70 protein-coding genes and 2 pseudogenes (1 of these 72 running past the window's edge) are annotated in these 55,883 nt (G+C 44.0%); 37 read left to right on the forward strand and 35 right to left on the reverse strand.

From position 1 onward, the window contains the following. Positions 1-591: 591 nt before the first annotated feature. The 18 genes and pseudogenes from BZK41_RS23025 to BZK41_RS23115 all read right to left on the reverse strand — a co-directional run bounded on the left by BZK41_RS23025 (position 592) and on the right by BZK41_RS23115 (position 12,647). Positions 592-1,149, reverse strand: a complete 558-nt coding sequence (locus BZK41_RS23025; protein WP_079939706.1) for a hypothetical protein — start codon at positions 1,147-1,149, stop codon at positions 592-594. Between the two features lie 68 nt (positions 1,150-1,217). Further along, on the reverse strand, positions 1,218-1,703 hold the full coding sequence (locus BZK41_RS23030) for a DUF1419 domain-containing protein (protein ID WP_241243677.1): 486 nt from the start codon (positions 1,701-1,703) through the stop codon (positions 1,218-1,220). 150 nt (positions 1,704-1,853) lie between these two features. Beyond that, complete coding sequence (locus tag BZK41_RS23035) at positions 1,854-2,291, reverse strand: hypothetical protein (protein WP_079939707.1); 438 nt, start codon at positions 2,289-2,291, stop codon at positions 1,854-1,856. A gap of 274 nt (positions 2,292-2,565) precedes the next feature. After that, positions 2,566-2,898: an Arc family DNA-binding protein gene (locus BZK41_RS27795; RefSeq protein ID WP_079939709.1), complete on the reverse strand. Its 333-nt coding sequence runs from the start codon at positions 2,896-2,898 to the stop codon at positions 2,566-2,568. Between the two features lie 459 nt (positions 2,899-3,357). After that, positions 3,358-4,146, reverse strand: a complete 789-nt coding sequence (locus BZK41_RS23050) for an N-6 DNA methylase (RefSeq protein ID WP_253193786.1) — start codon at positions 4,144-4,146, stop codon at positions 3,358-3,360. A 2-nt stretch (positions 4,147-4,148) separates the two neighbouring features. After that, positions 4,149-4,592 (reverse strand): hypothetical protein, encoded by a 444-nt coding sequence (locus BZK41_RS23055; RefSeq protein ID WP_079939710.1) that lies wholly within the window; start codon positions 4,590-4,592, stop codon positions 4,149-4,151. 48 nt (positions 4,593-4,640) lie between these two features. Next, positions 4,641-4,913, reverse strand: coding sequence for a hypothetical protein (locus BZK41_RS23060; RefSeq protein WP_079939711.1), 273 nt, complete (start codon positions 4,911-4,913; stop codon positions 4,641-4,643). A 47-nt stretch (positions 4,914-4,960) separates the two neighbouring features. Then, positions 4,961-5,404, reverse strand: a complete 444-nt coding sequence (locus tag BZK41_RS23065; protein WP_079939712.1) for a JAB domain-containing protein — start codon at positions 5,402-5,404, stop codon at positions 4,961-4,963. Between the two features lie 147 nt (positions 5,405-5,551). Then, positions 5,552-5,917: a hypothetical protein gene (locus BZK41_RS23070; protein WP_049003356.1), complete on the reverse strand. Its 366-nt coding sequence runs from the start codon at positions 5,915-5,917 to the stop codon at positions 5,552-5,554. A gap of 663 nt (positions 5,918-6,580) precedes the next feature. Further along, positions 6,581-6,778 carry a hypothetical protein gene (locus BZK41_RS23075; RefSeq protein WP_049001272.1) on the reverse strand — a complete coding sequence of 66 codons (198 nt, stop codon included), beginning with the start codon at positions 6,776-6,778 and terminating at the stop codon, positions 6,581-6,583. 22 nt (positions 6,779-6,800) lie between these two features. Continuing rightward, on the reverse strand, positions 6,801-6,989 hold the full coding sequence (locus tag BZK41_RS23080) for a hypothetical protein (RefSeq protein WP_079939713.1): 189 nt from the start codon (positions 6,987-6,989) through the stop codon (positions 6,801-6,803). Between the two features lie 19 nt (positions 6,990-7,008). Next, positions 7,009-7,761, reverse strand: a complete 753-nt coding sequence (locus tag BZK41_RS23085) for a Fic family protein (RefSeq protein ID WP_079939714.1) — start codon at positions 7,759-7,761, stop codon at positions 7,009-7,011. Positions 7,762-7,806: 45 nt separating this feature from the next. Beyond that, positions 7,807-8,109 (reverse strand): hypothetical protein, encoded by a 303-nt coding sequence (locus BZK41_RS23090; protein ID WP_044702645.1) that lies wholly within the window; start codon positions 8,107-8,109, stop codon positions 7,807-7,809. A gap of 187 nt (positions 8,110-8,296) precedes the next feature. After that, positions 8,297-8,401: pseudogene (locus tag BZK41_RS27800) on the reverse strand (hypothetical protein); the annotation flags it as partial. A 1,907-nt stretch (positions 8,402-10,308) separates the two neighbouring features. After that, positions 10,309-10,581, reverse strand: a complete 273-nt coding sequence (locus BZK41_RS23100) for a hypothetical protein (RefSeq protein WP_079939716.1) — start codon at positions 10,579-10,581, stop codon at positions 10,309-10,311. A gap of 48 nt (positions 10,582-10,629) precedes the next feature. After that, on the reverse strand, positions 10,630-11,700 hold the full coding sequence (locus BZK41_RS23105) for a DGQHR domain-containing protein (RefSeq protein WP_079939717.1): 1,071 nt from the start codon (positions 11,698-11,700) through the stop codon (positions 10,630-10,632). Between the two features lie 315 nt (positions 11,701-12,015). Then, positions 12,016-12,225, reverse strand: a complete 210-nt coding sequence (locus BZK41_RS23110) for a hypothetical protein (protein ID WP_044702641.1) — start codon at positions 12,223-12,225, stop codon at positions 12,016-12,018. Between the two features lie 26 nt (positions 12,226-12,251). Then, positions 12,252-12,647 carry a hypothetical protein gene (locus BZK41_RS23115; protein WP_079939718.1) on the reverse strand — a complete coding sequence of 132 codons (396 nt, stop codon included), beginning with the start codon at positions 12,645-12,647 and terminating at the stop codon, positions 12,252-12,254. A gap of 147 nt (positions 12,648-12,794) precedes the next feature. Here BZK41_RS23115 and BZK41_RS23120 point away from each other — a divergent pair, with 147 nt between their 5' ends. Both BZK41_RS23120 and BZK41_RS23125 read left to right on the forward strand, forming a co-directional pair. Continuing rightward, positions 12,795-13,079, forward strand: a complete 285-nt coding sequence (locus tag BZK41_RS23120) for a hypothetical protein (RefSeq protein WP_079939719.1) — start codon at positions 12,795-12,797, stop codon at positions 13,077-13,079. Continuing rightward, entirely contained in the window at positions 13,076-13,492 is a 417-nt protein-coding gene (locus BZK41_RS23125) for a helix-turn-helix domain-containing protein (protein ID WP_044702636.1), read from the forward strand. Before BZK41_RS23120 ends, BZK41_RS23125 begins: the two co-directional genes overlap by 4 nt. Before the next feature lie 132 nt (positions 13,493-13,624). Here the strand turns inward: BZK41_RS23125 and BZK41_RS23130 are convergent, their stop codons facing one another. Together BZK41_RS23130 and BZK41_RS23145 are read right to left on the reverse strand one after the other, a co-directional pair. Beyond that, positions 13,625-13,807: a hypothetical protein gene (locus tag BZK41_RS23130; protein ID WP_044702634.1), complete on the reverse strand. Its 183-nt coding sequence runs from the start codon at positions 13,805-13,807 to the stop codon at positions 13,625-13,627. Between the two features lie 946 nt (positions 13,808-14,753). Further along, on the reverse strand, positions 14,754-15,269 hold the full coding sequence (locus BZK41_RS23145) for a hypothetical protein (protein WP_079939720.1): 516 nt from the start codon (positions 15,267-15,269) through the stop codon (positions 14,754-14,756). Between the two features lie 48 nt (positions 15,270-15,317). Here BZK41_RS23145 and BZK41_RS23150 point away from each other — a divergent pair, with 48 nt between their 5' ends. Beyond that, positions 15,318-15,617 carry a hypothetical protein gene (locus BZK41_RS23150; protein ID WP_044702631.1) on the forward strand — a complete coding sequence of 100 codons (300 nt, stop codon included), beginning with the start codon at positions 15,318-15,320 and terminating at the stop codon, positions 15,615-15,617. 5 nt (positions 15,618-15,622) lie between these two features. Here BZK41_RS23150 and BZK41_RS23155 read toward each other — a convergent pair whose 3' ends face one another. From BZK41_RS23155 to BZK41_RS23165, 3 genes are read right to left on the reverse strand one after another with little or no spacing between them, the layout of a single operon-like run. After that, on the reverse strand, positions 15,623-16,327 hold the full coding sequence (locus tag BZK41_RS23155; protein WP_079939721.1) for a hypothetical protein: 705 nt from the start codon (positions 16,325-16,327) through the stop codon (positions 15,623-15,625). 4 nt (positions 16,328-16,331) lie between these two features. Next, entirely contained in the window at positions 16,332-17,690 is a 1,359-nt protein-coding gene (locus tag BZK41_RS23160) for a KorB domain-containing protein (RefSeq protein ID WP_079939722.1), read from the reverse strand. After that, positions 17,687-18,547, reverse strand: coding sequence for a ParA family protein (locus tag BZK41_RS23165; protein WP_044702628.1), 861 nt, complete (start codon positions 18,545-18,547; stop codon positions 17,687-17,689). Before BZK41_RS23165 ends, BZK41_RS23160 begins: the two co-directional genes overlap by 4 nt. A 236-nt stretch (positions 18,548-18,783) precedes the next feature. Between BZK41_RS23165 and BZK41_RS23170 the strand changes: the two genes are divergently transcribed. Beyond that, positions 18,784-19,164 (forward strand): hypothetical protein, encoded by a 381-nt coding sequence (locus BZK41_RS23170; RefSeq protein ID WP_079939723.1) that lies wholly within the window; start codon positions 18,784-18,786, stop codon positions 19,162-19,164. A 1,053-nt stretch (positions 19,165-20,217) separates the two neighbouring features. Here BZK41_RS23170 and BZK41_RS23175 read toward each other — a convergent pair. Beyond that, positions 20,218-21,267, reverse strand: a complete 1,050-nt coding sequence (locus tag BZK41_RS23175; protein WP_049001248.1) for a hypothetical protein — start codon at positions 21,265-21,267, stop codon at positions 20,218-20,220. Positions 21,268-21,483: 216 nt separating this feature from the next. Further along, complete coding sequence (locus tag BZK41_RS23180) at positions 21,484-21,759, reverse strand: hypothetical protein (protein ID WP_044702803.1); 276 nt, start codon at positions 21,757-21,759, stop codon at positions 21,484-21,486. Positions 21,760-21,878: 119 nt separating this feature from the next. Between BZK41_RS23180 and BZK41_RS23185 the strand changes: the two genes are divergently transcribed. The 25 genes from BZK41_RS23185 to BZK41_RS23305 all read left to right on the forward strand — a co-directional run bounded on the left by BZK41_RS23185 (position 21,879) and on the right by BZK41_RS23305 (position 45,741). Next, positions 21,879-22,220 (forward strand): hypothetical protein, encoded by a 342-nt coding sequence (locus BZK41_RS23185; protein ID WP_044702805.1) that lies wholly within the window; start codon positions 21,879-21,881, stop codon positions 22,218-22,220. 79 nt (positions 22,221-22,299) lie between these two features. Next, positions 22,300-22,626, forward strand: coding sequence for a hypothetical protein (locus tag BZK41_RS23190; RefSeq protein ID WP_044702807.1), 327 nt, complete (start codon positions 22,300-22,302; stop codon positions 22,624-22,626). Between the two features lie 370 nt (positions 22,627-22,996). Further along, on the forward strand, positions 22,997-23,380 hold the full coding sequence (locus BZK41_RS23195; RefSeq protein WP_241243679.1) for a hypothetical protein: 384 nt from the start codon (positions 22,997-22,999) through the stop codon (positions 23,378-23,380). After that, the gene (locus tag BZK41_RS23200; protein ID WP_079939724.1) at positions 23,380-24,249 is read left to right on the forward strand and encodes a DsbC family protein; all 870 of its coding nucleotides are present in this window, start codon (positions 23,380-23,382) and stop codon (positions 24,247-24,249) included. Before BZK41_RS23195 ends, BZK41_RS23200 begins: the two co-directional genes overlap by 1 nt. A gap of 14 nt (positions 24,250-24,263) precedes the next feature. Next, positions 24,264-24,665 (forward strand): conjugative transfer protein TraE, encoded by a 402-nt coding sequence (locus BZK41_RS23205; RefSeq protein ID WP_079939725.1) that lies wholly within the window; start codon positions 24,264-24,266, stop codon positions 24,663-24,665. Between the two features lie 12 nt (positions 24,666-24,677). After that, positions 24,678-24,959, forward strand: a complete 282-nt coding sequence (locus tag BZK41_RS23210; RefSeq protein ID WP_044702811.1) for a hypothetical protein — start codon at positions 24,678-24,680, stop codon at positions 24,957-24,959. A 3-nt stretch (positions 24,960-24,962) separates the two neighbouring features. Continuing rightward, on the forward strand, positions 24,963-25,592 hold the full coding sequence (locus BZK41_RS23215; protein ID WP_079939726.1) for a TraE/TraK family type IV conjugative transfer system protein: 630 nt from the start codon (positions 24,963-24,965) through the stop codon (positions 25,590-25,592). Between the two features lie 33 nt (positions 25,593-25,625). Further along, positions 25,626-26,420, forward strand: coding sequence for a type-F conjugative transfer system secretin TraK (locus tag BZK41_RS23220; protein WP_079939727.1), 795 nt, complete (start codon positions 25,626-25,628; stop codon positions 26,418-26,420). Further along, on the forward strand, positions 26,420-27,661 hold the full coding sequence (locus BZK41_RS23225) for a TraB/VirB10 family protein (RefSeq protein WP_044702816.1): 1,242 nt from the start codon (positions 26,420-26,422) through the stop codon (positions 27,659-27,661). Before BZK41_RS23220 ends, BZK41_RS23225 begins: the two co-directional genes overlap by 1 nt. Further along, on the forward strand, positions 27,661-28,179 hold the full coding sequence (locus BZK41_RS23230; protein WP_044702817.1) for a TraV family lipoprotein: 519 nt from the start codon (positions 27,661-27,663) through the stop codon (positions 28,177-28,179). Before BZK41_RS23225 ends, BZK41_RS23230 begins: the two co-directional genes overlap by 1 nt. Next, complete coding sequence (locus tag BZK41_RS23235; protein WP_079939728.1) at positions 28,179-30,713, forward strand: TraC family protein; 2,535 nt, start codon at positions 28,179-28,181, stop codon at positions 30,711-30,713. The genes BZK41_RS23230 and BZK41_RS23235 overlap by 1 nt, the downstream gene beginning before the upstream one ends. 3 nt (positions 30,714-30,716) lie before the next feature. Further along, positions 30,717-32,735 (forward strand): conjugal transfer protein TraN, encoded by a 2,019-nt coding sequence (locus tag BZK41_RS23240; RefSeq protein WP_079939729.1) that lies wholly within the window; start codon positions 30,717-30,719, stop codon positions 32,733-32,735. A gap of 12 nt (positions 32,736-32,747) precedes the next feature. Beyond that, positions 32,748-34,346, forward strand: coding sequence for a conjugal transfer protein TraN (gene traN, locus BZK41_RS23245; RefSeq protein WP_079939730.1), 1,599 nt, complete (start codon positions 32,748-32,750; stop codon positions 34,344-34,346). Positions 34,347-34,504: 158 nt separating this feature from the next. Next, positions 34,505-36,103 carry a TraU family protein gene (locus BZK41_RS23250; protein ID WP_044702821.1) on the forward strand — a complete coding sequence of 533 codons (1,599 nt, stop codon included), beginning with the start codon at positions 34,505-34,507 and terminating at the stop codon, positions 36,101-36,103. A 42-nt stretch (positions 36,104-36,145) separates the two neighbouring features. Continuing rightward, positions 36,146-36,559 carry a hypothetical protein gene (locus tag BZK41_RS23255; protein ID WP_079939731.1) on the forward strand — a complete coding sequence of 138 codons (414 nt, stop codon included), beginning with the start codon at positions 36,146-36,148 and terminating at the stop codon, positions 36,557-36,559. Beyond that, positions 36,556-36,906, forward strand: coding sequence for a hypothetical protein (locus tag BZK41_RS23260; RefSeq protein ID WP_044702822.1), 351 nt, complete (start codon positions 36,556-36,558; stop codon positions 36,904-36,906). Before BZK41_RS23255 ends, BZK41_RS23260 begins: the two co-directional genes overlap by 4 nt. Beyond that, entirely contained in the window at positions 36,903-37,643 is a 741-nt protein-coding gene (locus BZK41_RS23265) for a type-F conjugative transfer system pilin assembly protein TrbC (protein ID WP_079939732.1), read from the forward strand. The genes BZK41_RS23260 and BZK41_RS23265 overlap by 4 nt, the downstream gene beginning before the upstream one ends. Further along, positions 37,640-38,137, forward strand: a complete 498-nt coding sequence (locus BZK41_RS23270; protein ID WP_079939733.1) for a S26 family signal peptidase — start codon at positions 37,640-37,642, stop codon at positions 38,135-38,137. Before BZK41_RS23265 ends, BZK41_RS23270 begins: the two co-directional genes overlap by 4 nt. A 40-nt stretch (positions 38,138-38,177) precedes the next feature. Continuing rightward, on the forward strand, positions 38,178-39,005 hold the full coding sequence (locus BZK41_RS23275) for a conjugal transfer protein TraF (protein ID WP_049001233.1): 828 nt from the start codon (positions 38,178-38,180) through the stop codon (positions 39,003-39,005). Then, on the forward strand, positions 39,002-39,472 hold the full coding sequence (traF, locus tag BZK41_RS23280; RefSeq protein WP_044702751.1) for a conjugal transfer protein TraF: 471 nt from the start codon (positions 39,002-39,004) through the stop codon (positions 39,470-39,472). Before BZK41_RS23275 ends, traF begins: the two co-directional genes overlap by 4 nt. A gap of 6 nt (positions 39,473-39,478) precedes the next feature. Next, a complete protein-coding gene (locus BZK41_RS23285) occupies positions 39,479-40,870 on the forward strand; it encodes a conjugal transfer protein TraH (protein ID WP_238788771.1) in 1,392 nt (463 codons plus the stop codon). Beyond that, positions 40,870-44,523: a conjugal transfer protein TraG N-terminal domain-containing protein gene (locus BZK41_RS23290; protein ID WP_079939734.1), complete on the forward strand. Its 3,654-nt coding sequence runs from the start codon at positions 40,870-40,872 to the stop codon at positions 44,521-44,523. The genes BZK41_RS23285 and BZK41_RS23290 overlap by 1 nt, the downstream gene beginning before the upstream one ends. Before the next feature lie 101 nt (positions 44,524-44,624). Further along, a complete protein-coding gene (locus BZK41_RS23295; RefSeq protein WP_049001228.1) occupies positions 44,625-44,813 on the forward strand; it encodes a hypothetical protein in 189 nt (62 codons plus the stop codon). 80 nt (positions 44,814-44,893) lie between these two features. Then, a complete protein-coding gene (locus tag BZK41_RS23300) occupies positions 44,894-45,235 on the forward strand; it encodes a hypothetical protein (protein WP_079939735.1) in 342 nt (113 codons plus the stop codon). After that, positions 45,232-45,741 (forward strand): hypothetical protein, encoded by a 510-nt coding sequence (locus BZK41_RS23305; protein ID WP_079939736.1) that lies wholly within the window; start codon positions 45,232-45,234, stop codon positions 45,739-45,741. The genes BZK41_RS23300 and BZK41_RS23305 overlap by 4 nt, the downstream gene beginning before the upstream one ends. Before the next feature lie 695 nt (positions 45,742-46,436). On the opposite strand, the gene BZK41_RS23315 is transcribed toward BZK41_RS23305, so the two are convergent. From BZK41_RS23315 to BZK41_RS27325, 8 genes are all read right to left on the reverse strand, one after another. Continuing rightward, complete coding sequence (locus tag BZK41_RS23315) at positions 46,437-46,640, reverse strand: Hha/YmoA family nucleoid-associated regulatory protein (protein WP_290439993.1); 204 nt, start codon at positions 46,638-46,640, stop codon at positions 46,437-46,439. Between the two features lie 9 nt (positions 46,641-46,649). Further along, a complete protein-coding gene (gene dnaB / locus BZK41_RS23320; RefSeq protein WP_079939739.1) occupies positions 46,650-48,029 on the reverse strand; it encodes a replicative DNA helicase in 1,380 nt (459 codons plus the stop codon). 241 nt (positions 48,030-48,270) lie between these two features. Continuing rightward, on the reverse strand, positions 48,271-48,687 hold the full coding sequence (locus tag BZK41_RS23325) for a hypothetical protein (protein WP_079939740.1): 417 nt from the start codon (positions 48,685-48,687) through the stop codon (positions 48,271-48,273). 65 nt (positions 48,688-48,752) lie between these two features. Then, complete coding sequence (locus tag BZK41_RS23330; RefSeq protein ID WP_079939741.1) at positions 48,753-49,241, reverse strand: hypothetical protein; 489 nt, start codon at positions 49,239-49,241, stop codon at positions 48,753-48,755. Positions 49,242-49,261: 20 nt separating this feature from the next. Beyond that, positions 49,262-49,786: a hypothetical protein gene (locus BZK41_RS23335; RefSeq protein ID WP_079939742.1), complete on the reverse strand. Its 525-nt coding sequence runs from the start codon at positions 49,784-49,786 to the stop codon at positions 49,262-49,264. Between the two features lie 68 nt (positions 49,787-49,854). Next, positions 49,855-50,280 (reverse strand): hypothetical protein, encoded by a 426-nt coding sequence (locus BZK41_RS23340; protein WP_079939743.1) that lies wholly within the window; start codon positions 50,278-50,280, stop codon positions 49,855-49,857. A gap of 39 nt (positions 50,281-50,319) precedes the next feature. Beyond that, positions 50,320-50,769, reverse strand: coding sequence for a hypothetical protein (locus BZK41_RS23345; protein WP_079939744.1), 450 nt, complete (start codon positions 50,767-50,769; stop codon positions 50,320-50,322). Beyond that, positions 50,762-50,926, reverse strand: a complete 165-nt coding sequence (locus BZK41_RS27325) for a hypothetical protein (RefSeq protein WP_172313283.1) — start codon at positions 50,924-50,926, stop codon at positions 50,762-50,764. The genes BZK41_RS23345 and BZK41_RS27325 overlap by 8 nt, the downstream gene beginning before the upstream one ends. Before the next feature lie 528 nt (positions 50,927-51,454). Here BZK41_RS27325 and BZK41_RS23355 point away from each other — a divergent pair. The 8 genes and pseudogenes from BZK41_RS23355 to BZK41_RS23390 all read left to right on the forward strand — a co-directional run bounded on the left by BZK41_RS23355 (position 51,455) and on the right by BZK41_RS23390 (position 55,601). Continuing rightward, on the forward strand, positions 51,455-51,652 hold the full coding sequence (locus BZK41_RS23355; RefSeq protein WP_079939746.1) for a hypothetical protein: 198 nt from the start codon (positions 51,455-51,457) through the stop codon (positions 51,650-51,652). Between the two features lie 45 nt (positions 51,653-51,697). Further along, entirely contained in the window at positions 51,698-52,894 is a 1,197-nt protein-coding gene (locus tag BZK41_RS23360) for a 3'-5' exonuclease (protein WP_253193787.1), read from the forward strand. Between the two features lie 64 nt (positions 52,895-52,958). Continuing rightward, on the forward strand, positions 52,959-53,246 hold the full coding sequence (locus BZK41_RS23365) for a hypothetical protein (protein ID WP_044702764.1): 288 nt from the start codon (positions 52,959-52,961) through the stop codon (positions 53,244-53,246). An 84-nt stretch (positions 53,247-53,330) separates the two neighbouring features. Continuing rightward, positions 53,331-53,548, forward strand: a pseudogene (locus BZK41_RS23370) (hypothetical protein). Positions 53,549-53,603: 55 nt separating this feature from the next. After that, entirely contained in the window at positions 53,604-53,840 is a 237-nt protein-coding gene (locus BZK41_RS23375) for a hypothetical protein (protein ID WP_044702766.1), read from the forward strand. A 55-nt stretch (positions 53,841-53,895) separates the two neighbouring features. After that, positions 53,896-54,519, forward strand: coding sequence for a hypothetical protein (locus BZK41_RS23380; RefSeq protein WP_079939748.1), 624 nt, complete (start codon positions 53,896-53,898; stop codon positions 54,517-54,519). A gap of 27 nt (positions 54,520-54,546) precedes the next feature. After that, positions 54,547-54,819 carry a hypothetical protein gene (locus BZK41_RS23385; RefSeq protein ID WP_079939749.1) on the forward strand — a complete coding sequence of 91 codons (273 nt, stop codon included), beginning with the start codon at positions 54,547-54,549 and terminating at the stop codon, positions 54,817-54,819. A 23-nt stretch (positions 54,820-54,842) separates the two neighbouring features. Further along, positions 54,843-55,601, forward strand: coding sequence for a tyrosine-type recombinase/integrase (locus BZK41_RS23390; protein WP_168216512.1), 759 nt, complete (start codon positions 54,843-54,845; stop codon positions 55,599-55,601). Between the two features lie 17 nt (positions 55,602-55,618). Here BZK41_RS23390 and BZK41_RS23395 read toward each other — a convergent pair whose 3' ends face one another. Together BZK41_RS23395 and BZK41_RS23400 are read right to left on the reverse strand one after the other, a co-directional pair. Continuing rightward, positions 55,619-55,825, reverse strand: coding sequence for a hypothetical protein (locus BZK41_RS23395; RefSeq protein ID WP_079939751.1), 207 nt, complete (start codon positions 55,823-55,825; stop codon positions 55,619-55,621). 18 nt (positions 55,826-55,843) lie between these two features. Further along, positions 55,844-55,883, reverse strand: partial view of a hypothetical protein gene (locus tag BZK41_RS23400; protein ID WP_079939752.1) — the final stretch only. The gene runs 176 nt beyond the window's last position; the window shows 40 of its 216 coding nt (coding positions 177-216); its start codon lies beyond the right edge, outside the window — the gene reads right to left on this strand; the stop codon is at positions 55,844-55,846.

The raw sequence follows: 55,883 nt of genomic DNA on the forward strand, positions 1-55,883 counted from the left end.
TTGACCTTCGCCATCAGACCATAGCCGTCAGGCACGAAACCGCTTGCGGGTTCGGCGTAGATTGGGGGGTGCGCAGCAGCCCCCTAGCGGAGTTGGGCTTGACGACTGAACAGCTTTAGCTGGTCAGGAGCCGAAGGGGGCCACGCCCCGTATTTGAGAGGTTTAGAAATTCAGGCCGGTGATGAAATATGAACAAAACACGCTCGCCATAAACTCGCCCCAATAAAAAACTGACAGAGGTATCTCCGGCACAACAGGTAAAAATCTTTCATGAAAACAAAATCGTGACGCGCAACGTCAATACAAATGAATCACATCAGGAAGATCATAATTGTGTCGCTAAATATATACCCAGGTCCCAGTGATAACAAAAGGGCAGGCAAACGAACGGTTCTAATGGAAGCTGTTGCCGCAGGCAACTGCTTTGAGATGTTGCCGTTCGCATGAGGCCGACTGTCCGTAGGATGATTTTGCGCATGCGCAAAATCACGCTTAGCGCAGGCCGTACCCGTCAGGGGCATGCCATATAGCTGACCGGGAGAAGCCCGGTCTTCATCATCCGGGCTGAAACTCCCCATTACGGGGAGTTGATTAGCGGTATCCTGCTGCGTTAATTGCTTCCTGCTCTGTCCGGGCGATGCCATACCATACGACGCGGGAGCCTGGATAATCTAGGTCAAGAATCGTCTTTACGCGGCTTTCATCGTTCGATATTGCCGCTGAATACACTGCCACGCAGGGTTTTGACTCGGTGCTGCTGATACCGGGAATGTTCTGACCGGGAACATTAAACACCACAAATGTTTTTAAATGCGGTCGGGCTTCAACCTGTTCTGTGAGGGTGAGAGCTAAATCAAAACAGGTTTTTGATACTTCAAAAAATCCGTGTGCCGACATGAGCACATACTCAATTTTCGTCCCTGATCGGGCGCGTTTCATCCAGTGCTCGCGGTACTGCTCATTGCTCCAGCGATTGATTTGCCTCCCGGTCGGGCTGGCTATCTTGCTTATGGCATAGCATTCAGGCGTGTAGCCTTCTGCCAGCAATGTGTCAATGAATTCACGCTTTGTCATCACTTTGCTTTCATAGCGCGTCAGTTCATTCAGGTGGTTCTGTGCTTTCTGGATAAGAGCGTTTGAAATAGTCATATTATTTTTCTTCCCGGTTGTTGGCGGGTGTCCGTGGGTAAAATGGGGCGCAATACCCCATTCATCATTTAGCGGTTAATATACAACATCACTTTCTCAACGATCTGCCGATGAGTCAGCGTATCAACATCGCGCAGGGTAAAATAACGATACTTCCCCTCTCCAGTATGAATGCGCGCAAAAATGTCGGTGATATTGTCCGTAAAACGTTCGCAAAGCATAAACGATGTATTTTCACCGGATGATACCCATCGCAGGGGCGGCAGGACTTCGAGCATTTCCGTATAGCGTTCAAAAGATATTTCAGTGACCGGCTTTCTGGCCGCCAGAAGCACCTGAGCCGCCACTTCTTCCCACGTCAGCATCATGATGCCCGGATGTTCACTCCGATACTCAGTCAGGGTCTTTTTGCTATATAAGCCAAAATACTGATCGTTGTTTGACGGTGTGGTGCTTTCAGGTTTCATGCAGACAATATCCTGCGGAGTGGTGCTACCAGGAATGTAAAAATACAGATTAGTCATGCGAGGGGGATTCTGGATAGTGGCGTTCATATCTTTGATTCCATCCCGGATTACGGCGGGTGTCCGTTTTGGCATAATGCCTTGTTTCTGATGATAATTATAGCTAAGTAGCCCGGAAAAATCCATTAATATTTACAAAATGTGAATAAAAAAACCCGCGCAATTGCGGGCTTCATGGCGTTATTTCAGCAACATCACAATGTCGTCAGGTGAAATCGTCTTTAAAGCATACTGTAATAAAATTTCGCGCTTTTGCTTTATCCCTTCGATTTGCTCCAGAGCTAAGGCTTTGTTTTTATCTGATAAGTCCTGTAAATCACTTTGTATGCACATCCCATAGCAATGCAGCGTCATGAGAATTCCGAGGACGTCAGGTGAAACGTCATGCAGCTTGCGGTCGATAGGGGTGATCATCGAGATTCTTTCAATGTGCAGCGGGAAGTAATAGCCCAATCCGTTCTCAATCTCACGGATCGCAAATCCTTTGTAGCGGTAGTTGAATACATACTTTGCCGTATAGTCCTGAATAATTTCCGGGATGTAAGGGGAAAATGAACCGAAAAGGTTGATAGTCGCCTGGGTAAGTTCGGCGCGGTTGTTAAGCATAATGGTATTCATATTTTGCATCCTCCCGGATTACGGCGGGTGTCCGTTTGAGCGTAATGCCCTGTTTCTGATAATAATTATAGCAAAACAGGCCCGATTCAACCAGGGTATATTTACATATTGTGAATTTATTTTTGCCGCTTCCCCGCGCCGCTGCCGAACCGTCCAGGAAAAAATCGGGGGTTCCCTTCAGGGTTCCGATTTTTATCCTTGACGGCTCCACCGGTAATACCCTACCGGATGGGGGAGGGTTCCCGCAGGGAGCCATCCCCCATGTTAGACATGGTTATTTCAGTCTTTCCTTCCAGTCCTTTTCAGCCTGTTCTCTGGCAAGCAGGCATAATTTTTCAATATACACGTCAGTAATTATCAGTTTTGAAAGATTGGCTACATATTCTGGCAGTTCAGATCGAAGAAGACTTTCTGGAATATTGCTGATATTGCCCGGCATTGCTAATTCATTAGCACCGAAGTTTATACTGTCAGTCTGGAACGTATGGCTAAGACGAGTAACAATCTCAGCGTTTATCGAGCGCCGATTTAATTTCGCTGATTCTTCTATATTGTTCTTTAATTCCAGAGGCAATCTGACTCTAAGTTGTGGGTCTTCTCTGCTCATGCGCATATTCTCAAAAGAGTTTTTTTACATTATGCCTCACGGTGGGTCGTCACTCAACGCAGCCTAACTTAGAAATGAGCAGGGGTGGAAGCCAATCTGGGGCGATACGCAGCACGACAGCCCAGAAGCTCGCCAGCGGTGAACGGTGAAAGCGCGGTGGCCGTCAGGCCACCTGAAGCGATGCTTTTGACTCCAGGCGGGGGATGGATGCACGACAGCGCCGGAAAACGCCGCCTGAGCGTTCGTCTTTCAGAGAATATCCTTCAGTTCGCATTGAATCGACTTTTTTGCATGCTGCCTGGCTTTGCGTTTACTGGTGCGGTTTACAGCGTCATAGGCGTTACTCTTTCTGTACCCACGGCTACGACATAATGAACAGGTACATCCTTCCCGACTGAAAAACAGCCCGAATGGTTTCATATGTGCTCCTTAACGTTATGGTTTGGTATCTCTAAATCTTCATCGGCCTGTGTCGGCCATCACTTCAAACATGCGCCTTACTTTCAGGCGCTCATTAAAATTGTTCAGCCAGTACGCCAGCGTATAGCGCGTCTTTCTGAACTCCATACGCAGCGTGTCGCCTGTACTCACCTCAGCAGCAATACCCAGAAGCGATAACTGGATAAATGCCATGTCAGCAGCAAGTGCGTCGTTATCCGCGCAGGATACGAACAGTGAAGCTGATGGGTTAAATCCTGCATCAGCTAGGCCATTCGCCATTTTGATGATCAAGCCCCCTGAACCGACTGCCGGTTCCTGAAGGATGATGAACCCGTGCTTTCGAATCTCGCTGGCATAGTCTTGCTTCAATAATTCAAATTTCAGACTGGCGAGCGATCCGGGCGTAAAATACTGGCCTAACGCGGTATTGCCCAATTCCAGGCTCATTACGCACTCCCCCAGAAAATCACGGGGGTTTTCCTGTAGAACCTGCGGTAAAAGCCTGATTAAAGCTTCAAACATTCCCTTTTCTGTATGCGAATAGTCGCCCGTCAGTTTTCTCGCGTTCTCATGGCATTCAGTGCGCCCGGCTAATGCCGGATCAATACGGTCAGCAACAATCCGGCATAAAACCGTAAATACATCGCGTGGAGAACGGTGTGCCGTTAGTTTTCTGACTGTCTGCATAAATTCAGTGTCCAGCGAAGTCACATTGTCTCCCTGTTCTGGCTTTAAGGAGTAGGGCGGTCGGAAAGCGACCGCTATCCTTTTTGCGCATGCGCAAATAAAATTGGTTCTGGCTGCCAACGTTATACGCTGGGATTTACCCTCATAGTGGCGTCAATGAATTCACGAGCACGGGAAAGGATTTGGTCGTGAGTTAAGGAATCAATATCTCTGAAAGTGGCGAATATATGCTGATCGTTCACGTTTAATGATGCAAAGCAGGTAATGATATCAGCAGCATTAAACTCGCGGCATTTAAACGTACATCCACGGTTGGTATTACACTCATCCATGATGTTTGAGCGGTGGAACAGGTCAAACGAGCTTTTGCTAATCACTTCAACTGGCATTCTGGCCGCGTCACGGATCGCTGTTAAACATTCGTCCAGATGCAACATAACGACCTGTGGGTTTTGAGCCTGAAGCTGCTCCAACGTTTCCCCTGAATACATTCCCCTGCTTTGATTGCCATCCATCTGTACAGGTTCTAGTACGGAATATGAGCCTGGAATATAGAAGTAATACATTTTTATTCCTTTCCCGTTGTCGGGTATCCTGTTCGCAAATAAAGGTAACTAAACCCGGTCAATACGCCCGTAACCTGCACTCTCACAGATATAGCGCCATGCCATGTAGCTGATTTTTTCTTTACCCTCTTTCCAGCTAACGACAACAGTTTCTGGATTACCTGTCATCACGGCTAACTGGCCCCATTTAATACCTGCGCGGTTTAACACTTCCGAGATTTCATCGACGGTCGGCGGTGTCCAGTTCGCGGCATTACGTAAAGTTTCCGGGCGGATCGGTACTTCAGGTGTGTTGCTATAGCGTTGCTTTGGCTGTGACATAGTGATACCTCCTTTTACCCGGCCACTTACAGTGGCCGGTTTTTTTGTTAAATGTGGCCGCATTCAGCCATCGAAATGACGTCATTTCCGGCGACGATAAAATGATCCAGAGTGCTAATATCAAAAAGCGCCAACGCGTTTTTAAGCTTGGCTGTAATGTTAATATCTGCCCGACTTGGGTCAGGTGTTCCTGAAGGGTGGTTATGCGCAAAAATTACAGCCTGGGCATTAAGAGTTAAAGCTAATCTGGCGACTTCACGGGGACTGATTTCGACGGAATTGATTGTCCCGGAATGAATGATTTCAAAGGAAATTAATTGATGTTGATTATTCAGATACATCGCACCAAAAAACTCTCTCTCCTGATTCTGAAGGTTCAGACGCAGATATTGTTTAACGGAGTCAGAACTAGTGAATGAATATGACGTTTGCTTAAGACGAGATTCAAGGATCGCCATTGCCAGATTAATTATTGAATCTTCATAATTCATTGTTATATGCCTCTCCCGAATTACGGCGGGTGTCCGTTTGGCTTAATGCCTTTTGTGTACCGTCATTATAATACAAATTTGTATCATGGAAAAGCGAAATTCACATAATGTAAATAAAAATAGCCCTGGAAAGGGCTATGAAATTAATCAGGTAACAGCCGAATTTTTGGACTGTTCGGCATACCAGGCTATGCGAAATTGCATGGGCCTATATGCCACGGAGAGTGGTGGTGACATGCGGTGATAGTAGGACAGGGAGTAGTCAATTTTGTTGGCGTAAGAGCTGATCATTGCGCAAAAGGCGTTTTTGTTCGTTATATCTGTGCTGTCAATTAAATCATTGAGGATAATATCCAGGCTCACGCAGGCTTTCAGAAGAATGTTACGTGCGGGGATCTGCGCTTTAACGTTGAAGTCAAAAACCGGTAAATCATGCTTCTTCAAAAGCGCGGCCATTTTTTCGCGCAGCGCGACAATTTCAGGATCGGTGCAAACATAAGGTTGGATGGTCATTGAGCTTTCCTTCCCGGATTACGGCGGGTGTCCGTGTGGGCCTAATGCCCTGTTTCTGATAATAATTATAGCAAAACAGGCCCGGTTCAGCCAGACTATATTTACATATTGTGAATTTATTTTTGCCACCTCACCGCGCCGCTGCCGAACCGTCCAGGAAAAAATCGGGGGTTCCCTTCAGGGTTCCGATTTTTATCCTTGACGGCTCTCCTGCCAGTACCCTGCCGCATGGGGGAGGGTTCCCGCAGGGGGCCATCCCCCATGTTAGACCGCCCTTTGCCCTTTTGCCTCCCGGCCAGAATGTACCCCTGCAAGCGCCGGTGATTTCATGCCCGAGTTTATCCCGTTACGCGTCACGCTATTTTTTAATCTCGCTTCAGAGTGGCGGCTGCGCCGTCGCGGTTAAGGCGACGTGACCGGAACGGTCGCTGTGAGCCTCGCCGTTGACCTTCGCCATCAGACCATAGCCGTCAGGCACGAAACCGCTTGCGGGTTCGGCGTAGATTGGGGGGTGCGCAGCAGCCCCCTAGCGGAGTTGGGCTTGACGACTGAACAGCTTTAGCTGGTCAGAAGCCGAAGGGGGCCAGGACAAATATTTCAGTTTGTCTGGAAAAAAATCAGTGCTAATCCTGATTAGTAATTTAGGCCATTTAAGGGAGTAAATTATTTATTGGCGACAGGACGGCATAACCCGAGAACAACCATAGCAACGCCAATAATGGCAAAAGCTTTAGGCAGGAAAGAAGACAGTACACCTATGCTATCAACACTTTTCAAGTCTAAAGCCAAATCTATGAATGCCAATAGCATAGCCACCAATGTGGTGATAACACCAATTAATATCAACTTTTGTCTTTCCATTTACTCATTCCCCACATCGAAATCATTTTCTACACGCAGCAAGAAATTCTTTACTAAATGGCTCTATCTCATCGACAAATCGCACCGCTTTTTCGTCTTCAGGCTGGCTTGCAAATTTCTCCTGTAGTTCTCGTCCAAGACGCTCCAACGTGATTTCTTTATCAGAGGGTAAGGTTATTATTTCAGATTTATTAATCTTTTCCAGAGACATAATAGTTTCTCCTGTGGCCTTAGTTGCTACCTTTTCTGCGACAACTATCAAGGAAAGTAAGCATTTCGGTTCCATCTTTACTTACATAAAATCGCACCATCTTGTCATTGAACTCCTGGGCTTTCCTGGCTGGAATGCTGATCGGATCTAACCCATGTTTCATTAACCAACCATTCATCATATGGCGACTTGTGCGTTTATTACCATCAAAGAAAAATTGCTGTAGCGCTCCAAATAGAAACATCACAAGCGCACCTTCATAGGGGGGTAAGGTTTTAATTCCCGTTACGCCCTCATGAAAAACCCTATTCAGTTCAGGTGCTCCGGGTAACGTTGGCAACGGGTTATGTTCTCCAAGTTCACCTAACGCCACATAGGGTGTATAACCAGTCTCATCACCTTCCCCCCGGAACACTCCCCATTCCAGCGCTTCATTCCGGGCCACAATACCGTGCAACATAATAATTGTTGGCTTATCAAGGTCGAATCGACCTGTTTTGACCAATTCAATCAGTTTCTTACCACTGTCAGCCAGGTTAGTTACTTGTTCAGCGTCAGATAATTTATGGCCGCCTACCGTGACACCATCCAGAAGTGTCTGGACTTCTACAAAGGTAAATGGATTATTTTCTAATTTAGCAGCATCCCAGACGAAAGAGGGTAGCTGTTGCTGATAAATAGCCAACGGCCGACGCACATTGCCTGGATTAATTTGTGGAAGCACACCTGCATTCCATGTGAAACCCAGTACAGAACTCAGTTGCGTATTCATATCGAAATCCTTATGGCTCATCCAGTGCTCTTGCAAACACTTTAATCAGACCGTCTTACCGACCCAAAATTGGTCATCGAGGAATAGTTTTCCCTGACGACTCGCTTTGAATTCACCATCGCGCAGATCAATAAGAGTTTCATATTGCCATTTTTTTTCAGACTGCACGGATGTGCGGCCATCAGGGTATACGCGTAATGCCTGCTGAGTGACCTGGTAAGTGCCATCACTGTCTTGTTCAACTTTAAAGATAAACTGTTTAGTTTTCTTCGATACGATATCTTCAAACAGGGTTTTCATACGCTTACATCCAATCAGAGTTTTCAGTAAGGATTGTAATACTTTCATAGCATCCAGTCTCCTGTAGTGGCCAGTCTAAGCTGGCCATTATTAATTTGCGCATGCGCAAAGCCACATTAAGCAGCACGTTCGGGTACTCTTTTTGAATCAAAAACCAGAACAGGTCTGAATCTCCCTTTTTCATCCATGTATTGGCTCAGCACAAGAAACATGCAACACCACCATTTCATTTGAATCATTCGTGCCTGAATGGTTTTGGCTGTAACCCAACGAAACTTTTTGTCTTCAAGGACGCGTAAATCCTTCCGTTTCGCGATTTCTGACATAGTTTGTTGCCCGGAAAGTTTAAGGCGGTGCAGCGTCTGACCGCGCTCCATCATACGGTCATACATGGCCGCTTTACCTGCCGATATTTGGATCACACCAAACCGAAGATAAAATTGCGCTGCGCTTCCAGGGGTAAGTATTCCATCGCGAACTTGCGCCCTTAGTCGGGGGTATTCCTCCCAAACAATAAACTCAGCAGAATAGGGATCTACCGTTAACTCATCCTCATCACAGAAATCTACAACACGCTTACTGCCAGCAGGAGTAAGGATTGTTCGTGCTGCTCTGGGATCGTCAGTCCCATTAAAATATGTCATTTCTGCCATTGGATCTGCCAGACCGGAAAACAAGGAATCATCCCCCCATTTGCTGACTTTTACCCACAGAGGATGCGGAATAGGGGTGCGCTCAACCGGCATCATGTCAGGTTCATCATCAAGCAGGTCAGTCATTCCAAACGTCCAGACCTTATGGTAAATATCCAGTGCCCGGAATGGCTGAGAATTAAAGTGGTGAAACCCCCACATAAAATCTATATGGATCAGAGCTGCCTCGGTAACAATACGAAACTGAGGCTCGGCCATGCGTCGGTTGTGTTCAGTGTTTTCGATTTCGCCGTTCACCAACTGGTCAAGTAATGCGTCGGCGCGGCACTGTTCCACATAATCAATACTGCAACAGACAAACAGTAGACGTTCTAAAAATTGAGGCGAATAAACATCAGGCTGAATCTTTATGTATCCATTGCCATAAATAGTTCTCCCAACTGGATGACGGTCTTCCCAGGCATATCGACGCTTAGCTAGAAATCGCTGAAGTCTGTTCAAATACTCCATATACCCGTACCGGTCTGGATTGCTGCTCAGCAATGTCTGCATTGATTTATCCAGGCCAACAGCCTGACAAGACCAGCAACCGAATCGCGCTCCACAGGAATCACTCTGGCGCTTATCCTGAGCACTCCATACACATTCACCGGTCGCGGAACGATACATTTCGGCTGTCTCATTGTTGTTAACAAGATAGCTCGGTAAGTGGTAATGCGAGGATGAACCAGATGAGAGCAGAAATTCCCAGATATCAGAAGCAAGCCAGTTTTTGACGGGATATAGTTCACCATCGCCACCATGCTTTTTTATCACCCGTACTGCGCTGCCATTCTTCTTGGCTATGTTTCCGGCGCGTGTGGAACCTTCAGCATCGCGACTTCCTAGCATCAGGCAGACCCTGCCTTTTATTCTCTTGCCGCGCATATATTCAGCTTTAGCGCGCTGAGCGGCGCTAATTTTTAACTCATGAGTACACTGACGCGCATTGCTATTGGTAAAAGTCGGAAGCCCACGCCCTGTCAGGATACGTCCTGTCCAGCTTGATGTAACCGATGGCTGGCCCAAAACTATCGTAAGGGGCAGATTTTCTGTATCAATGAAGGTCTGAAGCGCAGTGAGTTTTTTCCGGGCAAGCCAATGAACCTCTGGATTTTCGACCAAAGTATCAGTGTGCAAAAGGAAATGATGGCGACTTGTAACCGCGCCGGATCTGACTGCCCGGATCAACGCCATGAGAAATAAGTGCAAAAGAGCCTCAGAATCCTTCCCACTGGAATAGCCCAACATCATTGTCCAGCCACTTGTGAGGGCCGTATATATGGATTCAACAGACGATGTTACAAGCTCACCCAATGACTGTTCTCTGCCTGATTCAATAGCAGTTAAATCAGGATGAGTGTTCAGGACAGAAAGGGCATTATCCCATTTGTCATTCTTGAAAATAACAGCTTCCGCATGTGAAAGTTGCATTATTATTCCTCTCCCGAATTACGGCGGGTGTCCGTCAGATATCATTTATCTGTTATCCACAATTATACTAAATACCAAAACTCAGAACAATAATTTAATTTACATTTTGTAAAATTAACTGTTAGTGAATGGCGATCGATTTAAGGAAAATTCTTCCTTGTCGATTATTCATAAAAGCTGACTTACGCAACATTTGAATATTTTCAGCTACCCACGTCTTTGACGATTTGATTACTTCATGGCCTGATGGGTAAACACGATAAGCCTGCTGCGAGACAAGGTATGAACCATCATTATTTCGAGTGACAGTGAAATCAAATTTTTTAGTCGATTTACGCTGAGTGTTAATAAATACTGTTTCAGATAAAGCGTTGAGCACGTTTGTAGTAATCATGATGAACCTCCAGTATGGTCTGCATTTTAAATGCAGACCCACAGATTTTTAGATGGTATAGGATGCTGCCTTAATTGCTGAAATCAGTTTAGTCGCAGCAGATCTTTGGCTTTTGATGTTCGCGACAATCTTGCCGGTTTCACTACTGACACACAGACCTTTCCATTTTTCATACTGGAAAAAATCATCACGTTCGCGACGATTTGCTGAGGCATTCATTCCTTTAAGGCGCTCGGCCAGTTCGGTTGCCGTCATAGACTCCAGTAGCTCCTGAACAGCAAAACCGAATCCATTTACCATAACAGCAGTAAATGTCAGCCATTCTTGTGAATATTCCCCGTAAGGGTAATCACCGGCATCACTGAGGCCAGAGAATTGACACCACCCCTCCCAAATCTTAGCCAGATCACCGGAGACTTTGACGGGTTCTGAATCTTCAGTCAGCCGGGTGAAACGTGCTGAGGCATCGCAAAGAGATTTAAAGGATACCCAGGCAGCAGATTTCCCCGTTATGTTAGTTCTTTCAAAATCAGTCTTATTCTTGAGAGTTTCGTTCGCCATGACAACTTCGCGAACAAGCTGGCTAAGTGGATTGCTGCGGTCATAGGCTAGGTTGATTGCCGCATTTGGCTTCGAAGCATTCCCGTTAATATCCGCGAAAAATTGCTGACGTTGTTCAAGAGTCAAATTTTCCGACAATTCCACCGTAACTGTTTGAGTATGCATGTTGCATAACATCTGGCAAACCTCTTCTATACCAACCTCACGATGCTGGCCGTCAAAAAGAACAATTTTTGCATTCATTGGTATAGACAGAAATCCGAACGACGGAAAATGCTCAGAAACTTCAACAACTATATCACCATCAACATTACCGATCAGAGGTGGAATAATATAACCAGTATCGTTATTCAGCCCGTTAATAACATACTCGGCAAAAGCAGTAGCGCGACGGCGATTAAGTTCACGCTGAGAGCGATTAAGTGTGTGGCTTAGATTATCAGCGGCAAGCAATCGACTTAATTCATCGAATTTAGCACTGATTGTCAGAACACGCCGCCCTCCCTGATGACCAATTAAGCAAGGGTATTTGAAGGTTTGTAGAGAGGTATTGATCATGGTAAATCTCCAGTCCCGGATTACGGCGGGTGTCCGTTGGGGCATAACGCCCTGTTCCTGATGCTAATTATAACGTAACACTTCGAATTCATCCAGAAATAATTTACATATTGTGAATTTATTTTTTTGCATCTGGCTACTGACCGTCAACCGTCAGGCGCTAAATCGGGGGTTCCCTTCAGGGTTCCGATTTAGTGCTTTACGGCTCTCGTGAAATACCCTGACTTATGGGGGAGGGTTCCCGCAGGGGGCCATCCCCCATATAAGACCGCCCCTGACCCTTAATCTTCACGTCAAGAAATCAAATCTTCCTGACTAATAACCCAACCATTTGAGTAATGAGGTGGCTGGATATTTATCTGCATGCAGCAGGTTAGATTCTTTAAAATAGGTCAGCCATTCTCCTGGTTTTGTAAAGCCATGCCGTTTTAGCATTCGAATAACCTGTTTTAAAGACAGCATAATCGGCCCTCCATCCGGGCCTCCTGTTTCGGCTTCATCATAGAAATCTACATACTCGTACATTCAGAATCTCCAGTGTTCGGATTTTACTATCGGAATGCGGCAGAAAAGGTGGTGTCCATCATCCATTGATCCAGTATACCGGGAGCAGGAACAGCATCTGGATAGCTGATTAGGCATTCAATTATTGCTTCTTCGATATTCATTGCTTCAAATTCGCAAAGTGCGCCACAACGTTCAAAGTAATGAGTAGTACGCACCGGATAGCTTGATTGTTTAGGGTTAACGGCTATGACGAAAATGCGATTTTTAGCGCTAAGCTCAAGCCCGTTCTGCTCGTAATACAATGAAACCAGCGGTTGGATATAATTGATATTCCATGCTTCTATCAGAGCTGAAGGGTCATCCTGCGTCCAATCGATGCCTGGGTGTTCAGAAATAAAATCATCAACAGTTCCGAGTATTGAGTCCTGATACAACGACATATACACAGTGAAACCCCTGCTTTTACTTGTGATACATAATTATATCATAACCAGTGAAGAGAAATGATTAAATTTACATTATGTGAATGTTTTAGGTATACTCAGACATTAATCACCGATAGTCGAGTGAACTTTAAGGGGTAAGCATTGAATGTTCTACAGTACCAGGTGTTTGCTGAAGCTATATCGGAACACCCCAAACTTGAAGCAGATATAAAAGCACTTTATTGCTTCCTTCAGGACGCTGAGATAAGAAACGATGCAGAACTGCATACATTATTCCCTTTTGCCGTCAAAGGGGATAATGGCTTAAGCACTCTGCTGTCTTTTGCCAACGGCAAACTCATCTTCGACGGTCAGTTCAATTACGAGGGCAATTTTGTGTTGTCGAACTCCATTCAAGCTGGCAAAAAATATAAGAGAGAAGCATGAATACCGAAACCGTCAATACCAGCATGAACACTCTACTCCAAGAACTTAAGTGGCTTCGCGGAATCAAAGATGATAACGAGTATGAAACCGCACTTAACGACCTAAAGGAGTTGCACGAGCTTAACTCAACCCCCAGAGTACTCCTTCAGTTAATGGCCGAGTGCATCATTAAATATGAAAAAAATAAGATGGAGGCTTTACTGCTTACGGGTACTGGCTGTACCGATAAAACAGTTAATGCGTTAATTACCCTCATGAAGCATAGAAATATCAAGGGTAAAGAAATGGCTGAGATCCTGGAGGTAAGCCGACCGCTACTTTCTGCAATCCTTAATGGAAATCGAGCGCTTACTATTCCACATATATACAAGCTGGCAGAACACTTTGGTGTCAATCCAGGCGTATTCCTTTAAATGATAACGCGGTACGGCTACATAATTTATTATGTGGTCGTACCGTGTTGGACAAGCCAACGGCGCGTCAGTAGGTAACTGCATAGCATGCCATTACAATAGAAAGTTTAATCAATCAGGCGTTATTGAGTTTTAAGAAATTTCATCACGCTTTTTAACTAGTTTTATGAATGCAGATCCCGGAAACTTTCTTTTGATTTCTACTTTATTCTCCATAAAGATTTCTCTTAAATTCTCTGAATTTGAATTAAGGTAAATAAACCCCAGTTTCACGCCTGAACTTTTATAGCAGGCATACTTTTTAAGTCCACTCATATATCATAACCAGTGTGATTGTAACGAGCTAAGAAGATTTGCTTTTCTTAGCATGCTCTGACGACTAAGGAATTGCTCTGTATTTATAATTCCTTTGTTTTTGAGATAGCTATACAACTCGGATGGGTATGAAATATCGCTACTAGCCCGGACTCGGGTTATTATCGCCCTCTTGTACCATTCAGTATATGTGAGAGCATCTTTAACAGAGTTGAAATTTATGGAAACACACTGTGATGTGAAAGTAATTTCTACTTTCTTATATTTGGCAATCACTTTCATGATTTTCTCCGGTTATGGGCGCGATGCCCTTTTAAATAATACCTTACCATTGAGAATATCAGAAAACAAGCAAAAATTCACAATATGTAAACTTTTTACATTTGCGCATGCGCAAATATGCTCCATCTGCAAACGTTTCATGAAAGCTATCGTCATCGATGCTTAACACGCTAAATATTTGATAATTTACTGTTTTTAGAGGGATTCTATGACTGTTTATGTGAATGATACTGTCAGATTAGCAACGCTACTCGTATGCAGTTCTGAAGATGAGGCCGCAATTTATGCTGTTTGGGCGAATGAGTATCTTAAAGCAACGTATATACGGGTAGAGAGCAAACGCTATGAGTGTGTTAATAACGGGGATGATTTACTTAACTATTTCGGATTTACGATAGACAGCCTGGTTGACTCTTTATTTTGTCTGTTACCCTCCCGCTCTCGGATCAGTTCTAATATATCACTCATAAAACGACTTCTGCATGATACAGCGACTACAAAACACCAGTGCTGTATTATGGAAGATAAAAGACCTTCTCACTATGGCAGGCTCAGTAGCAATATAAGCCTGCATTCAAAAATGGTCAGCGATCTCACGGGTGGAAGAAATCCAATAAAACTTCTGAGAGCGATACGGAGCGATATCTGAAAATTATCGCCAGTTCTATACCAGATAAACCGTAGAGCGGAAATCAGCCAAACTTGTTTCAATACATACAGAACGAGACAAATAGTTAAATGTAGTTTTGTAGGTTCCGCGTCCCGTTCTCAACGCTCTTTCTGAAAGCTCACGATGCTCATCTACAGTTTCAGTAAAATCGCCATACAAATGACGTGCAATGAGCATCGCTATATGAACATCATTATCATTAAGGACTTCCATAACATCAGGGTCGATTTCCGGGCGGCTTTTTAGTGCAATAACTGGTATAGGATTTACATTTGCCAGATATCCTTCAAGTACCTTAGCCGTTACCTCTACGGATATTTCATTTATAGATGAGTGTATCTCATATTCAGTAAAGCTAAAGGAACGACCAAAAGCCATTTTCAAAATATGAATAAACGACTTTGGAGACTTAGGCAGGAGCAAGATCATATCCTGAGTAAAGTCATCTATTGAATATTCCCTTTTGCCTACAGATTTACAATTACTAACTTCCCGGATATTGGTGAGCATGCTAACCTCAATATAAAATATTACTCAAGAACAAAAAGGGTGACATTTATGGCAAAACTATCTTTTAGTGAACAAAAGAAATTAGAAGAAAGCCTTAAATATATTCCTTTACCCAAAATGTGTAATACAGATGATAATCTTTGGATCAAATCTTATCTTAAACGTCTACCAGAACGTTATCGGCAGGAAGTAGCAAATCTTTATAGCATTATTTTCCTACGTAAACTTCACGACAGAAATCTCCATGAAATGAAAAGGATAAGTATGGCAAGGAGAACAGCTAACGTGATGCTGTATAATATCGTGGATCTATTTGAAAAGCGCAACAAAAATGACAACGATTGTTGATGCCGTCACGAAACGGCAATATACCCTTTGCATAGGTGAGTTACTACTTGTAGCTCAGCCAGTTCCTTAAGTGTACATACAATCTCATCATAAAGCCGCGCATTGCTGTCATCTTTTGCTATAGCAAAAGATACATCGTCATCAGTAAGTGGTTTCCCGGAATTTAACTTATCATCAATATACTCGTTAAGGGTAAACGAATTAGACAAGCCAAAAAATAAGGTGGGAATATTTACTGATTCTAAATTATTCCCCCTATAAAATATTACAATTTTTGAAGCAATATCAGGATAACTTAGTGATTTAAAACGCTTTCTGTATTCTGCTCTCAATTCATACTCTTTCTTATAATTATAAGCAGTGTTTAACCATTCATAAGGTATTCCAGTATATTTTGTTTTATCTATACCACGTTCACTGGTCGAATAACTCCAGAAAGCCCATTCCTTATCCAGGAATGGTATTTTTCCTAACCTATCAGTGATATACATCGCAGTCACTATCGCCCACAGAGGTACATCAGTAGTTTTGCCCCAACGAGCGACAGTGTTACTCGCCGGTGGGGTTGAGTCCTTTCTTAACCCCAGTTTGACAGCATTATATGTAAGTAGCTCGATGGCCTGAGCGCGGGTAAGCCCCTTTACCCGCGTCATATAGGCTAAGTACATAGTGATGGGATATGCCCTATCCTTGAGTAAGAGTGAGTACATTAACTCACTCCTTATATTCAGCAGACTTGAATACAAAATCCTTTTCGTTGACCAATTTTACAACACCGTCTACTGATACCAGAACGAAACCGCTTGTGACCTTATCTTTCATATCAGCCCCAATAACTTCCTGCGATACATTAACCAGCAACTCGCATTTTTCGCCGTTCACTTCACCCCAGATTGTCGCGTTCAGAGAGACTTTTTTAGCACGTTGCTGACCAGCAGGCTTTTCAGCTTTTCCGGTACTTGTTTTCAGCCATTGAAGAAAACTTTTGGCATCCTGGTATTCTTCAATACTTACCGCGTCTTTATCTGATATAACGGACTCAGCCCATGCTTCAATGAGCGATTTAGCATAATTTGCTGCTTCATCTTCGGAAGCAAACAACGGCGATTCAGCAAACGATTTTTCGTAAGTGATCCCATGCTCGAAAATCGTTTCCAGAGATGCCAAAAAACCTTCTGACGTTTGCTTGATAAGCAAATTGACTGAGCCTGTTTTAAAAATGTAGTCCACGTATGCAATTGTGACTACTTCATCATCAGTGGAACCGGTCTGTGAATTTTGCGCATGCGCAAGTTTTTCATTCTCCTTGAAAGCTGAAGACTCAGCCTCTTCAGGATCTACAATTTTCAGCGTACCGTTTTTCTTAGCCTGTCGAACTGTTGAACGCTCAATTTCAGGAAGAGCAATCAACTCACTAAATAACGCCGGATTCTCCTGCTGAATATCAACTAACGAGGCCAGCGTATCAATATCCGTAGTTACCCCGGTATTATACAGAGACTCCACTTCAGCCGACATAAAGCGCAGTTTCAATAGACGCGAAACTGCCGAGCTATTTTTTAAACCTAACCGCTCTGCTACATCGGCTTGTGTTATTTTTTTCCCTTCTTTTTTAGCCTTCTCTAAATAATCAGCAATGAAATTGGCACGGTCACGCAGAGTCATATTGTTACGTTTAATATTACTCATTCCGCGTTCAAAATATTGCTCGGATTCATCCTTACTAACTATCGCTGTATCAATGATCGCTTTAAGTCGAAAATCTGGATTCTCTTTCACAACAATTCGACCAGCATGTAAGCGGGTAGCTCCTATCTGGACTCTATACTTACCATTTTCGTCAGCGGGGTAAACGTAAATTGCTTCCTGTTGCCCTTTATTCGGATCGCGAAAATCTTCTACAATTGAATTAAGTAAAGCATCATCGAAAACTGTACGTGGATTCTCCATTTCATAGCATTCGTCAGGATGCAGCTTTAATACCGTTCCAGATATGCTATCTTTTCGAGAAGATGCGGCTTGTGAAAGTTTGCTCAGGCTTGAGACTAGTTTGTTATTTGTTGGTTTAATCATTTTTTCACCGCCATTTCTAAAATAGTTTTGATTGCAGACTTCATTTCTTTTCCACCAAGACGGGCATTCCCGTTATTAATTTTCCATACAGGAACTAAATTATCCGTCGCAGATTTTACAGGAGTACGCACCCCTACCTCATTAGTCAAAAGTACCCCGTACCGTTTTAATTCAGCAAGTTGAGCCTTTTCTTTATCACTTCTTGAATTATATTTATTGGGGATAACTATAAACGTAGGTAATTTATAAGGGCTGTCAGTTACACCTTCAGTCAGAGTTTCAACTAATGTTTCAATAACTGTAATAGCAGTTACTACACCATTGATTGAAACGTTACTTAACTCGGTAATCATTGCCGCAGTATCCGCACATAAAAATGCGGATTGCTGCAAGTTCCCTTTACCAGGTGGAGTATCAAGAATTATGAGGTCGAAATCTTCTCTCAAAGAATCCATATGCGAATGAGGCAGTAATACTATGCCTGATTCGAAAGGTGTTGAGTTTACTTCATCAAGACGACTATCTCGCGGCAAAAACCAGCAGCCCGGCAACGCAGCAAGCTCCATTATAGGTTTAGTGATACCTTCCTCAGTAAACAGATCACATGAGAAAGCATATTCTGGAAGTTCTGGGTGACTGGAGCCAGTTTCAGTAATAGTAAGGTGCTCATCCATGTCGATAATGAGAGTCTTTATACCCATTTCGACTGCTGCCGCAGCCATATGAAAAGCCCAGGTGCTTTTACCAACCCCTCCCTTACCATTACCTGATACGATAACGGGGCAAAGGGCTTTAATCGCTTTTATAACAGCCTGTGAGAGCAATGTTTTTCTTGAAGGTGTAGGTTGCTTTGTCATCTGACAAATCTCCGGTTATGGATTCTATATCCCGTCAGCTTGGGCTGACCCAAAAAATATAACAGATAAGTGTTACACGAACAACTGTTTTTTGCTTTTTTTGCGCATGCGCAAATTCCCCAGTTAACGGTGACAACATCTTGATTGCTAAGAAAAGAGTTTGACGTGCTCATAATTCATGATACATATTTATATCATGAATTAATGTAACAGTAAACCGTTACAGGAGATGAAGAGTGATCACACCAAAAAAACGCAGAGGGCCACCAAAATCAGATGTACCCCCTCTTAGCGGTAAAGAACGAGCCAGGATTTACCGTAACAAAATTAAAACTACCGGGGGTGCAGAAGTCAGAGTAAATCTTGATGCAACTGAGATAGCGCTTCTTGACGATATACGCGAGAAATGGAACCTATCGGCTGATACGACTAATTCCGAGGTATTGAAAGCGATGGTGGTCGTGCTTTCTGGCAACACGTTGATAACGAGAGGAAATAGAGTAACTGCTGATATCATCGTGCTCGATGCCACTAACGATATGGTGTTTTCTAAAAGATGGCCTTTATGTTTACCAGGGGCTTTAGCTGTGCTTCCAGTTAAAAAAATGCCAGCTTAAACGTTTATGTACCAGGAAATGTAAAACAACCTATACCCGCCTACCACAGGCTTTCAGAGTCAGCTAAATGTACGAACGAAAGCCATCTTCTTTTCACCTGGTAAAAATTCTGGTTACTAGTAACGTATTAATGCCGTTACCACAAAAAAACTCAACAAGAATGCTCGACCAGAATGACAGCTAACTTACTGTATAAAAACAAATTGCTTTAACACTGGTAATCGCTCGATGCCTCTGGCCAATGAGTTTATCGGCTGCGACCGCCACAGAAAATTTGAATGACAATATTACTACCCATAACTTGTTCTGTCCGACCAGGAGCAGATAGCTAACGGCTCCTGGAGGGATATTTAAAAAACCGACTTATCTCACAAAAGTTTTCGATCCCCAGGCTGACCTCTATTTATGCGCGTAAGCGCATGTAAGGCGGATTCTCAGGATCATTATATTCTCATGCAGGCAAACCGCCGAAGCCCGGCGAGAGCCGGATACAGAGCTTTCTGTGGCTATATCCCCCCCCTTCCCTGCTAAGCCTGTTTTTAGAAGCCTGAGCTGTGCGAAGGCTGATCCTTCTTAATTAAAGCGATGATGATGTTAACGGTCGAAGACGCACGATGTGGATGCGATTTTAAGAGCGTTAATGTCATTTGTAGAGCCTATTAAAGTAGGGAACTAATGCCTGCCACTTGTGGCAGGTGCTACATCAAAGATGCTTAATGTTTGGATTGATATTGAGGTGAGGTGTTTGTGCCCGGAGCAAAGCGAAGGGAGGTACATTCGGCAAGCCGGAGGCTGCCAATACACTCCCCTGTTAAGGGGCTTGTTAAGTTCAGAAATAAGATTCGAAATTAACAATATCATTCGAAATTAACTGATTAATAAGAGAGCAAATTGCAGGCTGAATAGAAAACAGCATGAGTGATGATAGATTTACGGACTTTTCGGCGTGGTAGGTGGCAAAATACCAGGTTAAAAAAACAGCAATTCAGACGCTGAGATGAGGTTGGCCCCGCAGAGACTGCGTGAGAAGGGAATCAAGGGGGATATTCGATATCAACTAGACTGGCCTGCCCGTTCAAGAAGGAGGCTGTAATAGCGGTCTTCATCCGTTACTCGTAAGCCTGGCATCTCACTGTTTACCGCGTCCTCAATCTTACGGGTAATAAATACCGGTGTGATTGCTGAAAACGCAAACCAGTTGGTTTTAGCCGATGATTTTGTAACAGGCATTGCACTCACTTTATTATCGATAGCTTCTTCTATGTCGTGGATTATCTTGTTTTTCTCTTCAATGAGTGCAGGGCTTGTGATTTGCCACTTAACACGCTTGAGTAGCTTTTTGAGTGAATAGAGTTTATCGATACCGAGATTCAGTCGAGCAAGGCGCAAAAGGTGGCGTTCATTGCGCTGTTTCATGGATTGAGTCAATCCTTTCTTTCTGGCCCATGCCTGAAATCGACAGACCAGCGTTTTCAGTTCGTCCAGATTTAATCCTTTGGATGTGAAGAAATCGACATTCAAAAAGATACGTAACGGTTTGTGCTGGCGAGTATCTTTATCAAACCCCCGGACAACATAAACCTGTTTCATTTCCTCAGTTACACGAAGTGCATGCAATGCTATGTCATAGGCTACACGACCATTCTCATAGCGATGCAGAACCCCCATTTGCCTTGCAATTTCTTCAAAAGGAACGATAACTTCAAAAGGATATTCATTGTCAGGGTTATAATCACAGTTTGCTGCAAGAGCAAAGTGCAACGCGGTAAGCGCTTCACGACTTTCTGAACGCACACCTATACGAAGAGGACGGGGTTTAAAGTCAGGATCAAACTGGCGTGACCACGGAGTGTAGCCTCTCTGCCGCAAAGCAATTAGTGCGGAATTCCTGTTCCAGTCATGACGTGTAATGCTGGCGCAGACTCTGCCAGCGATCCCTTGAGGTATTAACCCATTAAAAACAGGGGTATAGCGTCGATGTATTTTTGATATCCCTTTACGGAGGGTGTTCAACTCCCCCCTTCTGGATGGTCTGTAACGCACCATTTCCGGGACATCATCATGATACAAATTTGTATCACGCTGATTTTCTTCAGGTTTCATCCATCTGCCTGCAATTCATAAATGAACTGAAAGCAGCACCAGGGCTTTATTTTAACCAACGATTTGCTATACTAACCCCGTTACCTTACGTGTTGCTAGTTTGGCGACTTGGACAACATTTAAGGTCTGATGGAGTTGGTACAGCGGTCGGTGTCTGGCACTGCCGCCTCATTTAAAGCCCCGGTTATCGCAAGATGGCCGGGGCTTTTGCTATACTCAGTTAACTACTTTTACATCGGTACTCAGTAGCGTATCGTGTCCGGGAAAGCGAGAATTCAGAAAACGGAGCGCAGCCCCTCTTGTGCTGAAGTCGCGGATCTTACGTTTTTCCTTCTGAGTATGTGCTGTGACCAGTTGCGCTGTATCGCCACAACGGGTCGAAAACTGAATGTAATACGGTCGTGAGGTTCTGCGATCAAAGGCGATTTGAATACCAGACAGAAAATTCTCCTGAGCCAGTTTTACAGCCGTCGATAGTCTCCAGTTGTACATATTCTCACCTCTCGCACTCACAAACGATCTTCAGAATACTATATTACATAGATATAGGGTAGTCGGTGGATTAAAAAATGGTAATATTTGGATCGGGATTGCAGAAAGAGGATCATGCGATGAAAGAACAGTCTAAAGGGGTCAGGGGCTACAAGCAAATCCATCTGAAGAAATTCAGTAAGCCGATTTCGCACAACCTGAAGCTGCTGGCACTCTCTCGCGAGATCAATCTCTATGAACTGCACAGCCAAATTATCTCAGATTACGTCATGAGCGAAACTCGCAGCCTGGCCGAACCGCAGGATAATGACGTGACCGGCGGCTATAATATTTTTGTCGATCAAGAAACGTTGAAGCGTGTGGAGGAACTCTCCAGCCGCCTGCACGTTCCTGAGTCTGAAATTTTTTACTCGGCACTTGTGACTTTTGCCGATAAACACAATCTTAATCAAGCGCTGTGAGGTTAATCATCATTTGTCTGATTGCATTTTGATGACCGCACATTGACAGTATCCACAACAACTATAAATGGACAAGAGAATGGGACACCCCAAAGACTGGAAATATATGAGGGTTAAGATTGATGAAGACCTCATTGAACAAATTGACAATATCGCCAGCACGCGTGGAGAGCAAAAAGCTGACGTGGTGGCAGATACGGTCGAGCACTTAGTAAAGAGTCGAGCTGATGGGTCAGCATCAAAACGCTATTTTTCAAGCCCTGAGAGTGCAGCTTACAAAGGTATATGGATAAGGCCAGAAACGTACAAAACGATATGTATGTTATCGGACACCGATGACCAGAATCCGAGCCGTGTTATCTATACAGCTATTGTACGCTTTCTGGAAAACCCAACTGACAAGTAGCCCCCCCGTTCTGAACCAATCCTCCTCTCTTCTTATCATAAACCCATCAGGTATCAGGAATTTATTTCCTGGTATCTGAGGGGTTGGACAAGCCGCAGGCGCGTCAGTCTCATCAAACACTGCTTAATTAAATAGCTTATTAACCCCCTCTTAAATTGAATTTTGATTTCAGCAACACTCTTAATCAAAGAGAGTAATCAATCAACAACAATAAATCTATGTCATTGATAATGTTATTTATCTTCGCTGTTTGAATCAAACGATTTCATGATATGAATTTTTATCTCTAATCATATTGAATGATAACAAAATCCGTTTATAATCTCCCCATGATACAAATTTGTTTCATGGGATATGCAGGAGCCAGTGGATGAAACTTAACAAAATTATGGCGTCACTCGTCACCGTCATGGGCGCTCAGATGCTGATAACTTCTGCATACGCTGATCGCATTATTCAGCGACCAACTGGAGCTTTTTATATTGTCAGCGATCAGGAGGCGACAAAGGCATTTGACCGTAATAATTACGGTTTTTTCATGCTACCCCCATCACCAACAAACACGATTACAACTGCCCCAACGCCCCGTAAAAGCCATAAAAAAAAGTCGGTTAAAAAAAGCCAACCCCAGAAAAAAGCCATCAACAAAGAAACGCCATGCGTACCAGTTGAATGCCCGGTCGCCCCGCGTAAACCCGTAACTACCGTAGAACCTGCTGAGTCAATTTTCTTACGACTGGAGAAAAACAAATAATGAATTTCAAGAAAGCAACTGTAACCGCTGCATTAATGATGAGTATGGGATGTGGTTTTGCGCATGCGCAAAATGATCAAAAAGGTACGAATGCAGCAAATGCCGCCCCTACAGAAATGTCGGTCAAAGAAGCCCAGGACAAATTATCCGCATCATTCAGCGCCTTAAATATTAACAGTTTCAAGGAATCCCCAATCAGTGGAATTTTCGAAGTTCAAACTGGTGGTAATACAATTTATTTTTACCCTCCAAAGGACGACAAAAAAGGTGTTCTCATATTTGGTGAAATGTTCGATGAATCAGGTAAGAACCTGACAGCAGAAAGTAAAATGGCGGGATTATCCGATTCACTGAAATCGTTACCGCTCAACTCAGCTATTACCATTGGCCCGAAAAATGCCCCAGTAGTTTACGAGTTTACCGATCCAGACTGCCCTTACTGTCACTCTTACGATAATTGGATTCAGACATATTCAAAAGATCACCCGGTTCAACGCAAGCTGATTTTCTTTAACAACCCAGGCCATCCTTTGGCGTTAGCAAAAATGAAGCATGTTATTTGTTCCGACGATAAAGAAGCAGCATATCGCTACGTATTTTCTGAAGAACTTCCACATAATCCTGATGGAGCTAATGCACTTCAAATGGAAAAGCAAGCTGCATTAAAAACTTGTAAGGAGGCCGACGAGGTTCTATCTAAACACGCTGAAATCATCAAGGCAACTGGTGTCAATGGAACACCTGCATTCCTCTTTAATGTTGATACTAAACCAAACCTTATCGTTGGCTTCGATCAATCTAAAATTGCTGAAGCAATTTTAAATATGGAAAAAGCCGTTGCTACTCAAACTAATAAATCGTCTAAATAAGCTGGAGTATATATATGACAACCGTTTGTAAAAATAATTTTCAGGAACTACAGTGGCACAAGTCTGCCGACAATAAATTGAGTTATTGGGCGCGTATTCGTGAGTATTTAACTCACTCCCCACAAGCGCGCCTTATCACCCTGTTCTTTTTGACACTGGCCGGTTTAGTAATTTGTCAGCAGGCAATTGCATTTGGTACGCCAGCAGCAGGGTCGTTTGGTTACAACGTTTATGATATCGCATTTAACAAAATTGCCACCGGGCCGGTTGGGTTTGTTGGCGGTGGCTGGCTCATTGCTACAGCGGCCACAAAAATGAACGAAGGCTGGACTCGCGCATTACCTTATGCAATTGGCGGTTCGTGCCTTTTTAAAGTTGAAGAACTGACCACTTCTTTAGGCGCTCTTTTACAGTAAGGAAACCCGGCGATGGATTACGGTTTTAATGAAGGTCGTATGTTTCGGTTTCCTCATCAACCCATTCAAATTTTTTGGTTTGATCGTGATGAATGGTTAATGCTGGTTGTAAGTTATATTGCCAGTATGCAATTTGGGGGTATCACATGGGCCATAGTATTCCCGCTATCCATCGCCGCCATCAAAATCAAACGTTCTAAGGGTCGAGGCTTTTTCCGTCACACCCTTTACTTATTAGGATTTGTTGAAATTTATGGGTATCCGAACTCATCAGCAAAAAAGCTGGAGGAATAATTAATGTTTAAAAGACCCACGGCGAAACCTGTTAAAAAGGATACCAGCGTGGCTATGAACAATTTTCAGAAAGCGACTTCTGAAAATAAGTTCATACGCGTAATGCTTATTATCTCTGTAATCATAGGTGCATTGAATTACGATAAAACAGATAAACTGGAAAAACGACAAACTGTAGTAATTGTTCCCTTTGGTGCTAAATCAAGCGAAATGCTCATTACTGGTGAGAGCGCATCTACTGGCTATATGCGCCAGATAGCTCGGTTAGTTGTCAATAATTACGGTTCAGTATCGAAAGCATCCGTTGAACAAAAGTATGCCGACCTCTTAGGTATGGTGTATGAAGATCGAGTTGAAGAATTCCGCAAAAAACTTAATGAACGAGCAAAATACTTTAAACAATTCAATTCAGTTTCACAAAGCATGGAGCTTTCAACAGACCAACCAATGGCGATTATTTCCAACCCCAGTGACATAAAATATGAAACGGGTGCGAAAAATAAGTATCGCTATACATTCACCGCCGAACAGCGAAAAATTATTGGTGACACAGCGAAACCACCTGAGCCAATAAAAATGCATATCGACTATACAGTAGTTAATGGTCAGATTTGGCTTCTCGATATTCAATAACCTGCGATCATAACTTTTCAATCAAGGTTTTATATGAAAACTACAATTTTACTGTCGCTATTGACGTTTTCTTTAGTAGCAGGGGCTGCTGAGAAAAAAATATTTCCACAAAATACACAGCGCGTTTTGCCCGAAATATCAACGCAAGTCGTTCTTTCTAACCGTGATGTAAACAGACTCGTTTGCGAATCCGGCGAAGCTGTTAAACCCGTATTTAGCACTGAAAAGCCCGTAGATGTAAAGGTCAGCTCCGACCGCCGTTCGTTCTGGGTTAAGTTTAAGTATCTGTCTCAGGGAGGCGAAAATCATTATTATGCCGAACCAACTGAATTATTCCTTACTTGCGGAACAAGTACATTTGAATTAATCGTTCTGCCTAAATATGAGAACCCACACAAAATCATGTTAGGTTCCGACACTAAAGAATCAATTAAAGCAAACCAGGCTCTATTTAGTGCTCTCTCTCTGGAAGAAGCCGCTGTTTCATTATCAACAAAAATAATTTCTGACTCTGATACGAATGGTCGAGGTTTACCTGAAAGTTTTGAAGTTATTCCCGTTAAAGAGAACTGGATACGAGATATCTATGATAGTCGAGGCCGAATTATCCCCATTGAAGTGAAAAGAGAGCGCGATGTGCTAGTTGATGGTACTGGATTACGCGGTTCGCAATACACAATTCGGGCTTTAAAGAGTGTTACGTTGACTGAAACGATGTTCTTAAACACTAAGTTTGGAACCAATATTTTTGCCATTACTGCTGAAAAGTTAGCACTCAGCACAGGTCAACTTTCAACGTTGGTTATTATCCATCGGGAGTCTATGTAATGAACAATACCAAATTCCCTATCATTGAACAGGCTCGCGGGTGGTTTCATCGACAACCATCAGCTAAGCAGAAACAATTAAAAAAATATGGAACTATTGGAGCATTCTCTCTTATTGCGCTTGGGGTTTATTACCTGACAGGTCAGAGTGAGAAAAAACCACGAGTACCAGAAGTTTCGAAAGATGTATCAACTCAAAAAGATGATAGCGTCATTCAGGATGATATTGTCACGACTTTGAACGATAAGATCAAAACACAGGGAGAAACAATAGACGATAAAGTAAAAACAGCAGTACAGGATGCAATAAAAAATGGTTATCTTAAACCTCTTGACCCATCGCAAACAGGTCAGGGTTTAACCCCGACAACTGACTCTTCATCCCCATCAGCTACAGCCAGTAATTCAGGGACAGGCGGCTATCCTTCTGCTCCTGAATATCCAGGCATGTCAAATTTCCCCCAACCTACAGGTAATGGCAGCCCTGCTGCTGCTCCAACCGAGCCACCGGCTCCCGTTGAAACAGTATGGGTTGGCGGTATTTCTGAAGGAAATGGAGATATTCCATTGACCACGCCGGAACAGGATTCAACAGCAAAAAAGAATCAGATCCAGTTGCCGGTTGGATTTATGAAAGCAAAACTTCTGGTTGGCGTTAATGCGCTAACCGGGGAATTTGGCTCTGAGAACCCACAAACGTTGATGTTTAGGGTGCAGGCTCCGGCACAACTTCCTAATTTCATCAAAATGAATCTTCGCGGCTGTTTCGCCATTGCCAACGCAAACGGCAACCTTAGTTCGGAGCGCATTATTGTTCTTCCGGTATCGATGAACTGTATGACGATGGACGGTCGCTATATCGTGGAAGGTCAAGTTAAGGGGTTTGTTTCTGACCGTGACGGTAAACGTGATATGTCTGCGAGGGTTGTTTCACGCGCTGGCCGTCTTCTCGCCGGTACTGTCCTGGCTAAATCTGTTGAGGCTTTTGCCAATGTAATTGGCAATCAGAGCATTCAACAAAATGTATCTCCCCTCGGAAGCGTCAACACAATCAATCCCGACGAGGCTGTTAAAAACGGTGCTGCTACCGGTGTTGCGGGTGGCTTTACTGAAGTATCTAAGTATCTGCTCAATCTTGCACAGCAAACTTCACCGGCGCTGGAAACTGGCCCAGGAAAAGACGTGATGCTTTTCATCCAGGAAACCGCTGAACTCACTATTAAAGAAGTAAGGATTCAATAATGAACATGACAAAACTAAGCCTGTTACTGATTTCTGCATTCGTCCTTACTGGATGTTCTATTCTGCCTTACCACAATGATTTCGCCTGTAAGCTTGAAGATGGCTACGGCAAATGCATTTCATCGGATGATGCCTACACGGAAGCTACCACCGGCGCTGATATGGGGCATGCGATTACTGAAGATGGGGTAGAGAACGACCCAAAGGTATCTGCCGCTAACAGTGCGGCAAATGCCGATGCTTCACAAAAAAAGACGTCTGCTGCCTATGCTACTTACCGTGATCGGGTATACCAACAAACTGCAAAGTTGATTGAAGCACCTCAAACACCTGTCGTCAGACAACCTACAGTCGTCAGGACGCTAATTCTCTCCTACTCACCAGGTCTGGATGAGCAGACAGCCTATATGCCACGTTATGTCTTTACGATGCTTAACGGGCCAAAATTTGTATTAACGGACTATCAGTTGTCCCGTGACGATGCCACTCCTGCCTTCTTAATGGGAGGAAAAGGCTAATGCTGAAATCGGTGCATCAATTTATTGAAAGGAACATATTCCTTAAGAATGAAGTAACAAAATCTGATGTTCTGAATCTGTCAGTTCGTGATCAGCCCAGTGAGTATCTACCCTACCTCAGTTTTCATAAACGTTTACCTGGTGAGGATTTCGATAGCAACTCATTTTTAAACTTTGACAACACCATTGGTTGGATATGGGAACTCAAGCCACTGGCGTTCCTGGGTAATGATAAGCTCGATAAACTCCACAGTATTATTAAGTCACAATTTCCAAAAGGGACAGTGACTCAGTGGATTTTGTTTCCTGATCACAACATGGATGATTATATTCAACAGTACCGGGATATCCGTAATAGTGAAGACCCCATTACTGCAATGAATATTGAGGCAATGGACAAATTCATCCGTGAGGGAACCGAAGGTGTAGAGAAGATGCGAAATCTTCCCCTTCGGAATTTCCGCTTATTTTTTACTGTTAAGAACGAAGCGCGTATTTCGGAAGAACTACTTGTTTCCATTGAACAGGCCATTGAATTTATGGAGCCTCGCCGCTGGCAGGCATCCGATTTGATTAAATGGACTTCGGAGTTTTTCAGCGGCAAACGGGCAAAGGGGCTTTACGATCCTGATCGCGAATTACGCAAACAAATGTGTGCTACAAATTTAGACTTCGATGACCCTGGCTCTATCAGCAAAATTGGTGATAGATATGGCATCTGTCTTTATCCAAACGTGATTCCGCAAAGCAATAATAACCCTCTGCGTACCAATGAACTCTTTGGTGGTTTTTTGGGGCCGGAAGATGATATTCGACAGATTAAGGCTCCGTTCATGTACACACTCACAGTGGTATATGAAGACCTAAAAAAGAATATTAGCGACAAGGCTGCGCAAACTATGTTTCAGCGTGTCGGTGCTGGACTTGCTGCTGCGCTGAATCAGCGCATTATCGAGTTTGGTGTCATGCAAAACATGATTGCTAAACAGAGTAAGTTTTCATACATAATCCCTCAGTTATGGGTTTTTGGTAATACCGAGCAGGAGACTCGTGTTGCCGCAGGCCAGGCTAAGAGCCTTTGGGAAGCTCATGACTTTGAGATGATGTATGAGACATCCATCAAGCATGTCATGTTCTACACTGCCCTTCCCTTTGGTTTCTACCATATTGAAAACAACATCGAGACAATTGACCGTCATTTCTATCTTGATAACGAAAATATCACGCGTTTCCTTCCCGTTCAGGGGGATTTCCGCGGCGGTGGCCGTCCGGTTCAGACTTATATTGGCCGCAAGGGACAGATTATCAACATTGATATGTATGATCCTCGTGCTAACGCACACAATTTTTCAGTAGTTGCGGAAACTGGTGGTGGTAAGTCATTCTTTCTCAACGATATGGTAGATGGCTATCTTAGCGTCGGCGCAAAAGCACGTATTATGGATTTGGGTAAGTCATATGAGAAACTCACACGCATCCGTAAAGGTCGTTACATAGACTTTAATCTGCATTCACCTATTTGTATCAATCCCCTGGACTTTACCTGGCACGACCTCGAAGACCTCGCACAAAATATCTCTACTGCACAGATCGTCTTCAGTGCATGTGCCTACGCATTCACCGGCCAGCCAGTAAGCGAAATGGAAGCTAACCTGATAGACAGAGCATGTCAGTATGCCGTTGAAGATGGTCAGCAACTGCGAGGAACTGATGCTATTACGGATTATCTTTTGTCTTCAAAATACATTGATTCCGAATTCATGGATAAGCACCAGGCCAGTGCAGAAAAATTACACCAGATAGCTTTTGACCTCAGCTATTTGTTAGGTGCATTTAAATCCGATGGTTATTACGGGAAATTTTTCACAGGCCCAACGACATTCAATATTAAGGATGACGAATTTGTTTGTACTGACCTGGAAAAACTACGTTCAGTTAAACAGTTATTCTATCCAATGATTGTAAACTTAATGAACGCAATAACGATGGATCTCTATCTGTCAGACCGTTCACAGCCAAATCTTATTTTGGTAGAAGAAGTCGCCTCTATGTTGCAAAAAACCGGTTTTGTTACTATGGATGGCCTGACTCAAATGATAAATGAGTGTTATCGCCGCGCACGTAAATACCGTGGCGCTATGGGGATAGTTTTACAGTCACCACTTGATTATGAAGCACTTCCGGGGCTTGGCCCAGTAGTCAAAGCTAACGCCCAGTGGCGCTATTATCTCGAATCCCGCATGTATGACGAAGCCGTTTCAAAAGGTGTTCTACCTAATATCAATGGTGGATTCCCGCTTAAACTTCTGCGTAGCGTCCGTAACGCCCGTCCAAACTATGGAGAGGTTTTTATAGATTGCCCGTTAGGTATGGGAGTAGCCAGATTATGCGTCGATAAATGGCGATACTGGATTAATACCTCTGACGGTAAGGATGTTGCTGCTTTTGACCGTTTAATTGCAACAGGTATGGAGCCGGTTAAAGTCATTGAACAACTGTCAGGTGTATCCGCTGCACATCTAAAAGCCGGGTGACTTATGAAAATTCAGATTCTTTTTCTGGGAGCATTCCTGCTCCCTTATTTTGCGCATGCGCAAATCAGTGCAACACCAGATCCGTCAAAAATGACTCAGAGTAAAGACGCTGCCGGTTCAATTTCATCAACAGTCAAAGGACAGACCGGTACGGCATCAAGGCTTAATGAATCTCAGATACGCCCAGTTTCAGGCGATAACATAATGAAGACTTATGACGGTCAGACTTCCTTTAATGGAAAAGCTGTCTGCAAAGGAACTTCTGAGTTTATGCGCATGCTCGTACAACCGGCGGCGAATGGGAATCTGAAACTCCTGAATATTATGCAGGATACAGATATGAACGGAAGCCTCGATATTACTACCTCTCCAGGTTGGGAGGTTTCCGTTGTTTGTAGTAATGGGTTCCAGACCTGCACCGACGCTAATAATGCAGCCACTTGCTCATCATGGGCGTGGGTTGCAGATGCTACAACTTACCAGCTTGGCAGAAAAAGTGTCGCTATGAGCGATTTAGGGGGGTGTTACTGCATCAATAATAGCTGTGGTAACAACCTTGCCTGGAACAACCTCAGTCAAATTCTGAATGACCTGGGCGGCGGTGCATCACAAGCCCTTTCCAGAGCGAACCCGTGGTTTACGTTAAGCCAAATAAAAATTGATGGAGTGTCTGCATCATTTGTGGGTGGGGAAACAGCTTCATGTTCAATCGGTGACTCTGAAGGTTTTTTTGGTACGGCTGATGGACAAAAAATCCTGACTTATCAGGATAACTACAACGCCATGAAAAACGACGCAAATGAAACCGCAAAAACAAGCGATGCTTATCGCATGATCAACAGTGGAAGTCTTAATCCAAACGAAAAATCAGATATCTACAACTGTGATATCACTCGAAATGTAAATCTCGATGAGCCGAAACTGGATGAGATTATTGCTTTCGACGGAGGGGCCGGTTCAGTACAGCAATGCGGAACTGACTGCCTGCAACTAATACTTGGTCGTCTGGGAGATAACTACTGGAAAGGGTCGTGTTCCTACTACGAAGTTGATTCTAGTTTCTTCATTAAGGATCACACCCGTATAGCCAGTGCCACTCTTAACAATGCCGTTTTCGATGACTGGATGCAGCTTTGGGCTGGCGAAAAAGTTGTCTGGTCTGGGCCTTATGGCAACTGGAACGATGCAGGCCCGGTTCCGGGAGCGTGTGAGCTAGGAAAATCCTGGAATATGACTCCGAATCTGGATTTTAAGCAATATCTCAACAAAAACGGTCAGGTCAAATTCAAGATCAGAGTTGAAGTTTCCGGTGAGGGTGAAGGTTATGCGCTCGTTCGACTGAAAGCCGATTTATCCTGCCGCGAGGGTAGCGAGTACGTTACCAATACCTGTACTGCTTATGAAAATGACCAGAATTGTCAGTTAGCTGAGGAAACAGTTGATGGTGTAAAAACCTTCATTAGCAGTATTAATACGGGCCTCATACCTCTTCCACAAACAAAAGTATTACAAGGTAGTTTTTGTACTGTACCTGTAAAACGTGACTGGTTTAATAAAAAAAGGGCTTACAGATGTAATCGTAAGGTTGATTTTAATTTTGACAATATTTTAGAAAGAAAAGCTTACGTAGATAAAACCGTCACTCCGGCAGATTATAAAGACAAAATGTTCTCAAACGGGCAGGTTACATATGGTTCAGGAGAATTATTTTGGCCTGATATGCCTACCGTGGGGCCGTGTATCAACATGTGTAAAACTCGTAAAGCCAAAACAACTCCTGATATGTCAATAAGCGGTCAGGTAGACAAAAACAATAATGCAGGAGTCGTTAAATACGACAACTTCTATTACGAATGTGACACCGGTAATACCTGTCCTGCCGGGCCAGGCGAGGAAATAGTTAAAGCCTGTCAGTGTCTAAATGAATTTGCGGAAGCCTCAGCAATTATGCAGGTTATGCGTCAGGCTGGTCAGGATATGATTTGTACTTCTGGCACACAAAAAAAACCAGATCAGAAATAAAGGAATACCATTATGTTTAGACGTTTAATTTCCTGCTTAATAATTTTCTGTTACGTGGTTACATTCTTAACCGTTCGCCCTGCTGTTGCGGTAGATACAACTCCAGCCCAGAACTACGGCTGCGGTATAGATAAGAACGGTGACGGGAGTTTTGACTCTGAAGGGGAGTACGCTGCATGTAATTATGTTTCTGAAACTAACTCTCAGCCAGCAAATCATTCATGCCCATCTGGATATATTCCTGCTGGCAACGGTCAATGTTCAAAAACTTCAACGACAAATGTAGAATACGCTTGCCCTCATGATTATTATCTTCAAACCGGTCAGTGCGTAAAAACTGTTGTTATCCCTGCTTCTCAAAATACTGAGATGTCATGTACCCAGTCATCACATAGATATGTAGTATATATTTTCTCACATAGAACAAAAGCCGGTTTTTGGTGCGGAAATACTGAAGCCCTAGTGAACAGTCTTATTTACGATTCACGATGCGGCCTCTATGGTGGACACTACGATTATTGTGAGCCTGCATTAAACAGAGCAATTGCGAATGGAACCGTAATTCCTTTGGCAGATTATTTCTGTCCAGAAGGTTATACTCTTGATGGCACTACATGCACTAAAATGGAAGGAATTCAAGTAACAACTTATTGCCCGGCAGATTATATTCAGCAGGGCAATAAATGCATAATGACAGCTTATACAGTTGAAATCGTTTCATGCCCTTCAAACTGGACACTTTCGAATGGCATCTGCTCTAATACAGTATCCAAACTTACCTGCCCTCTCGGTAATGCTCCCTGTATTGACCTGAATCTGAATAAACCTGTTGATGAGGGTAACATTGACGGTTCGATGCTTGTTGATGACGGGAAGAAAACGGATGAGGGAGTGTGTCTGGATCAGTTGCTGATTTTTAGTGGCCGGGCGCAAGATTGCAAGCTGGCAGGGGTAGATACTGCCTTTAAAAACTGTTGTAAAAGTGAGGGGAAGGTATTCACCGATTCAGTGGGTGCGCTAGGTAGCATTTCAGAGATAACGAGCACTGTATCGAAGCTATATACCGCATCAAAGGAGGCTTATCTCTATTATGAGGTTGCAATGCAGGCTACCGGTGATGCAGCAGTAGCTTCACAGATGGCCGCTCAGGGTTTCTCTCAATCGATGGCACTAATGTTTAACCCAGCAACCATTGCGATATCCGTAGCGATATATTTTGCGATGGAGTATCTGATGAAGGCATGCGACCAAACATCGATGGAAACTGCGATGGCCGCAGGTAGCGGTTATTGCCATGAGGTTGGGAAATACTGCAAAAAGAAAATTCCACTATTAGGGTGCGTACAAAAAGCAACCAGCTACTGTTGTTTTAACTCAAAACTTGCCCGAATTATTCACGAACAGGGTCGCCCTCAACTTAAAAATTTCGATGGTTGGGGCAAAGCTGGTTCACCTCAATGCCGTGGGTTCACGCCTGACGAATTCCAGGCACTGGACTTCAGCAAAATCGACATGACTGAATACGTTGAGGATATGGTCAAAAAAGCTACTGATGAAATTCAAACTGATGTTAATCAGACCATTAAGGATTTCTACGACAAAACTAATTAATTAAATTAAGAGGCGCGGATTAATCCGCGCCTCATTAGCACCAAAAACAAGGAGTTACAAACAGGAAGCAAAAGCAAACACCTAATCAAAAATTTGATGTGTCATTTAATTAATTCTGGTTTATGATATAAATACATATCATGGAAAAGTGACTCGTCATGTCGAAATTGATACCTCTCATTCTCAGTGCAAGTCTGTCGTTTGGGGCCAGCGCAGCCAGCACAAGTAACACCATAGGCCAGGTCTACGGAATTGCAGAGCCTGATGCACTGGCTGAAATTGAACAGCGAGTCAGAGCTGTGGACTGGTCTAAAGAACTCAATAAGAACCGTGATTCATGGGCAACATTTCAGGGTGTCCCACTACCTGTGTCTAAAAAAACGCAAACCCGTACTCACGTTCCGTTCTATACATCTCTTATTGATGTTCCTGATAAAGATGGAAAAGTGCTATACCCGAAAGGCTATACCTTCAATCCTCTCCAGTTTGTCCATTTGCCACAACGTATTGTAGTAATTAGTCCGGGGCAGGAGGAATGGTTAAAATCAAACGTAAAAAGCACTGATATGGTGCTTTATACACATGGGGATGTGATTAAAAAAAGTGAATCCTTAGATCGCCCTGCTTTCATTCTTGATAAATCCCTGCAACAGCGTCTTGATATAAAAGTAACGCCAACAATTGTGTCGCAGGAAGGAACTCATTTAGTAATAAATGAGTATGAATGGAACCCGGATACTAAGCGTTCTACAGCGATGCTTCGCTCCCTTTCAGCAGATATGTTGAGCGCAACCTCAGATCTTCTCTCTACAGCGTTAGGCGCAATAATTCCTGCGGCCCACGCTGAATGCAAATCCACATTTATAAATCCGGTTACTGATATTGGCTGGTCATGTATATTCCCAATGCGTATCGCCGGTGTGCAAATCGTGGGTGGGGAAGAAACCCCAGGCAAAGTCAACTCTCCAGTTTGCGTATGTACGGGTGGTACGATCCCTAAGATCGGCCTCCGTACTTCTTTTTGGGAGCCTAAAAGAATAATCGATACCGTATCAGATCCATATTGCATGATGCCTCTCGGCACGACACTTAACTCACCTAAACCAGGGACATTAAGTGGCGGGTTAGATGAAAACGGTTCATCTAAAAGAGCATTTCAGCAAACTCATTACTATATTTTCCCAGCCTGGAAAATTCTCGATATGTTTTACGACATTCCCTGCCTCGATGATGAGGGTTTTGACGTAGCAATGATGACTGAAATTTTGCCTCAGTGGAATAACGATATCCTTAGTCTCATCATCAACCCTGAAGCACTGCTTTTTGCAAATCCTATTTCCACAATTACCTGCTCTGCTGATTCAGTAGCAGCATCATTTGGTATGCCCTTAAACGTTCTTTTCTGGTGCATGGGGTCATGGGGAAATGCCTATCCACTTTCGGGTTCCATTACATCAACTGATTACGTAGAAGCAAATGCCGGTATTGCGGCCAGAACGATTTACATGATGGGACGCCTCGGCCTGCTCTGGAACACATCAGCCGATGGTTGTTACCGCGAACTGGCCCCTATTTGGCGTAAGGATCGCTTCAAGCTACAGATGATGCGACCAGCGCGAAGCACTGCATGTCTCCCCATAGGTCGAGAAGGTCTTTTATGGACAGGTGGTAAACACGATCCACGAAAAGATAATTTCATGTGGATGATGTTTGAGAAAAAAGACTGCTGCGTAAGCTATTCAGGCTCCCCACTTTAAAATTGATTTTGCGCATGCGCAAATTTGTAAGAAGGATGAGGTATGAGATTTCTAATAATTAACAAGCATATTACTGGCACATTTCTGTTTACCCTGATTATGCTTATTTACGGTGGGGACATTTCCGCAGCCATCATTGAACATGCACCTCTCATACAATGGTTAACCACAAATAATGTCAATAACAGCTATCTTGGCGTTGATTTCTCCTTGCTGCCAACCGTTATGGTTATCACTGTGGTATTCCTCCTGAGTTCTGCTATTTACTACGTTATTACGATGGTTAATGACGTGTGGGAATACTTTTCTACGCCGCCTGCTTCATTAGAAGAAAAAAAACTTCATGATTCAGTCGAAATGAATTGCACAACTATAAATGAATCAGAGAAGACTGAACCAACTCTGGGTAATCTTAACCAAGAAGAAAGTGATGCTAAGAAGGAAATTAAACAATGATACAAAGCTTCATTATACTTCTCACGGCAATCATCACTTTTGACGCATATGCCGTAGAAAAATCACCGCAAGAAACTTCCGTAGTTAACACTGTTACTACAGATGCCGCTCAGATAGAAATTATAAAAGAAATTCAACGTCTACATATCATCCTTCTTGGAACATTGATCATTGAATCTAAATCTGTAGTCGCAGTGAATAATGTCAACGGAGAACAAGTCACAACTCATGTTAAAGATACAATTTGGAATGTTGTTAATCAAATAAGTCAAGATATAACTAATCCCATACAGCCTATTCAGCCGTCTGAAGATTTTTCAGCATATCAGAAGGATAAATCTCAATGAAAAATTGCCGAATAATCCTTCTCGCGGTGATTGCTTCCTTTGGTGTTTATGCAACTGGAAACCATAACTTATCTATTGATATTTCCCCTGAAATGATGGCTGCTGCCAACACTGCCCTTCAGGAAGGTAATAGCAGTAAGCAACAGGAAGCGGCAAAACAGTTTGCTGCTTCTATTGCTGAATTTTCTAACAGCGAAGCATTCCGAGAGAAACAAAAATCGGTGAAAGGCCAGGTGCTGAGAGCCAGCGGATTAACTCCAGACGCTACTGAAGATCAGGGGCCAAAGCTGGCCGGAAATCAGTTGGTGATGTTTGTCTCCAGTTCCATGCCGCTAACTACTCTGCGTAATTACGCCAGGGATTTATCAAAAGTCGGCGGTGTAATGGTTATGCGCGGTACTGTTGGAGGGATCAGTAAAATGGGAGAAACCATTAATCTGACTCGCAACATACTGAATGCTAACCCCTCATGCGAAGGTGCAAACTGCAAAATGTGGGGAACGGAAATGCTGATTGACCCTGTGTTATTTCGTCTTTATGGCATCAGTAAAGTACCTGCGTTGATATATCAACCTGATATGCATATCCAGAGCTATTGCGACGGGCTGGAAAAGGTCAATAAAACATCCACTGTCGTCTACGGTGATGCTTCTGTTCATCGCTTACTCGAACGAATGCACCTCATTACCCCAGACCAGAACCTCAAAAACCTGATTGAACGGTTGGAAAAAGCATGATGGGGATAGCTAACAGAACGCGTAAGCCCATGTGTGCAGATACGAGAAAGCTAATCAATACAAGCACGATTGCCCTGTGTCTCGCACTGGCATATAGCCTGTTTAACCACATTCTGATCCCAGCTACCCATAGCGTCTACCCCAGAGTTTTATACCGCTCGGGTGAAGCGGCCACGACCCAAAACGAATACGTGAAATTTTTTAGACGGGATAGCTATCTTCCAGAAGGTGAAGCCTGGCTTGTTAAACGGTTAGGCTGCGTTGCAGGTCAGTATCTTCTGCGAAACGGTAATCAATTTTTTTGCGATGGCCATCAAATAGCTCAAGCAATGCAACGGGATACAAACGGCAATATTCTGCCTCATTTTTCTTACTCCGGCGTGGTTCCTGAAGGATTGGCCTTTGCTGTAGGCGATACAGCCAACAGCTATGACAGCAGATATTGGGGTTTCATCTCCATGTCCGACACCGAAAAACTCATTCCACTTATCTGATCGTTTTGCGCATGCGCAAAAAAGATAAAAGGAGGACTATATGTGCAAAACACGTTTTACCCTATTACTGATATTTTTTGCATTCAATACAGCAGCCAGCATAAACACTGAAGGTGTATCAAAAAACCCTAAGCACGGTTTGTTCTGGTATGAAACGCCAAAAAAAGAAGATGAAATTAAAGCTGAAGCTAAATATCCGCGCCCTGTTGTGCCATCTGCTGATGAATTATTCAAAATGCACCCTAAAGACGTTCAGGAACTACTGGATAAAACACGCGAATACGCCGTGTACAAATTATCTCCTGATGCCGTCATGGATTATTACAAAGTGCAGGATGCCACACGCCGTAAAGCCGCAGCTTTCACTAATCTGACTGGTTATGTGATGATGGAAAATCCGGCGCTTAACGCCGCTCAGGATTACCCCATTACAAATCCAGGTAATGCGGAAAAACAACGTGAACGCCAGGAATCAAAAACAAAGAACTTACAAAAAAATCGTAACGAATACGCCCTACTTTTTTTTACCTCACCGGACTGCGGATTTTGCGTACAACAATCACGGATTCTGGAAAATTTTCAACGTGAGAGTAGCTGGTATATCAAAGAAGTTGATGTTACTCGTGAACCTGCTGCGAAGAAAAAATTTAATGTTGATCGCACACCTGTAACAATTCTGATTAAGCGCAATGATCCAAGCGATAAATGGATGCCTGTGTCGGTTGGCGTTGATTCTCTGGATAACCTACGTACCAGTATCTACAACATGACGCGTGTATTAAATGGCGAGCTAGATCCACGCCAGTTTTTCACTAATGAAAAGCAACAAGGCGGTTTCTTTGACCCACTCAAAGGAACATCAAAATGAAAATATTTGCCTATATTTTTATACTACTCAGTCTGGCAATGCAGGTATCCGCGAATCAATCTACAGATGTACAGCTTGATCCGAAGTTAATAAGCCAGTATCTGCTCAAAAACAAGCACGATTTTGCGCTTTTATTCTTTGTACAGCCCGGTTGCGTATATTGTCAGCATCAACTTCCTGTCATAGGTGAGTTTCAGAATCAATCAGGCTGGTATGTAAAAACTATCGATATTATTCAGAACCCAGAAGTACGTTCAAAATTTAACGTCAGCGCTACCCCCGTCATTATTATGATTAAACGTAATGGCAGCGCTAATAACTGGCAGACAGTATCTATCGGATACTCCCCCCTTGCCATGCTACGTACTGATATTTTCAAACTTACCCAGATTATGAACGGGTCAGCCACCACTGGGAAATATAACGTCCGTACACAACAAAATGCTATTACGAAAATCACCGAATAGGTAATTATGATGAAAAAATTTAAGCGTATAAGCCTTTTTCTTCTTGCTGTACTTTCACCTCTCGGTGCAGAAGCCGGAAACTGGGCCGATAAATGGTTTGATAATGCCGTCTACGACTCCCCGAGTAGCTTCGATAGCCAGAAGCGTGGTTATTACACAATGGGAGGGTTTACGGCCAGAACCACAACCAGTACAGATTATCCTATTACCATTTCTCCCCCCCGCCTTTCTGTAGGCTGTGGCGGTATTGATGGATTTCTTGGCGGGTTCTCCTTTCTTGACCCGGACTTCCTCGTAGAGAAGGCTCAGAGAGCTATGCAGGCCGCACCTTATGTAGCTTTTGATATGGCTTTGAAAACCATGTGTAAGGAGTGTGCGGATACATTAGGTAAGATTGAACAAATCACCAACTTTCTGAACGGGATACAGCTTAACGAATGTGCAATGGCAAAACCAATTGCAACTGCAATGGTTGAGCGTGACCCTGCGGCACTTCAGGGGTTGTGGACTGAGATTACCGGTACAAAAAATCTCGATGAAGCTACAGACCGTATGTGGAGTGACACTACATCCAAAATTAAAGCTTCCGACGAGAAACCTATCAGTGACCTCAAAACAATGATTGCAGGTTGCCCTTCTGACTTCCGTGACTTAATGCAACATGGTTCAGTAGTGCAACGCGCCGCTGCCAAAGTAGGTATGTCAGATTTCGCTGATACGATACGCGGGTATATGGGGGACGTGTGGATTGAAGCCAAAACCAATGACAAGATCCCGGTCGCCAAAAGCGTTACCAGTTGTCCTCAAAATAAGAAATACTCTCTGGATGATATGCTCAATGGTCGTTCTTTTATCAAAACCATTGATAACCAATGTATCCCTTCAGGTTCAAAACCGGTTAGAACGGTTGTTTATCAGAAAATGGAAAGTATTCTGACTCGAATTAAAAATAACCAGCCACTGAACAGTGAAAACCAGGCATTTATTAATCAGACCAATATTCCTGTTTACGCCATATTAAAGCAATCTGTTGTTTCAGGACAGGATCAAGTCATGCTGAATGTACTCAGTGAGTTTGTTGGCCTGCACTATACGTATTATATTTTTACCGACCTGTACCGGAATACAGAAAACACCTTCAGCAAAGTTAACGAAATGGTATCAACTCCATTAAGCGACCCGTCAGCCGGTTCTAAACCCTGTCGAATGGATTTATTCAAACCTGCCATTGCCAAATTTGACGATTTAATAGCTCAGTCGCGTGATGCTGGAGTAAAAGTGGAAGCAGAGTATAACAGTAAATTGCAGTCATACATGTTGAACCAGAATTTCATTAAATCTGTAGAAAATGAAGATAAGCAGATGCAAGAAGTACGTGCTGCGGGGAGCTTACGCTGATGAAAAGCAAAACCTTTATACTGCTGGCGCTATTGTGCGCCAGCCCGTCAGCATTTGCTTTGGATGGTGAATACGTAATCATGGGCGGGTTTTCGACCATAGTAAATGCGTTCCTCCGGCTCAAATTGATGTTTAATGACAACGAATACAAAACCATGCTGGCCGCTTTTGTCACAATGGGGATGATCTCGGCTCTCTTGTTAAAATCTGTGAAAGGAGGCTATGAACTTCTGGAAACAGGAAAGGGACAGATGGGCATAGGGTGGCTCTATTTAACAGTTATTGGAACCCTGTTCTATTTTGGCCTGGTTGCGAATAAAGGAACTATTCATATTTACGATCAGAGTCGTAATCAGTATCAGGCAGTAAGTGGTATTCCTGATTTTCTGATCGCCACGGCCTCCACAACGAATGCGGTTTACCAGGGCTTTGTAGATATGGCAAACCGCAATACGGCAACAACAACACGTTTCACCGGGGAAGGTACACCGATAAAGATGTTACTCGGCGTACTCAATCGCAGTGGTGCTCAGTTTGATTCATACTTAACGGATAACATCAGGACGATGTGGAATCAGTGCTCACCGGTCGCAGAAACCCGTGGGTTTGATGCCCGTACATTAAAATCTGGTTCATCAGTGCTTGACGTTGTAACTGCTCTGGCTCCGTTACGTAACCAGGCTGTTTTTACACAATGGTATAGCCCGTCTAACCCATCCGGGATAACCATAACCTGTGACCAGGCATACTTGACTCTGAAAAGTGATCTGGGTAATCCCGCTGCTTACAATGCCCGTCTTCGAGATATATGTACGAAGAACGGCTACAGCGTTACAGACGCAGCTCAGTTCGCAGACTGTAAAGGACGGATGGAAGAAGGTTTCCAGACAATTTTCTCTGCGAACGGCCTTTCATTAAATACGGTCATGAGTAACGTTGTGGTGTCGCAGGCGATCGCTGATGCCATGCTACAAAATAACCCGGAAGTCGCTGCAAGCTTGATGGCAAACCGCGCCATGATTAATGGGGGTATGGCTGATGCCACCACGAATCCAGAATGGTTGAGTTTTATTATGTCCGGGGTGATTGCCATTATTCTATCCATTACCCCCCTTCTGCTTTTACTTGTATTCACCCCCATAATTGGTAAGGCATTGATATTACTGTTTGGCCTTTGGATCTTCATTACAACCTGGCAAATTGCCGATACTCTTCTCTTGCAGGCCGGGACGGATGAAATTCTCACGGCCATGAACGATATCCGCTCGATGGGGTTAGGCATTGATGCAGTACAAATGGGGCCATCCTCAACTATGAAAGCGATGGCAGTCATGGCTTCCGCAAGGGAAACCGCAGTGCAGATTGCGATGCTTGTAGCCTCATTGTTTGGGGTAAGTGCATATGGGATCGGTGCATTTGGGCAGAAAGCTATGGGTCGATTGGATCGCGTTACAGAAGAAGTCAGCGATAAGGCATTTACCCCGGAAGGTAAAGGCGCACAAATTAATGCCATGCGTCACGGGCATGCTGCTCTGCAAACCGCAGGCGAAATCGGCAGTATCGAACAAATGAGCAACGCCAGCGCATATCGGGATATGTCTGACTCAATGAGTTCAAATCTTCAGATACAGGCACTTGGCGGCGCACCAGGAGTTGCTGCTCAGCGAAATGCTTCAGTTGATGCTGGCCGCTCTACAGGCACAGTAAAAGGTTATGAAGATGGAAATATTGGTGGGGGATATTTACCAGCGGAATCCACGGCCATGACTTCAACTCAGGCAAACGTTGGTGATAGCCGTGGCCGCGCAGATGCAGCAGAAAACTCAGGAATGAACGTAACCGATATGTCTGCGTTGACCACTGGAGTCAACACAACTATGCAAACGGCTGATGCTAAATCAAATCTCCAGCATGGTGGAGGAACACTTTCCGCACTCGGTGAGCAACAACGTGAAGTACACGGTACAGAACGTAGCGCGCAAATCGGTCATGCAGGGGGCGTTCGTGATGCAGCAAACGCTACAGGCAAGTCTGTCACTGAGTTTACCAGGGAAACTACGGCCACAGGGCAAATCAATGAGCATGCCACTGGACAAGGCCAGTTGCAGGCAGCGGGTTCCCTGTCCGGTATGCATTCTCGTGGGATATATACTGCCAGTGCAGAAAGTGATGAACGTCTGGGCCGCACACAGGCACTCCACAACGCTTATGATGAAAATGGTGGAATCACCAGCGGTGTCGCTGAATCCAATACCGAACATCTTAAACAAAATCTGAGTGATATGCGCGAACAGAAAGCTAACGTCAATGAGATCGGAATTGCCACAGGCAAATCTGAAGGTGAATCGCGACAAATCCTCTCAGAATCACGTTCGGCTGAGCAAATGGGTACTCTTGAAGGGAATCACTACAGCCCTGAACAAATGCAGGCAAACAGCGCCTGGTCTAGCGAGAAAGGCGCGAATGTTATACAGGGTGAAAAAACGGCATTCCATGACACCGGAAAATCCATGCCTGAGACAGCACAACGTCGGGGAGAAATTGACACATATACAGGTCTGGCCGAACAAGGCAAGTTTAACACTGTGAGCAATGTGATGGGTGGTGATGCACCTGCGGCTGATGCAATGGCCGGGGCGAATACAAACATGGCAGTAACCAAAAACGAAGCACAAAAACTGGCCGACAATGGCCTGCTTGATCCTGTCCAGGTTAAAGCGATCCCTGATAACTCAGTCGGTACAGTTCACATGGGGCTGCGTCTGGGTGAGGATGGTAAGGCTGTGGCGACATCCAGCGTGGCAACCGGTCAGAGTACGTCCATCGATAACAGTTTCCGTAACGACAGTGGGCAGACTATGGGTACTGAGACAAGTGCACTCCAACAACTCGAAAACACGCGGTCAGTTAATCAGTTGCTGACAGCTAGTGAACATAAGCTATCCGGGTCTTCACCGTTGACCTTTGCGACTGAGGCATCCCGCGCCCTGAATCCGATTTACAACCAGGCACAACAAGCACTGTCAACAAACTCGACCTCGGCCAGTGCTGGTATTTCGACTCCAGCCATCGGCAAGTTGTTCGGTCTTAGCGCAAGTGCTGTAGCCCAAGTGGAGCAGTCAAATGTAAACAGTGGGTCGATTGATCTGAACACGGCATTATTCCAGCATAAACTAGATGGTTATCAGCAGGAGGCCGGGAAATCGGCTGATGAGATGGGTCTTACTGGAGCTAAACGCGAGCAGTACATTACTGATACTGTGGCCCCTCAAGCCGCCACGCTCTTTAAAACGGTTAAAGAGGGTTACACCGAGCTATCGGCTAGCCATGCTGACAGGTCTACAGGCAACGATATGCGAACGCCTGTTCCCCCCCAGGATGATCATCAAGTCACCACACAGCCACGGGAAAATATGTTCTCAGTAAACGGGGCTGGAAGCCCACAAGAATACATGGCAATGCAGCGCCAGCAACATCATCAGACAGCACCTAGAGATAAGCCAGCAGGTCTTGAGGGTACTCAAAACAGCCGTGTAAACAAGGATGATGACTCTGCTTCCTCGGTGCATCCCCCCATAACTCAGGAAAGCTCCCAACAAGGAATACCCGTTGAGGCAGATACTGGGGCTAAGCAAGGAAATATACCGCGTTAAACAACGCCCCCGCACTTGCAAAAATAACACTAATGTGTTACAGATTAAGTGTGGGGGTTTATTTATTGTTGATGAACCGACCAATATATTAAGGATTTGCTATGAAAAAATGGCTTGCGACACTCATTGATGACCTGAAATTTCTAGGCTCTGAAGTGAAAAAGGAATGCACAAATCTTGAGGTGACACCGGCTGCGAATGTGACGGATACCGCGAAACCACATTTGCCGGTCTATATCCCTTTTGATTCGAAATGTGCCGGGACGAATGTAAAATTCTATCGTCATTAATTTGCGCATGCGCAAAATGCAGGGATTAGTCTGCATTTTTTTTGCTTTGCCATGATACAAATTTATATCATAGGATTATCATGTTTAGAGTTTTTAGTTTGTTCATGGGACTGAGTTTACCAGTGGCTGCTTTATCGGTGCAGATGACAGCAGCCGATAATGCAGCATCAAATAAAATTCGTTTTATGCAGGAACAGTCAGGGACAAATCATTCCCGGATGGCGGCCTATGTACAGGCAGATCAGGTATTCAGTCAATGGTGCGGAAGGTCAGCGACTATCACCGATTTGAAACGTATTAGCAAACAGGATGGGTTTATTTCGTTATATTCCGTTCTTTCCGAAGGTAAAGCACAAGGAATGACCCAAACTAAAAACTTGTTAATGAAAGACAATCCAAAATTCTGCAAGGGGGATAAATGAGTGACGATATGATTAATATTATTGGTATAGGTGTTCTGGCCCTTTTGTTCTGGTATATACAGATATACCGACCAAAACAGAAACTAAAAACACCGGGAGAACTTCAGCTTAAACCAGCATTAAGCAGTGATACTCGAACAATGTACAGGGCAATTCATTCAGTGTTTGATAAATCATACATCATCAGTAATAACATCTGTCTTGATGACCTCATACACTCTCCCACGTTGAATGCAAAGCCGTATTTTCATAAAGCATTACGTGAGCAAAAGATAGCATGGTTAATACTGAATGAATCTGGAATACCTGTGCTGGCAGTAGATTATGAAACTACGGGTGATGAGTTAAAACTGAACTTCTTAGCCAATGCTGGAATTCCACTTTGCGTTTTTGCTCCGGGTACCGATATGGAGCAATTAGTGAAAGAACTGACTGATGCGATTAATGAATTGTCACGTACAGCATCAGATATGACAACCCACGAGAATCCTCCCGAAGCTGCCTGAAATGGAAAACCGCTCTCCGGGGCGGTTTACTGGTGTATTCATGTCCCTAATATCCCCACTACAACAATATTCAGAATACTGTCACGCAATTAAGATCTACTCTGTACCCTGGCATTACTCCTTACAAGCTGCAATCCATGAGGCTGCTCTGCTATTAAGCAGACGTATCAACCTCGACTACAGGCATACCTCTCCAGATAAAGTCTACAAGGTATTCAGCGCGTTCGGTAAAGGTTGCTGGATCGTGGGTATCAGTACAGAGTTTGATAACTCTCTCAGTTTACTCTTTGGCGGTGTCACAGCGAGCAATCGAGATATCGAGAGATACCATTGTCCTGATAACGTTGTACTTATTATTGAGCATGAATTAAACAAAATGCCCGTGGGGAACGTCACAGGCATGGAGATGTTCTGAATAAATAGCGTTATGCGTAACGCTATTTATTTTTTCTTGAACACTACGTTATAGATGATGCACATTACCATTACAGCAAGCACCAAGACTGCCTGCCAGAACATAATTGGGTCATTTGCCATGTTTTACCTCTTCCTTCTCTTGTACAGAAAGATCAGTATATACTCTTTTGAGTATGAGGCAGGCAACCATGAGCATGATTGTTAGATTTTGTTGTAAGATGGTAAAGAAAGATTCGAACTAAGCAAACCATCTTTCAATTAGTTAATATAAAATATTATTATACAAGCTTCCAAACGTGAGGTGGGATTTTATCATATAACCTTCCGGTTTTAATCTCTGCATATCGATGGTCAGAAGCAGAATAAAAAACAACAAGTTCCTTAGATGACAAAGAGTTTTCCTTACGCTCAATAATCTTATCGAGTGTTGATATCTCTGACACTCGTCTTAAATTCAACAGCCAATCTTGCTTATTCAATATTGTTCCTTTTCAATAATCATTTGTAATCTGAGGGCCAGCGTAGTTATCGAAACGTGACCACTGACCATTAAACGTTAGTCTGACTGTACCTAAAGGCCCGTTACGTTGTTTCCCGATAATGATTTCAGCAATCCCCTTATCTTCAGAACGTTCGTTATACACCTCATCACGATAGATAAACAGAATGAGATCAGCATCCTGCTCAATCGAACCAGACTCGCGTAAATCAGAATTAAGAGGTCTTTTATCTGCACGTTGCTCCAGTGAACGGTTAAGCTGAGACAATGCTACAACCGGTATGTTTAATTCTTTTGCCAGACTTTTAAGAGCGCGTGAGATTTCCTGGATTTCAAGCGTTCTGTTCCCTCTAAGTTCAGGTACAGTCATTAGCTGAAGATAATCGACCATAATAAGCGCCAGCCCCCCGCTTTCCCGATGAAGCCGTCTGGCGCGGGTACGTACTGACTGCGGTGTTAAACCAGCCTCATCATCGATGAAGATATTATTTTTTTCGATCAGAATCCCGGATGTGCCGCTAATACGTTGCCAGTCATCATCAGTGAGCATAGCTGTACGGATTCTGGTCTGGTCAACACGCCCTAACGAGGCAAACATACGGTTCATTAGCTGCTCTTTAGGCATTTCCAGGCTAAAAATTAATACGGGCTTTTCCTGTGATAACGCCACATTCTCACAAAAATTCATGGCTAAAGTTGTTTTCCCCATTGAGGGGCGAGCGGCCACGATAATAAGATCACCATTCTGCAATCCCGCCGTCTTATGATTCAGGTCGGCGTAACCAGTATCCAGCCCGGTAACACCGTCATGCGGGGTATCATACAGGGTTTGTAGCCTCCCAACCGTACTTTCAAGGACTTCAATAATCGGTTTCGGGCCTGAATTTCGATCATCGCGTGATGCCGAAATATTCATCATGGTACGCTCGGCCAGATCTACAAGCTCGACGGCATTCATGCCTCTTGGTTGAAGCGTTTGCATGGCAATTTCATTTGCAGCGGCCAGAACCTCGCGCTTGATGGCATTCTCTCTGACAATATCAGCATAGGCATGGATATTAGCGGCACTCGGCGTATTTTTCGAAAGTTGAGCCAGATACCCAAACCCTCCGCATTTCTCTTCAAGCCCTTTTCCCTTCAAGACCTCACTTAACGTCAGCAGGTCAATGGGGCTATGCTGCTTAACCAGAGTACGCATTTCGCTAAAAATGATTCTGTGAACACTCAGAAAAAAATCACTTTCAGAGATAATCTCCGAGACACTATCCCACACATCATTAGCCAGCATTAAACCGCCCAGCACAGCCTGTTCAGCTTCGTTTGAGTGAGGTACAGGAAGCCCCTGCTCTTTCTGGTCAATTGGGTTATTCATAGTGTTCCATTCGCCTAAACATCAACACACTAAAGATAACAGATAAGTGTTACAAATCCAAATAACTATTGGAAGTTTGATTACTATAACCCGGTGTGTTTTTGAGAATTCTTATCAGAAACACACCGGGTTGGACAAGCGTAGCGCGTCAGGGATGTCGTAAATCTGACACCACAAAACAATAGTAGACACTTTATAAAAACGATGTTCATGAGCATTGAATAATTTACTTTATGCATACTCATTTACCATGAGTTATATTTTCCATCTGATTTAAGTTCTTTTTTAGACTTAAAAGACTAACCGGGCTACCACTATGCAGGTTTAATAGATAATTATCTTTTAGCCGATTGTTTATGATGAGATATCTCAAATGTACATTTTTAATGAGAATCTTATCTTCGTGCTTTTTGAAACTTCGGTGAAAACCCCACATCCCTATGACAAACATCAGAATAGCTAGATAGGTATCCCATGTCTGATAGCGGTATGGTAGAAAAATCACAGCACAGAAGCTATAGAAGATAAAACTACCAATAAAAAAATAAGCAGGATACTTCTGACTAGGTTGATATAGTTCGATGACTACCTTTAAACGCCGTTTCGCATCATTGATGCAATTGCTTTGCTGTTTTCCTTGTTCAATTAACTTTTCCATTTTAGTCCTTAATAAATATTTGAGGAAAAATTAAACACAACCTAATTTTTTATGATTGCGGCCAGCTATTTTTCCTTATTCAATTTTTCTGCAAGCACCTTTAATTTACCCGCTTCGATCCTTCCCTTTATAAAATTACAAATTTCGTTAGTGTTTTTTTCTAACCATGTATAAGTCATCCTATTACCGCCTTTAATTTCATCTATTATAATGCTGTACAAATATTCATGCTCACACAGGTAGAATAAATCAAACTCGGTGATATAATCATCAGTCCAAATCTTTTCTTTAAATTTATCAAAAATATATGGGGTTAATAAAGCCATTATTCCGATCAGTGCAACAAATCCACTGACAATAGACGGGATAAACATAATCTTATACATAAGAACAGAAAAAACCAGAATAAACATACAAACAACCATATGACGAAAATCCATACGATACTTGTCTTTAACTCTTATCGTAAAAGCAGCTTCTCCCACGCTGTTACGATACCCTGAAACAACCTTTTCAATCCTTTTCTTTGCATCTGTAATAACGATATTTTCCATTGTCATTCTCCTATGAACGCTTAACTTATTGTGTTTGTTTTCAATCGTTCGATGAACTTCAGGTGATCTTCTCCACTTAATAAGTAATCAATATTTTCAATTATTGTACTAGCATTAGTTTCTAGCCATGTACATGTTATTCTTTTATCTATTTTAAGCTTAGCGATTAAACGCTGCTTCAACATAGGGTTTTTACATAAATAAACAAAATCCGATTCACGAAGATAGTCATTACGCCACTCCTTTCTCTTAAATTTAGGCGAAATCTGAATATATCCAAACGCAGATAATAACGCTACAACCCCCCCCCCTGCTATAATTTCATTCCAGTCAGCGAAACCAAGATAGTATGCAGCAACATAGCCAATCCCAATTGATAACGGTATCCCTACATATAGTTTATTTGGAAGTTTAAATGGCAAGCCAAGCTCATATTTGACAACCCATCGGTATGCTTCCTCACCGGCTGTAGCACGATAATCAGCTACTACGCTGGCAATCCTTTCTTTCGCATCAACTATCAAATTTATTTGATCGCTGTTCATAATACTTCCCCATTTTTTATTAATACAACTAGTACTTAATTGTGTTAATTATCCATTCTTTCACACAACTATAAGTGATAGCTCAATCTTTCTCTCAGGGATTCCGCCGCAAGAACATAGATATACCCGCACCCCGCAACGATTGCGCTGACGTGCAGCATGTAAACCACCTGATCAATAAAGTCCTGAAACAAACGGGCAGCCGGGCTATTGGTCACAGGATGATGCCCATACCCCATTCCAAATGTAACCCCCATAAGTAACACCACGATGCAGAGCACATCCCCAAGTATGCCGTCTTTAAATGAAACCTCGCCAGTAAAGAGCATCGCAATAAACAGGCCAATAGCCGTGAACATTGGATAGACAAAATACGGAGTGATTGGGTAGTCAAAGCCTCGGATAAAAACAATGTGGGCTAAATACCCGCCCCCAACAGCCGCTGCTGCATACAAGAGCACCACCCATAATGAATTTTTATTAATTCTTATCATCTTTGAACCTCAGTCCCAGACTACCCACTGATATTTATTTCACGTTCTTTTCTGAACATCTTCTATTTCAACTTCTGTACCACGCTGGAAAATCAGACTGATGTTTTTAATAACTGCTAGGTAAGCGGCATAGATGACCAGTGCATAATGGATATTTTTGTTTAACGTTTTAAGGGTGTCTTGATAGAAATAAGATGAATCCACCATTGTTATTTTTAAAAAATATTCAATGACTATTGGAAAAGCAACGCCAGCGAGCAGTACCATCATATTTAACACACCGCTCCAAAAATTACGCAAATCACCGTTCAGTATTTGCATATTCAGGAAAATTAGTAAGGCTGCTGGAGCTGCAATGAATATGAACAGAGGTTTATATGGGTAATCGAATCCTGCATAATACAGTCCCCATGCGATCAATAAACCGGCAATAATGGCAAAGATCGAAAACACCGCCTGCCCATAGTTCAAGTTAAGTTTTTTACTCACGGTTGCACCCCTTATGTTTCCCAGTTCTTAAAATCGTTTTCAGTGTTTGAGTTATGTTAAACATCAATGCACAAGCTAAAATAAGCATTATAAAGACAACATCCATATCATATTTTATGACATAGAAAATACCACCTGACGCTGTAACAATGGTCATGATCCTCCAGAAAACAAGTTTTATCTTTAACTCATTCATGCTGTTCGCTCCCAACGAGTTTCTTTAACCGAATGACATATGCTCCAGACTTTACATCGTAACGACCATTCTGGAGTGACGTTCACCTTCATATAGTTTCACGTCAAAAACGTTATTTTTTTTCCCCCCCGCCCCTTGATACAAATTTGTATCACAGATACTATAACACATAACTGTTACACGCAACATTTCTCTTTTCTTTTTATGGTGTGCGGCATAACTGTCAAAGTACCGCAAACGCCGCATTCAGGGGATTTGCATATATGTTGTGTCTGTTTGTAGTAATGAGACACCAGATAACGGATTTCAATCAGTTTTCGGGATGCGCTGCCGCACTTGACAATACGGTAAAACGATAAATAAAGAGTGAACTTCCGCAAATGCTGTTTTCGGCCTGGGTATTTAATTTTTTTTATGAGGTGTAACAGAATTTTTACATTCATCAACAATCTTCAGGTTATCCCTGAATCGTTAACGACGAGGCAATTTATGACCAGCGATGAGAAAACAAATTACGTCAACCCGGAAGCCTGTACACCGACTGACCAACCGGCACTGAAGTCGGGTACTCAGCCTGTTAAGTTGCATGTTCAGATTGATCCTGAACTCGGCAAAAAACTGAATAAACATCTGAAGGAATTCACGCTCGTTAGGAGTCATTTTTTATCTAAAACAAAACCAGAGTAAGTCACCTGGAATGCTGCCCCCGGAAATATGCCGGTGTAAGGAAACATGATGCCAAGCGATACGATTTATCTTGATACGGAAGGAACGGGCCTCAATCCCGACACTGATGCGATGCTGGAAATTGCCATCGTTGATGATGCTGGCCGCGTTCTGCTCGATTCGCTGATTGCGCCGCCACCAGGCATCGATGCCTGGCCGCAGGCGCAGGCAATTCACGGGATAAGCCCGGCGATGGTAGCCGGTGCGCCATCGCTTGCGAGTCTTGCTCCCCATATAGAGGCAGCGGTACTGGGCCGGGATGTGGTCATTTACAATGCAGCTTTTGACACCGGCTTTCTCGGTACACTGCTTGACAGCGCCCGCTCGGTAACGTGCTGCATGGAAGCCTGGTCAGAGCATGTCAACGAGTGGGATACCCGCTTTGCGCGACCGCGCTGGCAGAATCTTGCCTCTGCCGCTGCCGCAGTCGGGTTTATCTGGCCGGGTAACGCGCACCGTGCGCTGGCCGACACGCTGGCCTGCCGCGCCGTGTGGCAATATCTGCATAATCCTGCTGAACGCGAACGGGTGGATCTGATAATCCGACAGCAAAATATTACGAGAGAAGCCAACCGTGCGCTTGCGACAGCCGAACGGGAGAAACAGCAACAATTCGAGCGGCATAGTCAGTCTGTCAGTGCATTTCTGGCAGTATGGTGGGAACGGCGCAACCCTTCTCGCCACTGGGCCACCGGTTTACCAGTGAGACAGGCAAACGAAGAGTTTGCAAACATCTTCTTTGGTATGTCCTTAAAGCTTATCCGTCTGGAAGACCAGACAGACAGGGTTTATAAACGACGTAGCGATATCCCTGCGGATCTGAAAGCGGCAAACTGGTTCTGTAAGGAAGTCTGGTTTCAGGCAGAACTACAGCCCGTGGCCGCTTACGTTGGAAAGAAGACCGGCTGGCTTTTATACAGCAAAAGTGAAAACGACCGGCTCCGGGCAAAATACCCGCTGCGCTTTGCATCCGTCAGCCGCGACAATGAGTTTGTCGTCCTGCCCCGATCCGGTCTTAAAAAGTGTGGTCTGACCGACACTATCATTAACCAGTTAACTCCCGTCGCTGAGCGTCGTAATCAGCACACTGGAGACTGGTATTACGTCTACCGCTATCCCCGTGCTGAATTACCCAACCAGGAGAAAGCCATGTTCGCAGTGGGTCATTGCTGGCAGAATGACACAGACACTATACCCCAGTGATGAAGCACACTTAGGATACGGGAACTTTTGACATTTTGTTACGCTGAATATAAGGAATTAAACCATGAATACACAACCTGAACTGACCAGCCGTGTCCGTTTTCGTCTTATGCTGCAACAATACCCCCTTCTGGCTAACTACTGGAATACCCCGGATGATTGTCTTCGTTATCTTGAGTTGAAAGACAGCCTCGGAGTGCTGAGTCGTGGGGAACAAATTATGGCGCGTTTCTATATGTCTGTCTGGCGCGGTGATAATCACGATTTTGATTTTCTCGATGCGGCTGCTCTGCTTGATAACAGCGCGAAAAAAATTGTTATGACGTGGTTTGCCGATCCTTTCTGGCCTTAAGTTGCCCCTTTCCTGGGCAGGAGGATACCTTCCTGACAGATACATCAGTAAATTATCCGTTTCACAACTATGAGGATTTCAGTAATGGGAATAGAAGCTACGCAGTTTGTAACCAGCAGTGGTCGTCAGGTATTAACCAATGACGGACAACAGGGTATGGGCGGTAAATCGGGTTTGGGATCGACAACTGAAAAGATGCAGGGCCGGTAGCGGAAGCCATTTTTGCTAATTGTGCTGACCTCAATGACAGCCAACTGGATGAAATTATTAACTGGGTTCGTCTGTACAAAACACAGGCTTAACCGCGTAGGATAAGTGTTTCCTCGCATACTCAGTCTATCTTCAAGGGAATAAACGATGAAAATTCAGGTTAATGGCATGATTTACGATGAGGCGAACCGTGACTGCCAGTGTCATCTCGCCACCACTCAGAACGAATTGTTTGCCTTTATCCAGTGCCTCGATTTAGGTATGGATGGTCAGGAAACGCCAATCAAGAAACGATACTGGGGTCGCTATGACCATGACGATAAAGAAGAGAGTATCCGCGCCATAATGCAGAATGGTGGTAAATGGCCACTCTTGCCTCAATAAATTGCGCATGCGCAAAATCGCTGTTCGTGAGCCACTACTGAGATAAGGACAAACTTTGGAAACTGCTTTCTTTGATAACGATGAATACTGCATGGTTATGGCTCATGCCATTTGTCGCAGGTACAGGCATCTTGACAGCGCTGCGCAACATAAGGCAATGCTTGGCGATCTTCGGCTCATCATTTATGTTCATCCCCGTCCAGACACTTTCACCGCGTTGTTAACAGAAACCCTGTCACGGCAGGGACGCAAGTATCTGTCAGATCAGGATAACTGGGAAAGCGACCTGGCAAAGCTTATCAGTGCACTCAACAATGCGCTGTTCGTGCGCACAAAAACCGATGAAATTCACAGCACATGGTCTGAGGAAGATCGTCGTATAAGCCAGTTTCAGACGGATGGCAGATTTATGGAACTACTTCTGCGCAATGCACCGGTAGTTCCTCCTGCATGTATCGCGTTGCAGCTTGTCAGATATATCAATGGATACCCGGCGATACCACAAAGCATCACCGCTGCCGTAGTAACAATGATATTTCGCAACCTGCCACATATTGATTTACTGGATGAATCACTGATGATGGAACCTGCAATTCGTGATGAATATTACATTCCAGACAGAGATCCCCGGTTGAGCTACGCCTTGTATCTGGCTGACACTCTTTACTCATATCTCTAATTTCATCAAATATATCAGGAGTTCACTATGGCTAAATCGCCGCTTTCCACCCGGATCAACGTTTCAGACCTTACGACGCAGGACAAGCTTGTTCAGCCCGCCATTGAAGATAATGGCAAACTGTTCATTTTTGAAATTTCAGACGGCGTTCTGACGGTCACTCTTAAAGAGAAGTCTGCCCTGGAGCCAGCCTATAAACCTGCCCCGGCTGACCTGACAAAACTTGAGAAGAATATCGCTGAAAAGCCCACTTTGGGTGATCGGATCAATCAAACCCGACCGCGTACATTTCAGAAATAGGCTGTCATCCAGTGTCTGAAAACATGCCATTACCAAGCACCATGCTGATGCCGGTATCGGATATCGACTGGACGCGGGTGTTTGCCATGCGCCAGCTTGCGGTATCTTCCTCGGATGCGCCGCCGTATCTGCTTGCCCCCGAAGTCGCACTCTTGCTGAGCTACATGCACGATCTGCGCGAGCGGTGCTACTTTGAAACTCTGTGGAACTGTGGCGCCAGGCCAAATGAAGCACTGGCGCTCACCCCGCAAGATTTTGCCTTTGATGCTGCGATGCCTTACGTCACGCTGAAAACCCTGAAACAGCGGAACCGTGGCCGTGGCCGACCGCAGAAAGATGATCTGCCCGTGCGTAATGTGGCGCTGTGGGATGCGGATTACCGCGCCCGGATGCAGTCACTGATTGCCACCTTTGGTATTCGTAAAACTGATTTACTCTGGCCGGGCCGCAGACGTCGCGAGGATAAAGTACCTGCGTCTGTCTCGGCTGACACGGTGGCCCGATGGCTGAACAGAGCATTAGAGAATGCTGCGCGTGACGGTGTAACGTTTAGCGTATCACCCATCGTACCTAAAACCTTCCGGCACAGTTTTGCAATGCACATTTTATTTAACCGGATACACCCGAAAGTGCTTCAGGCGCTGATGGGACATAAGTCGTTTAAAAGTACGGAAGTGTATACCCGGCTATTCCTGTTCGACGTTGCCGGGCAGCATCAGGTCAGTTTTGGGTTTGACGTGGAACAGGCGCGACAGGCGCTGCGACTGGGCGTTTTGAAGTAAGCCCGGATTTAACGGTATTACCGGCCTGAACACGCTAAACAGAGAAACCGCCCAGCCAACAATGTCAGTCCCAGTGCGAGTATCGACAACGCCAGCACAGCCGATAAACGGAACAGCACCGCCGTACCCGTCACAGCCATATTACTAAGGTCATTCATACCCTGCCATTCATCAAATGATGGCGGGTTTAACACAGCGCTCAAAAACAGAACTAAAAATTTCATACTATTCCGTGGGTAACGTTAATCTTCGACCGTGCCGATACGCTTCTGACAATCGGCG

Source organism: Citrobacter sp. A316, assembly GCF_002042945.1.
Lineage (GTDB): Bacteria > Pseudomonadota > Gammaproteobacteria > Enterobacterales > Enterobacteriaceae > Citrobacter > Citrobacter portucalensis.

Coding starts and splice junctions, on each gene's coding strand:
- BZK41_RS23025 (WP_079939706.1), bottom strand. CDS start 1,149: ATGACTATTTCAAACGCTCTTATCCAGAAAGCACAGAACCACCTGAAT.
- BZK41_RS23030 (WP_241243677.1), bottom strand. CDS start 1,703: ATGAACGCCACTATCCAGAATCCCCCTCGCATGACTAATCTGTATTTT.
- BZK41_RS23035 (WP_079939707.1), bottom strand. CDS start 2,291: ATGAATACCATTATGCTTAACAACCGCGCCGAACTTACCCAGGCGACT.
- BZK41_RS27795 (WP_079939709.1), bottom strand. CDS start 2,898: ATGAGCAGAGAAGACCCACAACTTAGAGTCAGATTGCCTCTGGAATTA.
- BZK41_RS23055 (WP_079939710.1), bottom strand. CDS start 4,592: ATGTATTACTTCTATATTCCAGGCTCATATTCCGTACTAGAACCTGTA.
- BZK41_RS23060 (WP_079939711.1), bottom strand. CDS start 4,913: ATGTCACAGCCAAAGCAACGCTATAGCAACACACCTGAAGTACCGATC.
- BZK41_RS23065 (WP_079939712.1), bottom strand. CDS start 5,404: ATGAATTATGAAGATTCAATAATTAATCTGGCAATGGCGATCCTTGAA.
- BZK41_RS23070 (WP_049003356.1), bottom strand. CDS start 5,917: ATGACCATCCAACCTTATGTTTGCACCGATCCTGAAATTGTCGCGCTG.
- BZK41_RS23075 (WP_049001272.1), bottom strand. CDS start 6,778: ATGGAAAGACAAAAGTTGATATTAATTGGTGTTATCACCACATTGGTG.
- BZK41_RS23080 (WP_079939713.1), bottom strand. CDS start 6,989: ATGTCTCTGGAAAAGATTAATAAATCTGAAATAATAACCTTACCCTCT.
- BZK41_RS23085 (WP_079939714.1), bottom strand. CDS start 7,761: ATGAATACGCAACTGAGTTCTGTACTGGGTTTCACATGGAATGCAGGT.
- BZK41_RS23090 (WP_044702645.1), bottom strand. CDS start 8,109: ATGAAAGTATTACAATCCTTACTGAAAACTCTGATTGGATGTAAGCGT.
- BZK41_RS23100 (WP_079939716.1), bottom strand. CDS start 10,581: ATGATTACTACAAACGTGCTCAACGCTTTATCTGAAACAGTATTTATT.
- BZK41_RS23105 (WP_079939717.1), bottom strand. CDS start 11,700: ATGATCAATACCTCTCTACAAACCTTCAAATACCCTTGCTTAATTGGT.
- BZK41_RS23110 (WP_044702641.1), bottom strand. CDS start 12,225: ATGTACGAGTATGTAGATTTCTATGATGAAGCCGAAACAGGAGGCCCG.
- BZK41_RS23115 (WP_079939718.1), bottom strand. CDS start 12,647: ATGTCGTTGTATCAGGACTCAATACTCGGAACTGTTGATGATTTTATT.
- BZK41_RS23125 (WP_044702636.1), top strand. CDS start 13,076: ATGAATACCGAAACCGTCAATACCAGCATGAACACTCTACTCCAAGAA.
- BZK41_RS23130 (WP_044702634.1), bottom strand. CDS start 13,807: ATGAGTGGACTTAAAAAGTATGCCTGCTATAAAAGTTCAGGCGTGAAA.
- BZK41_RS23145 (WP_079939720.1), bottom strand. CDS start 15,269: ATGCTCACCAATATCCGGGAAGTTAGTAATTGTAAATCTGTAGGCAAA.
- BZK41_RS23150 (WP_044702631.1), top strand. CDS start 15,318: ATGGCAAAACTATCTTTTAGTGAACAAAAGAAATTAGAAGAAAGCCTT.
- BZK41_RS23155 (WP_079939721.1), bottom strand. CDS start 16,327: ATGTACTCACTCTTACTCAAGGATAGGGCATATCCCATCACTATGTAC.
- BZK41_RS23160 (WP_079939722.1), bottom strand. CDS start 17,690: ATGATTAAACCAACAAATAACAAACTAGTCTCAAGCCTGAGCAAACTT.
- BZK41_RS23165 (WP_044702628.1), bottom strand. CDS start 18,547: ATGACAAAGCAACCTACACCTTCAAGAAAAACATTGCTCTCACAGGCT.
- BZK41_RS23175 (WP_049001248.1), bottom strand. CDS start 21,267: ATGAAACCTGAAGAAAATCAGCGTGATACAAATTTGTATCATGATGAT.
- BZK41_RS23180 (WP_044702803.1), bottom strand. CDS start 21,759: ATGTACAACTGGAGACTATCGACGGCTGTAAAACTGGCTCAGGAGAAT.
- BZK41_RS23185 (WP_044702805.1), top strand. CDS start 21,879: ATGAAAGAACAGTCTAAAGGGGTCAGGGGCTACAAGCAAATCCATCTG.
- BZK41_RS23190 (WP_044702807.1), top strand. CDS start 22,300: ATGGGACACCCCAAAGACTGGAAATATATGAGGGTTAAGATTGATGAA.
- BZK41_RS23195 (WP_241243679.1), top strand. CDS start 22,997: ATGAAACTTAACAAAATTATGGCGTCACTCGTCACCGTCATGGGCGCT.
- BZK41_RS23200 (WP_079939724.1), top strand. CDS start 23,380: ATGAATTTCAAGAAAGCAACTGTAACCGCTGCATTAATGATGAGTATG.
- BZK41_RS23205 (WP_079939725.1), top strand. CDS start 24,264: ATGACAACCGTTTGTAAAAATAATTTTCAGGAACTACAGTGGCACAAG.
- BZK41_RS23210 (WP_044702811.1), top strand. CDS start 24,678: ATGGATTACGGTTTTAATGAAGGTCGTATGTTTCGGTTTCCTCATCAA.
- BZK41_RS23215 (WP_079939726.1), top strand. CDS start 24,963: ATGTTTAAAAGACCCACGGCGAAACCTGTTAAAAAGGATACCAGCGTG.
- BZK41_RS23220 (WP_079939727.1), top strand. CDS start 25,626: ATGAAAACTACAATTTTACTGTCGCTATTGACGTTTTCTTTAGTAGCA.
- BZK41_RS23225 (WP_044702816.1), top strand. CDS start 26,420: ATGAACAATACCAAATTCCCTATCATTGAACAGGCTCGCGGGTGGTTT.
- BZK41_RS23230 (WP_044702817.1), top strand. CDS start 27,661: ATGAACATGACAAAACTAAGCCTGTTACTGATTTCTGCATTCGTCCTT.
- BZK41_RS23235 (WP_079939728.1), top strand. CDS start 28,179: ATGCTGAAATCGGTGCATCAATTTATTGAAAGGAACATATTCCTTAAG.
- BZK41_RS23240 (WP_079939729.1), top strand. CDS start 30,717: ATGAAAATTCAGATTCTTTTTCTGGGAGCATTCCTGCTCCCTTATTTT.
- traN (WP_079939730.1), top strand. CDS start 32,748: ATGTTTAGACGTTTAATTTCCTGCTTAATAATTTTCTGTTACGTGGTT.
- BZK41_RS23250 (WP_044702821.1), top strand. CDS start 34,505: ATGTCGAAATTGATACCTCTCATTCTCAGTGCAAGTCTGTCGTTTGGG.
- BZK41_RS23255 (WP_079939731.1), top strand. CDS start 36,146: ATGAGATTTCTAATAATTAACAAGCATATTACTGGCACATTTCTGTTT.
- BZK41_RS23260 (WP_044702822.1), top strand. CDS start 36,556: ATGATACAAAGCTTCATTATACTTCTCACGGCAATCATCACTTTTGAC.
- BZK41_RS23265 (WP_079939732.1), top strand. CDS start 36,903: ATGAAAAATTGCCGAATAATCCTTCTCGCGGTGATTGCTTCCTTTGGT.
- BZK41_RS23270 (WP_079939733.1), top strand. CDS start 37,640: ATGATGGGGATAGCTAACAGAACGCGTAAGCCCATGTGTGCAGATACG.
- BZK41_RS23275 (WP_049001233.1), top strand. CDS start 38,178: ATGTGCAAAACACGTTTTACCCTATTACTGATATTTTTTGCATTCAAT.
- traF (WP_044702751.1), top strand. CDS start 39,002: ATGAAAATATTTGCCTATATTTTTATACTACTCAGTCTGGCAATGCAG.
- BZK41_RS23285 (WP_238788771.1), top strand. CDS start 39,479: ATGATGAAAAAATTTAAGCGTATAAGCCTTTTTCTTCTTGCTGTACTT.
- BZK41_RS23290 (WP_079939734.1), top strand. CDS start 40,870: ATGAAAAGCAAAACCTTTATACTGCTGGCGCTATTGTGCGCCAGCCCG.
- BZK41_RS23295 (WP_049001228.1), top strand. CDS start 44,625: ATGAAAAAATGGCTTGCGACACTCATTGATGACCTGAAATTTCTAGGC.
- BZK41_RS23300 (WP_079939735.1), top strand. CDS start 44,894: ATGTTTAGAGTTTTTAGTTTGTTCATGGGACTGAGTTTACCAGTGGCT.
- BZK41_RS23305 (WP_079939736.1), top strand. CDS start 45,232: ATGAGTGACGATATGATTAATATTATTGGTATAGGTGTTCTGGCCCTT.
- dnaB (WP_079939739.1), bottom strand. CDS start 48,029: ATGAATAACCCAATTGACCAGAAAGAGCAGGGGCTTCCTGTACCTCAC.
- BZK41_RS23325 (WP_079939740.1), bottom strand. CDS start 48,687: ATGGAAAAGTTAATTGAACAAGGAAAACAGCAAAGCAATTGCATCAAT.
- BZK41_RS23330 (WP_079939741.1), bottom strand. CDS start 49,241: ATGGAAAATATCGTTATTACAGATGCAAAGAAAAGGATTGAAAAGGTT.
- BZK41_RS23335 (WP_079939742.1), bottom strand. CDS start 49,786: ATGAACAGCGATCAAATAAATTTGATAGTTGATGCGAAAGAAAGGATT.
- BZK41_RS23340 (WP_079939743.1), bottom strand. CDS start 50,280: ATGATAAGAATTAATAAAAATTCATTATGGGTGGTGCTCTTGTATGCA.
- BZK41_RS27325 (WP_172313283.1), bottom strand. CDS start 50,926: ATGACCATTGTTACAGCGTCAGGTGGTATTTTCTATGTCATAAAATAT.
- BZK41_RS23355 (WP_079939746.1), top strand. CDS start 51,455: ATGACCAGCGATGAGAAAACAAATTACGTCAACCCGGAAGCCTGTACA.
- BZK41_RS23360 (WP_253193787.1), top strand. CDS start 51,698: ATGATGCCAAGCGATACGATTTATCTTGATACGGAAGGAACGGGCCTC.
- BZK41_RS23365 (WP_044702764.1), top strand. CDS start 52,959: ATGAATACACAACCTGAACTGACCAGCCGTGTCCGTTTTCGTCTTATG.
- BZK41_RS23375 (WP_044702766.1), top strand. CDS start 53,604: ATGAAAATTCAGGTTAATGGCATGATTTACGATGAGGCGAACCGTGAC.
- BZK41_RS23385 (WP_079939749.1), top strand. CDS start 54,547: ATGGCTAAATCGCCGCTTTCCACCCGGATCAACGTTTCAGACCTTACG.
- BZK41_RS23390 (WP_168216512.1), top strand. CDS start 54,843: ATGCCATTACCAAGCACCATGCTGATGCCGGTATCGGATATCGACTGG.
- BZK41_RS23395 (WP_079939751.1), bottom strand. CDS start 55,825: ATGAAATTTTTAGTTCTGTTTTTGAGCGCTGTGTTAAACCCGCCATCA.